This is a genomic window from Kitasatospora sp. NPDC097605 (genome assembly GCF_040302725.1).
Lineage (GTDB): Bacteria > Actinomycetota > Actinomycetes > Streptomycetales > Streptomycetaceae > Kitasatospora.
In genome coordinates, this window is record NZ_JBEOSF010000011.1 from 168780 (window position 1) to 215631 (window position 46852).

A 46852-nucleotide genomic window follows, 5' to 3' on the forward strand; every position below is an offset into this window, starting at 1 on the left:
AAGGACGAGGCCCCGGCGGTGAGGGTCACGGTCTCCTTCCCCGCGTTGATCAGGTCGGGGTGCTCCTCGCCCGCCGCCGGGTACGGGCCGACACCCAGGACGCCGTTCTCGGAGTGCAGCACCACGTGCACGCCGTGCGGGAGGTGATCGGGGATCAGCGTGGGCAGGCCGATACCGAGGTTCACGTACTGGCCGTCCCGCAGTTCGCGCGCCGCCCGGGCGGCGAGCGCGTTCCGGGCGTCCAGGGCGGTCGGGGCGGTGGGCGCGGCATCTGCGCTTCGGCCCGCGCGGACGGTGCGGCGCTCGATCCGCCGGTCCTGCGGGTCGGCGGCGACCACCCGGTCGACGTACACCCCCGGCAGGTGGACGGCGTCCGGGTCCAGCTCGCCGGGTTCGACGATCCGGTCCGCCTCGACCACGGTGATCCGCCCGGCCGTCGCGCAGAGCGGGTTGAAGTTCCGGGCGGCGGCGTGGAACACACAGTTGCCGTGCCGGTCCGCGACCTCGGCGCGGACCAGGGCGAAGTCCGCCGTGATGGCCTCCTCCAACAGGTAGCGGCGGCCGCCGAACTCCCGGACGGCCTTCGGCGGCGAGGCCACCGCGACCGATCCGTCCGCCGCGTACCGCCACGGCAGCCCGCCCTCCTCGACCTGGGTGCCGACCCCGGCGGGGGTGAAGAACGCGGGGATCCCCGCACCGCCGGCCCGCAGCCGCTCGGCGAGTGTGCCCTGCGGTATCAGCTCGACCTCCAGTTCGCCGGAGAGGTACTGCCGTGCGAACTCCTTGTTCTCCCCGACGTAGGAGGAGGTCATCCGGGCGATCCGCCCGGCCCGCAGCAGCAGCCCCAGCCCCCAGTCGTCCACCCCGCAGTTGTTCGACACCACCCGCAGCCCGGTGGTGTCGGTGGCCGTGAGTGCCCCGATGAGCGTGCTGGGGATGCCGCAGAGGCCGAAGCCGCCGACGGCGAGCACCGCGCCGTCGGGGATGTCGCCGATGGCGTCGGCGGCGGAGTCCAGGACCTTGTCCAAGGTGTCACCTCGTGAGGGGGAGTGGGAGCGGGCGGTGGTCCGCCGCACCAACCGTCCGTCGGCCGGCCCCGCGCGGCCATGGCGGCCGCCGCCACGCCCCGTCGGGGACTCATGGCACGCGACCACACCGGGGCGCCGCCGGGCCGTCGTCCGGCGGGCGGTATGGAGCCGACCACCACAGCGACGTGGGCTGATGCGTCGGCCGGGCACATGTCGCCGCCCGCACACCCCACCTACGGTTCCGGCAACCACCCCCACAGCACCCTCAGGAGCCGGTCATCATGCGCAGCTCGACAGCCCCCACCAGGACCCGCTCCGGCGCCCGCCCCGTCCGCGGGCTCACCGCCGTCGCGGCCTGCGTCCTCCTCGCGGCCGGCTGCGCCAAGGCCGGCACCGCGGGCACCGCCGCGGCGGACGGCGCCGGCGCGAAGAGCCCGGTCAAGGTCGGCCTGGTGTACTCCAGGACCGGCCCGCTCGCCGCGTACGGCAAGCAGTACCTGGAGGGTTTCAAGGCGGGGCTGAACTACGCGACCAAGGGCACCGGCGCGGTCGACGGGCACCGGATCGAGTTCGAGGAGCAGGACGACGCGGGGGACCCGGCCAAGGCGGTGTCGGCCGCCAAGGACCTCATCGGCAAGGGCCACAAGATCCTGGCCGGCTCCACCGCCTCCGGCGTCGCCCTGCAGGTCGGCCCGATCGCCGCCCAGAACAAGGTGCTCTTCATCAGCGGCCCGGCCGCCGCCGACAAGGTCACCGGACTCAACAAGTACACCTTCCGTTCCGGCCGCCAGTCCTACCAGGACATCCGGACGGCGGCCTCCTTCATCGGCGACGCCAAGGGCAAGAGGGTCGCCGTGCTCGCGCAGGACAACGCCTTCGGGCAGGCCAACGTGGCCGCCGTCAAGGGCGTGCTGGGCGCCCAGGGCGCCACGGTCGACGCGGTGCTCGCCCCGCCGAGCGCGACCGACCTGACCCCGTTCGCCACCCAGGCCAAGAGCGCCAAGCCCGACCTGCTGTTCGTGGCCTGGGCCGGCGACACCGCGGCGGCCCTCTGGACGGCGCTCAACCAGCAGGACGTCTTCGCCGACACCAAGGTCGTCACCGGACTGGACCTCGCCGCCTCCTACCCGCTGTTCGGCCCGGCCGGGGAGAAGATCTCCTTTCTGAACCACTACTTCGGCGGGGCCGCCGGCACCCCGGTGGAGAAGGCCATGGACGAGGCCGTGACCGCCGCCGGCGGCAAGTCCGACATCTTCACCCCGGACGGCTTCACCGCCGCCCAGATGATCGTGCACGCTGTCGAGGCCAACCACGGCTCGGCCGACGACACCGCCGCCCTGGTGAAGGCCCTCGAAGGCTGGAGCTTCGACGGGGTCAAGGGCCGGACCACGGTGCGCGCCGAGGACCACGCCCTCCTCCAGCCGATGTTCCAGGTCCGGCTCAGCGGCACCGGCGCGGCCGCCGAGCCTTCGGTCGAGAAGACGCTGACCGCCGACGAGGCGGCGCCCCCGGTCACCCCGATGGCGGGCTGATCACCGTGCCCCGACCCTCCTCCGCTCCTCCCGTCTCCGCCCGGGCCCCTCACGACGGTTCTCCCGCCACCAGGACCGCCCCGGTGCTGCGGGCGACCGGCCTGGGCTGGTCCGTCCGCGGTGTGCCGATCGTCGAGGACGTCTCCTTCGCCGTCCCGGAAGGCGAGTTCATCGCCTTCATCGGCCCCAACGGCGCGGGCAAGACCTCCCTGTTCAACCTGATCTCCGGCCTCTACCCGGCGAGCCACGGCCGCCTCGAACTCGACGGCACCGACATCACCGCCGAGCCCGTCCACGCCCGCGCGCGCCGTGGCCTCGGCCGGACCTTCCAGACCTCCTCCCTGTGGCCCGGGATGTCGGTGGCGGACCACGTCCGCCTCGCCGCGCAGGCCGCCGCCGGACCCCGCGCCTCGTACCGGCTCTGGCGCCGGGCCGGCCGCTACCCGGAGCAGGTGGCCGAGACCCTGGAGCGCACCGAACTCTCCCACCGCGCCGACACCCTGGCGAGCGCGCTCTCCCACGGCGAGAAGCGCAAACTCGAACTCGCCGTCCTGCTGGTCTCCGATCCGAGGCTGATCCTGCTCGACGAGCCGATGGCCGGGGTCAGCGCGGAGGAGGTGCCGGCCCTCACCGCCCTGATCCGCTCCGTCCACCGGGATCTCGGCCGCACCGTGCTGATGGTGGAGCACCACATGGACGTCCTGCTGGGCCTCGCCGACCGGCTTGCCGTGATGCACCACGGCACCCTGCTCGCCCTGGACACGCCGGACGCCGTGATGGCCGACGCCACCGTGCAACAGGCCTACCTGGGGGAGGCGTTGTGACCGAGCACGACTTCGCTGCCTCCGACCGTTCCCTCCTCTCCGTTCGCGATCTCCGGGTGGTCATCGACGGGCTGCACATCCTGCACGGCGTCGACTTCGATGTCGCGCCGACCGGCGTGACGGCCCTGCTGGGCCGCAACGGCGCCGGCAAGACCACCACGGTCAAAGCCGTGATGGGCCTGGCGCCGCGAACCGGAAGCATCCGGTTCGCCGGCGCCGAACTCTCCTCCCTTCCCACGCATCTGGTGGTCCGCCAGGGCATCGGCTACGCCCCGGAGGACCGCGGGATCTTCGCCGGCCTGACGGTCGCCGAGAACCTCCGGCTCGCCGAGCGGGCCGGGGGCGCCGAACCCGACTACCGGCTGGTCCACGAGCTGTTCCCCGAACTCCAGCGACGAGCCGGCCAGTTGGCCGGAACGCTCTCCGGCGGGCAGCAGCAGATGGTGGCCATCGGCCGGACCCTGCTCAACCGGAACCGGCTGATCATCGCCGACGAGCCCACCAAGGGCCTGGCGCCGAAGATCGTCGCCGAGGTGGCCGAGGTGCTGGCCCGCGCGGCGCAGGCCGTACCGGTCCTGCTCGTCGAGCAGAACCTCGCCCTGGTCCGGCGGCTGGCCGGGACCTGCGCCGTCCTGGCCGACGGTCGCACCGCCCACCGGGGCGACACCGCCGAGCTGTTGGCCGACGAGGACGCCGCCCGCCGGCTGCTCGGCGTCGGCGGCCGCCGTCCCGGTCGCGCTTCCGCCCCCGCTCCTACGGAGGTGAACCCCTGATGGACACCGTCGTCCTCCTCTCCTGTACCGGGTTGGGCCTGGGAGCGCTGTACTTCCTGGTCGCCTCCGGTCTCTCGCTGATCTTCGGTCTGATGGACGTACTCAACTTCGCGCACGGCGCCCTGCTCTCGATCGGCGCCTATGCCACCTGGTGGGCAGGTGCCGAGGCCGGTCTCTCCTTCTGGCTCGCGGTGCCCTTCGGCACACTGGTCGGAACGGCCGCCGCCGTCCTGCTGGAACTCACCCTGATCCGGCCGCTCTACAGCCGTCCGCGCGACCAGATCCTCGCCACCGTCGGCGTCGGGCTGGCCGTGCCCGCCCTGTTGATGGGCATCTGGGGCGCCGACGCCCGCCCCTTCCCGCAGCCGGCGCTGCTCTCCGGCACCTGGCACGTGCTCGGTGCGACCGTCCCGGTGAACCGCTTCGTGCTCGTGGCCGCGGCCGTGCTGCTCCTGCTCGCTCTGAAGGTGTTCCTCGCCCGGACCCGCTACGGGCTGATCGTCCGGGCCGGTGTCGAGGACCGGGCCATGGTCACTGCGCTCGGCATCGACGTGCGTAAGGCGTTCACACTCGTCTTCGCCATCGGGGGCGCCGCCGCCTCGCTCGGCGGCGCCCTCGGCGGCCTCTACTTCGGTTCGGTCAATCCCGGTCAGGGCACCGGTCTGCTCGTCTTCGCCTTCGTCGTCGTCGTGATGGGCGGCATGGGCTCCGTCACCGGAGCCGCCGTCGCCTCGGTGTGCGTGGGCCTGGTGCAGCAGTTCGCCAACTACTACACCGCCGCCGGCCTCGGCGACCTCTCGGTCGTCGTCCTGCTGGCCGTCCTGCTCCTGGTACGGCCCCGCGGACTCACCGGGAGGCTCGCGTGAGCGCCGACACCCCCGCCACGAGCACCGGTGGCACCGCCGCCGACCGCACCGCCGTGACCGTACGGCCCGGCACTGACATCGACGCCACCGAAAGCCGCCCAGGACGTCCCGAACGGACTGGAATCGCTCGAACGGGTGAATCAATCACAAATCGCTCGACAATCCTGCGGCGAGGGCTACGATCGTGGCCGATCGCTCTGCTGATCCTGCTCCTTGTCGCCCCATACAGTGCGCTTCCCGTTCCGGGACTGCTCGACGGACCGCTCGGCAGCCCCGGAAGTCTCCAACTCATTGCCCTGTGCCTGCTCTACGGGGCCCTCGCCTCCGGGTACGACCTCCTGCTCGGCCGTACCGGACTGCTCTCCTTCGGCCACGCGCTGTACTTCGCGACCGGCCTCTACACCACCGACCTCGCCATGCTGGAGCTCCGGCTGCCGTTCGCGGCGGCGGCCGCCTTCGGCGTCGCCTGCACCGTCGCGCTGGCCCTGCTGCTCGGCTCGGTCAGCCTCCGCGTCACCGGCATCGGCTTCTCCATGGTCACCCTGGCCTTCGCGCAGGCCGGTTCGATCCTCGTCCAGCGCAACCCCGGCGGGCTGACCGGCGGCGAGGAGGGCCGGTCGGCACCGGCCGACCGACTGCCCGCCGCCCTCCTGGGCATCGAGAACACCGCCAACCTGTATTGGATCGCCCTCGCCTACCTGGTCCTGACCCTCGCCGTCGTCCACTGGGCCGTCAGCTCCCCGGCCGGCCGGGTCTGGGAGGGCATCCGGGAGAACGAACGCCGGGTCGAGGTGCTCGGACTCCGCCCCTACGGCTACAAGTTGGTCGCCTTCGTGCTCGCCGGCGGCCTCGCGGGGGCGGGCGGGGTGGTGTACCTGCTGCTCACCGGTGGCGCCACCCCGCAGGCCGCCACCTCGGACGCGACCCTCTCGCTGCTGGTGATGGTCGTGCTCGGCGGATCCGGCATGCGCTGGGGTCCGCTGCTCGGCGGGGTCATCTACACCTGGGCCGGCCACCGGCTCGGCGACCTCGCCAACTCCGCCACCATCGCCGAGCTGCCGGCGATCCTGCGGGTCCCGCTCTCCCAGCCGCTCTTCCTGCTGGGCGGCCTCTTCGTCGCCGTTGTCTATGTGCTGCCGGGCGGCCTGGCCAGGCTGCCCGCCCGGATCCGCGCCGCCCGCTCCACCCGCTCGGCCCGGGTCGCAGTACCGCCCAGTGTCCGTCCTACCGGAGGTAGTCCCGCGTGAGCCAGTTCGAGAGCCCGTCGATACCCCGGGCGTCCGACCGATCCGCCGAGCCCGCTCCGCCCGAGCGGTCCGGGGCCCCCGGCGGGCCGGTGGCCCCGGAGCAGCTGAGTGTCCCGGTCCCCGGCGGGGAGCTGTCCGTGCTCCGGTGGCCGGCCACCGTGCCCGGCGCCCCGACCGTCGTGGCGGTGCACGGCATCACCGCCAACGGCCTCGCCTGGTTCGAGGTCGCCCGCCGGCTCGCCGGGCGGGCCACCCTGCTCGCGCCGGACCTGCGCGGGCGCGGGGGCAGCCGCGCCCTCGGGGAGCCGTACGGACTCGCCCGCCACGCCGACGACGTCGCGGCCCTGATCGCCGGGCTCGGCCTGGGGCCGACCGTCGTGGTCGGCCACTCCATGGGCGCGTGGGTGACGGCCCTGACCGCCGTCCGCCACCCGGAGCTGGTCAGCCGGGTGGTGCTGGTCGACGGCGCGGTCAGCTTCCCGCTGCCCGAGGGCGTGAGCGAGGAGGACGCCCTGGCCGCCGTGCTCGGGCCGGCGCTGGCCCGGCTGTCGATGGCCTTCCCCGACCGGCAGGCGTACCGCGAGTTCTGGCAGCGGCACCCGGCCTTCGCCGCCGACTGGTCCGAGGAGATCGACGCCTACACCCAGCGCGACCTCGTCGGCGACGAACCCGAGCTGCGCTCCTCCTGCGTGCTGGCGGCGGTCGAGACGGACGGGGCTCAGGTCCTGCTGGACCAGGAGGCGGCCGCCGCCGTGCACCGGCTGCCCTGCCCGGGCGAACTGCTCTGGGCGGAGCGCGGCCTGTTCGACGAGCCGCAGGGCCTCTACGACGAGAAGCGGCTCGCCGTCGTAGGGCTGGACCGCGCCCACCCGGTCCCGGTGTCCCGGGTACCGGACACCAACCACTACTCGATCCTCTGGGGCCCTGCCGGGGCCGAGGCGGTGGTCCGGGCAGTGCTCGGCACGGCCTCCGCCGGGCCCGCCGCCGAGTAGCCGTCGCGACGGGTCAGCCGGCCGCGCCCAGGAAGGTCTCCCAGCCCCCGGCCGGCGCCTGTCCGACGTTGAGCGTGCGCAGCTTGCGCAGGGTGGACTGGTCCTGCACCTCCAGCCACTCGACGAGCTGCTTGAAGGAGACCAGCCGGACGTCGGGCTTGCCCGCGATGGTCTTGAGCGTCTCCTCGACGGCGTCCATGTAGATGCCGCCGTTCCACTGCTCGAAGTGGTTGCCGATGAAGAACGGCGCGCGGTTGCCGTTGTAGGCGCGGTCGAACCCGGCCAGGTAGGCGTCCCGGGCCTGGGTGCGCCAGTCCTCGTACTTGGCCGGGTCCCCCTTGGTGCTGCCGGAGGACTGGTTGGCCAGGATGTTGTAGTCCATGGAGAGCACCTGGAAGGTGTGCCCCGGGAAGGGGATGCTCTGCAGCTGGAGGTCCCAGATCTTGCCGTCCTGCACCTTCTGGGGCCAGATCTGCTGGCCGCCCGAGGAGCTGGCGTCGTACTTCCACCCCAGGTTGGCGATGGTCGGCAGCAGGGTCTTCTGCCCCTCCAGACAGGGGGTGCGGCCGCCGATCAGTTCCTTCTTGTAGTCGAAGGGGAGCGGGTCGACGTCGGTGAAGCCGGTGTTGGTCCTCCACTGGGTCACGAAGCCGACGGCCTGGTCTATCTCGCTCTGCCAGTCCTCGGGGGTCCACTTGTTGACGCCGTTGCCGTCCGAGCGGGTCGAGCAGAAGTGGCCGTTGAAGTGGGTGCCTATCTCATGGCCGGCCAGCCAGGCCTGGCTGATGAGCTTGATGGTGTTCTTCACCGCGCCGTCCGACAGGTAGGGGATGTCGGAGGCACCGACCGCGTGCTTCGGCGGGTGGTACAGGTCGGCCTTGCCCTTGGGCAGGGTGTAGATGCCCGAGAGGAAGAAGGTCATCGAGGCCTTGTGCTCCTCGGCGAGCTTGAGGAACCGGGGGAACTGGTTGTCCTCGGTGGCACCGGCGCCGTCCCAGGAGAAGACCACGAACTGCGGCGGGCGCTCGCCCGGCTTGAGCTTCTCCGGCTTGGGCTGGTTCGGCTGCGGGCCGGTGTCGGAGGTCGAGCCGTCCCCGATCGGGGTGCCCTTGGCCGGGGTCCCGGTGGGGGTTCCGGTCGTGGTCGGCCCGGTGCTGCCGGTGCCGGTCGTGGGGACCGGGGCGGAGCCCGAGGCCGATCCGGTGGGGTCGGCCGATCCCGAGCCGCCCCCGGAACAGGCCGCCACCGCTCCGAGAGCCGCAGTCGCTGCGGTGGCTGTGAGCACGGTCCTGCGCGAGATGCTGGCCATCGTCTCCCCTGGGTGTCCGGACCGGGTGATGGCCGCGACCGAGGCCGCGCCGGTCATATCGGACAATTGATTGATTATCCGTCGTTAGCATGTCATGCGAACGCAGGGGTCACCAAAGGCCCGAGGTCCGCCGGCACTGAACACGCGGGGAACGGCTGTGCGGGATGCGAAGAAATGTCTTCTGTTGCCGTTCTGTGACGCTTCGCCCGTTTCGCGGAAGGGGCGCTTCCAGGGCGCCACCGTCGCGGCGTCAGCCGAGGGAGAGCCGGCGGTTGCGGCGTACGACCCGCGCGATGGCGGTGCTCACCAGAGTGGCGGCAGCACAGGAGACCGCGAGGCTCAGCCAGGCGGTGTCGAACCAGTGGCTGTTGAGCCAGCCCAGGGTCACGATGTAGGCCGCCCAGATCAACGCGGCCAGCGCCGACCACCGCAGGAAGCGGTGGGGATGGCCGGGGGAGTGGCCGATGGCCAGGTCGAGGATGGTCCGCCCGGCCGGCACGAAGCGGGCGATCACCACCATGGCCGCCGCCGCCCGGGTGGTGCGCCCGTCCAGCGCCTGCTGGACCCGGGTCACGCTGGCCGCCAGCTTCGGACGGTGCTCCAGTCGGCGGCTGACCATCGGCGCACCGCGGCGTGCCAGCCGCAGCAGCAGGAGATCACCGAGGAAGGAGGCCGTGGCCACCCCGAGCCCGAGCAGCACGGGGGCGCCGTCTATCTGCGCCGTCTTGAGCACCGCGAGGATGACGAGGGTCCCGCTGGGGAGAAAGGGGAGGAAGGCGTCGCCGAGGACGGCGCAGAGCGCGAGGGCGCAGATCCACGAGGATCCGACCAGCGCTGCGATATCCATGTCCCTACTCCCTCCAAGCTGCCCGGGGGAGCAGTGGTTGCAAGGGACAACGCTAGCGCCTCGACTTTTCATGCCATGAAGCACCCCGGTCTGTGGTCGGGGTCACGGATGCCGGGCCTCCGGCCGGTCCGTCTTCCCGGTCGCGGTGGGCATCCCGGGGCGGCAATGGCACGAGCCCCCGGGGCGGGGTGCCGCTCCGGGGGCTCGCGGGGATCGGTCGGCGCTGGTCCAGCCCGACGACCTTGCTGGTGAGTACGGATCCGGTTGGGTGATCCGCCTGAGCCCTAGCCTGCCGGAAGCCGACCGCCGATCGCGAGCCCTCGGGCTGGCGACTTCCCGCGCTGGCGTGAAGTCGCCACGGGTGTTCGTCCGCTGGCTCTGAGTCAGCCCCGGCCGGGCCGAGGGCGGGGAACAAGGGGGCCCGGGATCGGGGTTGACCACTGTCGGCACCGGCGGCACCGACCGCCACCGGTGGGCAGCGCCGGTGGACCGCACCGGCGGACGGTACCGACCAGGGCCAGGAGGACGGACGGCATGACGACCGAGGACAGGCAGGGAAGCCAGCGGGAGGACGGGGCCGGGCCGCGCGCCGCGGACGCGATCCGGGGCACCGCCCGGGGAACGGCGCCCGCGCCGCTGTCGATCCTCGACCTGGCCACCGTCGGGGTCGGCTACACGCCCGCCCAGGCGCTCGCCGCGACCACCACCCTCGCCCGCAGCGCCGAACGGTGGGGCTACCACCGCTTCTGGGTCGCCGAGCACCACGGCATGCCCGGCGTCGCCAGCTCCACGCCCGCCGTCCTGCTGGCCCACCTCGGGGCCCACACCACCACCCTGCGCCTCGGCTCCGGCGGCGTGATGCTGCCCAACCACGCCCCGCTGGCGATCGCCGAGCAGTTCGGGCTGCTGGAATCGCTCCACCCCGGCCGGATCGACCTCGGCCTCGGCCGGGCCCCCGGCACCGACCAGGCCACCGCCCGGGCGCTGCGCCGGGGCCTCGGCGAGGGCGCCGACGACTTCCCCCGCCAGCTCGCCGAGCTGACCCATTTCCTCGACGGCAGCTTCCCCGCCGGACACCCGTACGAGCGGCTCACCGCCGTCCCCCGGGGAGAGGGACGGCCGCCGGTCTGGCTGCTCGGCTCCTCCGGATTCAGCGCCCAGCTGGCCGGCCGGCTCGGCCTGCCGTTCGCCTTCGCGCACCACTTCAGCAGCGCGAACACCCTGCCGGCGCTCGACCTCTACCGCTCGGAGTTCCGCCCCTCCGCCGTTCTCGACGAGCCGTACGCGCTGATCGGGGTGAGCGCGGTCGCGGCCGACGACGAGGCGTCCGCCCGCCGCCTGGCCCGCTCCGCGGCGCTCGGCATGCTGCGGCTGCGCCGGGGCAACCCGGGGCCGATCCCCACCCCCGAGGAGGCCGAGTCCCACCCGTACAGCCCGGCGGAGGCGGACTTCATCGACGACTGGCTGGGCAATGTCGTCCTGGGCGCGCCGGGCGAGGTGGCCGAGGGGCTGGAGGCGCTCCGCAAGCGGACCGGGGTGGACGAGCTGATGGTGACCTCGCACATCCACGGCCATGAGGCGCGGCTGCGCTCCTACGGTCTGATCGCCGAGGCGTACGGTCTGACCGGCGACCGGACCGCGACCACCTGAGCGACCGGGGCCGCGACCGGGTCCGCGACCGCAGCCGGGGCAGTGCCGGGCCGGGAACAGGGCCGGGGCCGACCGGGCTAGCGCCGATCCGGGGCGCCCCGGTCCTCCCGGCCGTCGCGGAGTATCGCCGCGACCAGCTCGGCCTCGCCGGGGCGGGCGAAGTACCAGCCCTGGGCGGTGTCGCAGCCGGTGAGCCGCAGCCGTTCGGCCTGGGCGGCGCTCTCGATGCCCTCGGCGGTCACGGTCAGACCGAGGGTGTGGGCCAGTTGCACCATCGCGCCCACGATCTGCTCGTCGGCGTCGCTCCGCCGCGAGCGGAGCTCGGGGAGCTCGGGCCGGCCGCCGGTCGGAGCCGGGTCGCGGAACCCCTCGATGAAGGTGCCGTCCAGCTTCAGCACGTGCACCGGGAGCCGGGAGAGGTAGGCCAGGTTCGAGTAGCCCGTACCGAAGTCGTCGATCGCGATGCGCACGCCCATGTCGGCGAGCGCCTGGAGCGCCTGGAGCGGGCGCCCGCCGGGGCCGAGCAGCGCGCTCTCGGTGATCTCCAGCTGCAGCAGCCGCGCCGGCAGGCCGGTGCGCTCGAGGGCCTGGGCGACGTCGGCGACCACATCGGAGTCCCAGATCTGGCGGGCGGCCAGGTTGACGCTCACGAAGGTCTCGGTGTCGGGGAACTCGGTGAGCCAGCGCCGGGCCTGGCGGCAGGACTCCTCCAGTACCCACTTGCCGAGCGGCACGATCGCCCCGGACTCCTCGGCGAGCGGGATGAAGCGGTCCGGCGAGAGCGTCCCGTAGCGCGGGTGGCGCCACCGGACCAGGGCCTCGGCGCCGTGCACCGCGCCGTCGGCCAGGCCGACCAGCGGCTGGTACTCGATGGTGAACTCGCCGCGTTCCAGCGCCGGGCGCAGCGCGGTGGCGAGCAGCTGGCGGGTCAGCTGGTGGGCGCCCCGGTCGGGGTCGTAGAGGGTCCAACGGGCCCGGCCGTCGGCCTTGGACCAGTAGAGGGTGGCGTCGGCGTCCTTCACCAGGTCGGTGGGGGTGGTCTCGTGCACGGAGCGTTCGACCACGCCGACGCTGGCGGTGACCACCAGCCGGTGGCCGGCCACGTCGAAGGGGCGTTCCAGGGCGTCGAGGATCCGGGCGGCCAGGTCGGTGAGCTGGCCGCTGTCCCGGCTGTCGGTCACCAGGACGGCGAACTCGTCGCCGCCCATCCGCGCGACCAGCTGGGTGCCGTGCGCGGAGAAACCGCGCCGCAGGCGGGTCGCGACGGCGATCAGCAGCTGGTCGCCGATGTGGTGGCCGAGGGCCTCGTTGATCGCGGCGAACCCGTCGAGGTCCAGGTAGCAGACGCCGACCCGGGGCCCGGCCGCACCGGCGGCGCCTGCCACGCCGGTCCCGCCGGCCCTGACCCCGACGGCGACCCCGGCGCCCTCCGGGTCGCTGCCCGTGGCGCGCCCGCCGGTCACCCCGGCCGCACCGGGCCCCCCGGTCACCCCGGCCGCGCCGGTCGAGCGGTCGGGGGTGAGGCAGGCGGCGTCGAGGCGTTCGAAGAAGTACGTCCGGTTGGGCAGCCGGGTGAGCGGGTCGTGCAGGGCCTGGTACTCCAGGCGGTCGCCGAGCCGGCGCTGCTCGGTGATGTCCTCGACCAGGGCGAGGGTGTACAGCGGGTTGCCCTCGGCGTCCCGGATCAGCGAGACGGTCAGCTTGCTCCAGACCGTCCGCCCCGTGCGGTGCTTGAGCTGCTTCTCGACCCGGATCCGGTCGTGCTCGCCGTGGACGAGCGCGTGGAACAGCCGACGCGGCATGCCCTCGGGGTCGGCGATCTCGTGGATGTGGGTCCGCACCAGCTCGTCGACGGTGCGGCCGGTCAGCGCGGCGAAGGCGGGGTTGACCTCGATGATCCGGTCCTCGGGATCGATCAGGGCCATGCCGATGCCCGCGTCGCAGAAGGCGGCCCGCAGCCGGGACTCGCTGGCCCGCAGGGCGGCCAGCTGCCGGTCGTGGCCCTCGGCCACCGGCCGGCCGTTCGCGCCGCCGCCGTCCGTCCCGCCGTGGGCGCCGTCGGTGAGCGGTGCCGAGCAGGCGGGGCATCGGTGGGCGCCGTCGTCGAGCGGGGCCTCCTGGGGCTCGGCCAGGGCGGCGCGGGCCGAGCCGCCGGCCGCGCCGTTGGGCGCGCCGTTGGCCGGGGCGGGGTGGAGGGCGGGCGGCGGGAGGCGGCGTGGCCGCGGTTCCTCGTGCCGCACGCCTGGGTGGTGTGCGTCGGCCCCCTCGTTCTGGCCCGGCACGGCATGCTCCCGTCCGCTGCTGACGCTTGACGCTGGTCCGGCCGGTCACCCGACTTCGGCGGCCGGCTCCGCGCTCTGCCGCACTCACGGAGGACGGACTCCGGTGCGGGACGCTCGGGACGGAGCGGCCGGGTGGGAACCCGCCTGAGGAACCGTGAGGAACAGGGCGCTGCGGCCGATCATAGGACGCGATGGCAACGCGCGGTGACCGCCGCCAGGGTGATTCGTCTGGTTTGGGGTTAAGTGTGGTGATACATGCGGACGCCCCCGGTGCACATCACATGATGTGCACCGGGGGCGTGTGCTCCAAGAGTGCGCCCTTGGGCTCCGGTTCGGAGCCGGACGCGCGCCCGGCCGGGCCCTGAGAGGGATGCCCGGGGGAGGTCAGCCGGCCAGGCTGGCCGAGAGGGTGATGGTGGTGCCGGTCAGGGCCTGGCTCACCGGGCAGTTGGCCTTGGCGTCCTCGGCGGCCTTCACGAAGCCGGCCTCGTCCAGCCCGGGAACCTCGCCGACGACCGTCAGGTGGATGCCGGTGATGCCGGTGCCGGGCTGGAAGGTGACATCGGCCTTGGTGTCGAGCTTGGTGGGCGGGGTGCCCGCGCCGGTCAGGCCGTGCGAGAGGGCCATCGAGAAGCAGGCGGAGTGCGCGGCCGCGATGAGCTCCTCCGGGCTGGTCTTGCCGTTCGGTGCCTCGGCGCGGGCCGGCCAGGAGACCGGGTACTCGCCGATGCCGGACGACGCGAACGTCACCAGGCCCTTGCCGTCGACCAGATTGCCTTCCCACGCGGTGTGGGCGGTGCGGGTGGTTGCCACGATCGGTACCTCCGTTACTGAGGAACTGCTGATTCGTCACGTCCGGTCATGCCGCGGCCCAGCCTACGGGCAGGTCGGGGGCGGGCCACAAGTACCGCACCGGCCCGCCGCGTCCGGAAATCCCCCGGGCGTCCCGCTGGTCCGGGCCGTCCGTGGACGGACCCCGGCTGCTCGGGTGCCGTCCGGCGGTCGCTCCGTGTGCCGTCCGGATCGTGGACGGTTGGGCCGAATGGTGCGGGCCCGTGCCGGGCGCCCTGTTAGATTGGCCCGGGCCCGGGCCCGGCCGCCGCACGGTCGGGCGCACCACCGAGAGAGCCGCGGAGCCGCCCCGATGACGGACCACCCCACGACCCCCGACGCCGGACTGCCCGAGGGGGTCGACGATGCCGTGCGGGCCGAGCTGACCAGCCTGCGCGAGAGCATCGACAACATCGACGCCGCGGTGGTCCACATGCTGGCCGAGCGCTTCAAGGCGACCCAGCGGGTCGGCCGGCTCAAGGCCGAGCACAAGCTCCCGCCGGCCGATCCGGCCCGCGAGCGCACCCAGATCAAGCGGCTGCGCGAACTGGCCGCCGGTGCGCACCTGGACCCGGTGTTCGCGGAGAAGTTCCTCAACTTCATCATCGCCGAGGTCATCCGCCACCACGAGGCCATCGCGAGCGATGCCGTGACCAGCGGGAACGCCTCCGCCTGACGGGGATCCCGGCCCGGTCGGGAGCGGGTGGCCCGGCGGTGCCCCGGCCGGTGGGATGTCTGGCGCGGGTAAACGTCCGATTTCGCCTGGATCCCCGGTTGGCGTAGCGTGCAGGTTCCCCCGCAGCCGGAGAGTGGAGCAGCGACGATGGCGGTGAACCTGCCCGATACGCACGGTGGCGACACCGGGGCCGGGCCCGCCGCCCCGGTCGGGGGCCGGGCCGAGGCCCGGCGGGCGCGCCGCGCCGCCGAGGGGCGCCGGAGCAGGTCGCCGAAGGCCGGCCGGCCCGGCCGTCGGCCGCGGCCGTGGTGGATCGAGATCCCGGCGATGGCGGCGGTCGGCCTGGTGGTCGCGCTGCTGATCAAGACCTGCCTGTTCCAGGTGTTCACCATCCCCTCGGGTTCGATGGAGAACACCCTGCGGGTCGGCGACCGGGTCGGCGTGAACAAGCTCGCCCCGCTGACCGGCTGGGAGCCCGAGCCGGGCCAGCCGGTGGTCTTCAAGGACCCGGGGGACTGGCTGCCGCCGCAGCCGACCGGCGGGAACCCGGTCACCAACGCGCTGGGCTCGGTGCTCTCCTTCGTCGGCCTGGTGCCGCCGAAGGACGACAACTACCTGGTCAAGCGGGTCATCGCGACGGGCGGGCAGACCGTGCAGTGCGCGGGCACCACGCTGACCGTCGACGGCGCCAAGGTCGACGAGCCGTATCTGCACCCCGGGGACGACTCCTGCGCCGGGCTGGACTTCGGTCCGGTGACGGTGCCGCAGGGCTACGTCTGGGTCGAGGGCGACCACCGCAGCGACTCCGCGGACTCGCGCTACCACCAGCGCGGCCCCGGTGGCGGGGCCGTGCCGGTGGACAACGTGGTCGGCCCGGTGTCGGCCGTGGTGTGGCCGCTCGGCCACCTCGACTGGTTCGGCTGGGTCGGCCGCTGACCCCGGCCCGGGCGGTCGTACACCGGCCCGGGCACTGGTCAGGGCAGAGGTCGGGGCAGAGGTCAGGGCACTGGTCAGGGCAGAGGTCGTAGCGAAGAGATCAGGGCATCGGTGCAGGCACCGGCCCGGGCTGCGGTCCTAGCGCCGGCCCCGCTCCCGCTCCCGCTCCCGGTGGGACTCGGCCTCGGCGGCCCGGGCGAGCCGCTCGCCGAGCGCCGTCGCGCCGGCCGGTATCGCACCCGCCGGTACCTCGTCGCCCACCGCCCCCGCAGCCGCCGCGTCCTCCGCCGCCGGCGGCGCGGACTCCGTCCGCCCCGGTCCGGCCGGCTCGGCGGGCTTGCTCGCCTGGGCGGCGAACGCCCCGGCCAGCACCAGCAGGCCGCCGGCCATCTGCGGCAGGCCGAGGTGCTCGCCGAGCAGGACCCAGGCCAGCACGGTGGCGATGACGGCCTCCAGATTGGCCACCACCCCGGCGATCGGCGGTGAGAGGTGCTGGACGGCGACGACGCCGGTCAGATAGGCGAGCACGGTCGCGATCAGGACCATCCAGACGGCCGGGAGCAGCGCGGGCAGGGTGTGCCCGTTCATCACCACGTCCCCGCCGAGCTTGCCCCAGTCCGCCTCCCAGGGACGGGTGAAGGCGGTGAGCAGGACCGAGCCGATCAGCAGGCCGTACGCGCTGACGGCGATCGGGTCGACCGGGCGCTCGCCCCGGCTGCCGGCGTCGGCGAGCACGAAGTAGCCGACCTGGCAGCAGGCCGCGCCCAGGGCGAACAGGACGCCGAGCGCGTCGAAGCTCAGGCCGTTCCAGATCTCGACCACGCAGGCGAGTCCGGCGACCGCGACGCCGGCGCCGATCGCCGCGCCCCGGCTGATCGGCCGGCGCTGGACGAACCGCACATAGCCGATGAGCAGCGGCGGGCCGAGGTACTCGATCAGCAGGGCGATGCCGACCGGGATCCGGGAGATGGCCGCGAAGTAGCAGGCCTGGACGCCGGCCACGGCGAGCAGGCCGAAGCCGATCAGCAGGCCGGGCCGCCGCCGGATGGCGTCGCGGTGGCGGTAGGCCAGCGGCAGCAGGACGACGGCGGCGCCGGTGACCCGGAGCCAGACCACATGGAGGGGGGAGAGTCCGGCCTCGATCAGTGGCTTGGCCGCGGTGCCGGAGCCGCCGAAGGCGAACGCGGAGACGAGGGCGAGGGTGAGCCCGAGGGTACGGCCGGTGGAGCGGCTGAGCAGGGGGTTTGAGCTGTGCACCGACGAATTGTGCCAGTTGTCCCCCCATCCTGTAAGGGGTCATTCCATCATTCGGTCCTGCACGGCACGCCGGGCGAGCGCCCGCCGCGCCGCCACCCGCCCCCCGGCCGCCCGCTACCCGCCGGTGCCGGCCCCGGTCCCGGACGCGGAGCCCGTCCCGGCACCCGCGTCCGTCCCGCCGCCGCCGGATCCCGACCCCGAGCCGGATCCCGAGCCGGATCCCGACCCCGAACCCGAACCGGACCCCGAGCCGCCGGTGCCCCCGGTCGGCTGGGGCGGCGTGGTCGGCCCGGTGGTCGGCGCCGGAGGCTTGGTCGGCTTGGTGCTCGGCTGCGGCGCCGGAGGCTGGGTCGGCGCGGTGCCCGAGCCGCCGGACCCGGAGCCGTCCGACCCCGAGCCGCCGGAGCCGGAACCACCCGAACCGGAGCCCCCGGAGCCCCCGGAGCCCGAACCGCCGGTGCCGCCCGAGGGCTGCGGAGCGGTGCTCGGGCCGGTCGACGGCGCGGTGGACGGGGCCGAGCCCGTGTCACCGGAGGAGCCGGAACCGCCCTGGCCGCTCTGGGACGATCCGCCGGACGACGTCGCCGACCCGCCCGAGCCGTTCGACGGCGTGCTCGAAGGAGCGGAGGAGGCGCCGGAGCCCGAGGAGCCCGAGCCGCCGCGCGTGGAGTAGTCCGCCCCCGAGGGAGCGGGGAAGTCGCTGACCGGCTGCCCCTTCAGGGCGGCCTTCATGTAGCTGGTCCAGATCTGCGCGGGGTACTGGCCGCCCGCCGCGCCGTCGATCCCGCCGGTGCCGCTCAGGCTGACCTGCGCGCCGGTGCCCGGGTCCTGCCCGAACAGCGCGACCGAGGTGACCAGCTCCGGGGTGTACCCGATGAACCAGACCGACTTCTGGTCGTCCGTCGTACCGGTCTTGCCCGCCGCCGGCCGGCCCAGCGCCTTCGCGCGCCAGCCGGTGCCGCCCTGGTCGCTCACCACGCCCTGGAGCATCGACGTGACCTCGCGCGCGGTCTGCTCGCTGATCGCCTGGGTGCTCTTGTGCGCGGGCAGCTCGACCGGCTCGCCCTCGTGGTCCACCGCCTGCACCAGCCACGGGGTGATCTGCTTGCCGCCGTTGTCCAGCGTGGCGTACACGCCCGCCAGGTCGAGCACGCTCGGGGTGGCGGTACCCAGCGGGATCGACGGCACGGCCTCCAGCCCGGGGGTGTTGCTGGGCAGGCCGAGGGCGATCGCGGTGTCCCGCACCTTGCCCAGTCCGGTGTCCTGGGCGAGCTGGGCGAAGGCCGAGTTCACCGACCAGTCGGTGGCCTGCTGCAGGGTGACCTGGCCGTAGCTCTTGTCGCCCTCGTTCGGCGGCGCGTACGGGGTGCCCTTCCCGCCGCGGACCTTGCGGCCGCTGGTGCCGTCGTAGACGGTGCGCGGGGTGATGGTCTGCCCGGACTGGGTCTTGGCGTCGTTCTCCAGCGCCGCGGCCAGCGCGATCGCCTTGAACGTCGAGCCCGCCTGGTAGTCCCGCCGGGTCGCGTTGTCGACGTAGTGCTTGGTGTAGTCGACGCCGCCGTACAGGGCGACCACCGCACCGGTCTTCGGGTCCACGGAGGCGGCGCCGGGCTGGGCGGCGGCGTCCTTCTTCCGCTTCTCCGGGTTGAGGGTGTCGTGCAGCTGGGCCTGCACGGCGCTCTCCAGGGCCTGCTGGCGGTTCGGGTCGATGGTCAGCTTGACCGTGTAGCCGCCCTTGGCCAGCTCCGACTCGCTGATGATCTGGTTGGTGGTGAGGTACTCGGTCGCCGCGTTGACCAGGTAGCCGGCCTGGCCGGACAGCCCGAGCTGCGCCTGCGGGTCCTTGACCTCGGGGAACGTGGTGGCGGCCCGCTCCTCGGCGGAGAGCCAGCCCTCCTTCACCATGCCGTCGAGCACGTAGTTCCAGCGGTTGACGGCGTTCTGCTTGCCGGCCGGGGTGGCGGTGGCCACGTCGTAGGCGCTCGGGGCGTTCAGCAGCGCGGCCAGGTAGGCGCCCTGGGCGGCGTCGAGCCCTGAGGCGTCGACGCCGAAGTACTGCTGCGCGGCGGCCTGGATGCCGTACGCGCCGCGCCCGTAGTAGGAGGTGTTGAGGTAGCTGGAGAGGATCTCGTCCTTGCTCTCGGTGGCGTCCACCTTGATCGCTATGAAGAGTTCCTTCACCTTGCGGGTGATCGACTGCTTCTGGCTCAGGTACGTGTTCTTCACGTACTGCTGGGTGATCGTGGAGCCGCCCTGGGTGCCCTCGCCCTTGGCGGTGTTGAGGGCGGCGCGGACCAGGCCGGGTACGTTGACGGCGCCCTCGTGGTAGAAGTTGCGGTCCTCGGCGGCCAGCGTGGCGTGCTGCGCGGCGGGGGAGACCTTGTCCAGCGCGACGTTCTGCCGGTTGGTCTGGCCGGTCCGGGCGATCACCGAGCCGTCCTGGTAGAGCCAGTTGTTGCTCTGCGCGGTCGCGGCGGCGTGCGCGTCCGGCACCTTCACCAGGGCGATGCCGAGGGCGAAGAGGCCGACGCCGAGCAGCAGCGCGGTCGCGAAGCCGATCAGGGTCATCCGCCAGGTGGGGATGAGTCTGCGCCAGCCGGTGCGCCGGGATCTGCGGGGTCGACGGGCCTTGGGTTTCCGGGTGCGCTGCGCGCCGCTCAGGGCGAAACGGGACAAAGCGGCGGCCTCCTGCGGGCGGGCGGCTGCGCGGAACGGGCGGGTCGTGGGGGACCGTGCCGGCTCGCGCAGACGGGATCGTCGGCGGTTGGGGACCTTTGCCCCTTTTCCGGTTTACAGCCCAGAACGCGCCGAAGGTACCGGTTGGCTCCACTGCGACGGGAAGCGAGACCGACATCACACACAAATCGGACGTCAATGGGCAGCGAAAAGCCGGAGAGCCCCTCGTGTGGACGAGAGGCTCCCCGGTGTCGGTGCGCCGCCAGGGACTCGAACCCCGGACCCGCTGATTAAGAGTCAGCTGCTCTAACCAACTGAGCTAGCGGCGCCTGCTGACGAAGAGAACAATACACGCTTCCGCGGAGTGCCTCGAACCGCCTGCGCGGCCACCTGGTCCGGGCTGTCCGTTTCCTCCTGGTGGGGGTGGGGTTCATCGCTGGTTAGGGTGGAACCGTGACCGGAGCGGTCTTCCTGCGGATCGATGGCATACCCCTGCACGTGCGCGCCGAGGGGCGGGGCCCGGTGTGCCTGCTCACCGGGGGACTCGGCAGCAGCTGGTTCGACTGGGACCTCGTCGTCCCCTTCCTCACCCCGTTCCGCACCGTGGTCCGCTTCGACCGGCCCGGCTACGGCCTGAGCGCGCCCGAGCCGGCCGGCCGGCCGCTGCCGACCGCCGCCGGTGAGGCGCACCGGATCCGGGCCGTCCTGGACGCGCTCGCCCTGCCCGGGCCGTGCACGGTGGCCGGGCACTCGCTCGCCGCGTTCCACGCCGAGGCCTTCGCCCGGCTGTACCCGGCGCGGACGGCCGGGCTGGTCCTGCTGGACGGCAGCGTCGAACCCGATCCGCACCCGCGCCCGGCCCCCGGTCTGCGCGATCTCGCGGCGCGCGCCGCCGCCGGGGCGGCCACCGCCGCCGCCGTGCCCTACCTGCTCGGGCCCGCCGCGCGCCGGCTGGCCGCCCGGGCCACCACGGTGCGGCGCGAGGACCTCGCCCCCGCGCCGCTGGTCCGGCGCTGCTACCGCACCGGGCGCTCCCTGCGGGCGCTGCTCCGGGAGAACACCCGCTACCTGGACATGGCCGCCGAGCTCGCCGGGCTGCGCCGCACCGCCCCGCTGCCGGCGGACCTGCCGGTCACCGTGCTCGCCGCCGACGACGGCCTGCGCGACCGGCGGACCGAGGAGTGGCTGGCCGCCCAGCGGGACCTGGCCGCGCTGCTCGGCGCCGAGTACCGCAGCACCGCCCCGGCCGGGCACCTGATGATGTTCGACCGTCCGGACGCGGTGGCCTCGGCGGTCCTGGACACGGCTCGCTGAGCGGGCAGGCCCGTTCCGGAGGCCGGCCTGCCCCGGAAGCGCCCGGGCGCATCCGGAAACGCCGGAAGGCCCCTCGTTCTCACGAGGGGCCTTCCGGCTTGTCTGTGCGCCGCCAGGGACTCGAACCCCGGACCCGCTGATTAAGAGTCAGCTGCTCTAACCAACTGAGCTAGCGGCGCCTGCTGACCTGGAAGACATTACACGGAGTCGGGCCGATCCGCCGAATCGCCACCATCCGGTGACCCGGAGTGACGGGCGGGTGGGCCTCAGCGGCTGGTCGGCAGCCGGTTCAGGAAGACCTGGAACGCGTCGGGCTCGACGGCGTTCACCCCGTCGAAGGGGTAGTTCATCTCCTTGATCACGATCAGCACCACGCAGATCATCCCGGTCATGGTCAGCACCATCGCCAGGTGCAGCCGGATGCTGGAGATGCCGAAGACGAAGGCGAAGCCGACGGTCAGCACCGCGCCGGCGATCAGCGGCACCCAGAGCAGCGGCGGCACCGCGTCCTGGACCTGGGTGAGCCGGCCGCGGCGTTCGCTGGCCAGGCCCTCGACGTGCTGGAGGGCGTTCTGGAAGTGCGCCTGCTGGCGGGCGTCGACGGGCTGCAGCGCGTTGGTGGTGTCGCGGATCCGGTACACCAGCTCGGTGGTGCGCGGGTCGGTGCGGTGGCGGGCCATCAGCGGCCACTCGTCGTCGATGACGGTGTGCGCGTACCGGAGGGTGAGATTGGTCAGCTCGATGCCCGCGGGACTGTCGAACTGGCGGGAGGTCCAGTAGAGGCCGGCCAGCTGGTCGGCCTCCCGGAAGGTGGTGGCCCGGGCGTCGTCGGCGGCCTCCCAGACCACGATCACCACGAAGGCGAGCAGGACGGCGTAGAGCACGCCGACCATGGCGAAGATCGCCGCCGTCACCTCGTTGTGCTGCTCCCGGGCCTCGGCGGACACGAAGCGGGGCAGCAGCAGGAGCACCACGGCGGCGATGGCCAGCGAGCCGACCATGATCGTCAGGTTGGACCAGGTCATAGCAGCAGTTGTCGCACGGCGGCCTGGGGCCCGCCAGGTGGGGTGTCCGCTGTTCGGGCGCACGGCGGGCACTGGCGAGCAGCGCGGTGATCACGAGGCCGGTGGTGCGGACACGGGAAGACCGGCGTCGCCGCCCCCGCTGTCCTGCCACCCGCCTTGACCTTCCGCGATGCCCGCAGGCCGCCCGTGCCGGGGCCCGTTCCCGGACCCCGCTCGCTTCGAACCGGGGACGAATCTAGCGGGGTGGCCGGGCCGTCACGCCGTACGGCGCGGGCGCGCCCGGAAACCCGCCGCGCTGTCACCCGGTTCGCGCACCGTGGCGTCAACTCTCGCTGACGCCACGGAATATCGGATATACCAGGGCAATCGACGCGCCCGGCGGGCCCGCTTCGGTGCGTGCGCGCCGTCCGGCGCGCTGCCAGGATGCGGCGGGTACCGCCCACCCCGCTCCCGCCCGTCCGGAGACCCGTCCATGAGCAGCGACTCCACCGCAGCCCGCCCGCACCCCGTCGATCGGCGCGCGGTGCGCCGGATGGTCCCGCGCAGCCGGGACGAGCCGCACCGGGTCGCCACCCCGCTGGAGCTCTTCTTCGACCTCTGCTTCGTGGTCGCCGTCGGCCAGGCCGGCCGGGAGCTCGCCCACGACCTCGCCGGCGGTCACTGGGGTGACGGCCTGACCGGCTACCTCCTCGCCTTCTTCGCCATCTGGTGGGCGTGGATGAACTTCACCTGGTTCGCCTCCGCCTACGACTGCGACGACGTCCCGTACCGGGTCACCACCCTGGTCCAGATCGCCGGTGTGCTGGTCCTCGCGGCCGGCGTGCCACGGCTCTTCGCCGAGCAGGACATCGTGCTGGCGGTGCTCGGCTATGTGGTGATGCGGCTGGCCATGGTCACCCAGTGGCTGCGCGCGGCGGCCGCCGAGGAGGGGCTCGCCCGCACGGTGGCGCTGCGCTACGCCGGCGGGATCGCGCTCTGCCAGGTCGGCTGGGGCGTGGTGCTGCTGTTGCCGCACGACGTCCGCTCGATGGTGATCCCGGTCGGGATCCTGGCCGAGCTGGCCGTGCCGGCGATCGCCGAGCTGCGGCTGCGGACACCCTGGCACCCGCACCACATCGCCGAGCGGTACGGCCTGTTCACGCTGATCGTGCTCGGCGAGACGGTGGCGGCGGCGACCGTCGCGGTGCAGTCCGCGGTGGACGAGCACGAGGGGCCGGCCCGGCTGCTGCCGGTCGCGGCCGGCGGTCTGCTGATCTGCTTCTCGGCCTGGTGGATCTACTTCGCCCGGCCGGTCCACGAGCACCTGCGGTCCAGCCGCCAGGCCTTCCTCTGGGGGTACGGCCACTACCTGGTGTTCGGCTCGGCGGCGGCGATCGGTTCCGGTCTCGAGGTGGCGGTCGAATCGGCCGTGCACAAGGCGCACGTCTCCGAGACGGCCGCCACCGCGACGGTGACCGTGCCGACCGCGCTCTACCTGTTCACCGTCTGGGCGCTGCACGCCCGGCACGCCAAGACCGGCGCGGCTCAGCTGGCGCTGCTGCCGGTGGCCTCGGTGGCGGTGCTCGCCTGTACGGCGGCCGGCGGCTCCGGGGTCCTCGCGGCGGGTCTGGTGACGGCGGCCACGGTGACGGTCGGGGTCGCGCTGCACGCCAGGGAGCGCTGAACGAGGACCGGCGCGCGGCGCTGTGCCGAGCCCTCCCGCGGCTGCCCGTCGCGGGGGTGCCCCTCGGCCCGGCCGCCGGTCCCGTCCGGCGGGCCCGTTCCGTCCGGCGGGCCCGCCCCGTTCAGCACCAGGGGGCCGTTCGCGCGGAGCGGGTCCAGCGGCGGCGGCCCCAGCAGGGCGCGCAGCACCTCGTCGTGCCCGGCGAGCCAGGCCCGGTAGACCGGGCTGGCCTGGGCGAGGTCCAGATAGGCCGCCCGCAGCTCCTCGTACAGCGCCTCGCGGGCCGGCGGGCCGAGCGCGCGCGGCCGCCAGACCAGCAGCAGCCGCACGGCCAGCGGGTCGCCGTGCAGCCGGCGCACGACCGTGCCGGGACCGGGCAGGGAGGTCGGCTGGCAGGGGCGGACGGCCTCCCCGGAGGCGACCAGTTCGGCGGCGGTGGCGTTGTCCCGCACCTGCACCACCCGGGGGTTGAGTCCGGCGGCGCGGAAGACCCTGCGCATCGCGGCGTACTCGTGGTCGGCGGTCGGGTCGACCATCCAGGTGTCCTCGGCGAGCTCGGCCAGCCGGACCACCGGCCGGGCGGCCGCCGGATGGCCGGCCGCGAGCGCGACGAACTGCGGCTCGCGGGCGAGCAGCACCCGGTGCTCGGCGTCCGGGGGCAGCCGCAGCGGGAAGCCCTCGCTCTCGTGCACGAAGGCGACGTCCAACTGGTCGGCGGCGATCATCCGGAGCAGGGCGTTGGCCGAGATGTCGATCTGGATCGCGGTGTCGGTCTCCGGCAGCCGCTCGTGCAGCCGGCGCAGCCAGGCGGCCACCGCCCGGCTTCCGACGCTGCCGATCCGCAGCCGCCGGGTGCGCTCGCCACCGGCCGCCTCCCGGGCCTCCTGGCGGGCGGCGGCCACCAGCGCCGCCATCTCGGCGATCACCGGCCTGGCCCGGGACAGCACGGAGTGGCCCAGCGCGGTGGGCCGGCTGCCGGTCTGCTCCCGGGTGAACAGCGTGCCGCCGACGGCCCGTTCGATGCGGTGCAGCTGGGTGGTGAGCGACGGCTGGGTCATGCCGAGCTGCAGCGCTGCCTTGCGGAGGCTTCCGGTGTCGGCGATCGCGCACAGCACCCGCAGGTGTCTCACGTCGAGCTCCACATCGGGGAGCGTAACGGTCGAAACGGGATGACGCCAGGGACATGACAGGCTGTCGGCCCGGCCGGGGGTCCCGGGAGGCCGGACCGCCCCGACGGGACCGCCCGACGGGACCGCCGGGCGGTGCGGTGATTGGCCCGGGCTATCGCCGGTTGACATCATCCGCCGGGCCGCCGGCCTGGCCGAAGCTCTGGGGGCAACAAGCATTCATCCGATGCCCGCGGCCCGGCCCCCACCGTCCGCGGCGCACTCGCGAATCGGAGCCCCCACATGAACCGTGTCCCGCGCACGCTCTCCGTGGCGCTCGGACTGGCCCTGGCCGCGGGAACGGCGGCCCTGCCGGCCGCCGCCACCGCCGCCCCGGTGACCGCGCCCGCCGCCGGCGCCGCCCGGCACTACACCCCGGGCACCGCCGCGAAGGGCGCCGGCAAGGCCGACGACCGCGCGTTCTTCGAGGCCGTGATGAAGTCCGCGCGGGCCAAGCAGGCCGCCACCCCGTACCTGCTGGCCGTCACCGTGACCTACGACGCGAGCAACGCGCCGTCCTTCGCCTCGGAGATAGCCCGGAGCGCGCAGATCTGGAACGGCTCGGTGGGCAACGTCCGGCTCCAGGAGGGCTCCGACGCCGACTTCGCCTACTACGAGGGCGACGACCCGGCCAACGGCTCCTACGCCAGCACCGACGGCCACGGCAGCGGCTACATCTTCCTCGACTACACCCAGAACCAGGAGTACTCCTCGGTGCGGGTGACCGCCCACGAGACCGGCCACGTGCTGGGCCTGCCCGACCACTACTCGGGCCCGTGCAGCGAGCTGATGTCCGGCGGCGGCCCCGGCCCGTCGTGCACCAACCCGTACCCGAACGCCACCGAGCGCAACCGCGTCAACTCCCTGTGGCGGTACGGCCTGGCCGGCTGATCCGGCCCCCCTGACGGCCCGCCTTCCGGCGGCCCCGGCGCGCGCCCGCCGGACGACCCCCCTCCGGCCGGCCGGGCGCGCCCACCCGCACCACCGCACCACCTCCACCCCGCACCACCGCGGTGCTCCGTACCGCCGTACCGCCGTACCCCCACCCCTCGACCCGTGAACGGGAGCCCCCACATGAACCGTGTGTCGCGCACGTTCTCCGCCGCCCTCGGCCTCGCGCTCGCCGCCGGCCTGGCCGCCCTGCCGACCAGCGCCGCCGCCGCGCCGTCCCAGGGCTACACGGCCTCCGGCACCGCCTACGCCGGCTCGGCCGCCGAGGACGCCGACAACCAGGCGTTCTTCGACGCCGTGATGAAGTCCGCGCGGGCCAAGCAGGCCGCCAACCCGTACCTGCTGGCCGTCACCGTGACCTACGACGCCAGCAGCGCGCCCACGTTCCGCAACCAGATCGCCCAGAGCGCGCAGATCTGGAACAGCTCGGTCACCAACGTGCAGCTGCGGTCCGGCACGGCCGCCGACTTCCGCTACTACGAGGGCAACGACTCGCGCGGCTCCTACGCCAGCACCGACGGCCACGGCCGCGGCTACATCTTCCTGGACTACGCGCAGAACCGGCAGTACAACTCGGTGCGGGTGACCGCCCACGAGACCGGCCACGTGCTGGGCCTGCCTGACCACTACTCGGGCCCGTGCAGCGAGCTGATGTCCGGCGGCGGCCCCGGCACCTCCTGCACCAACCCGTACCCGAACACCACCGAGCGCTCCCGGGTGAACTCCCTCTGGCGGTAACCCCCAGGGCCTCGCCCGCGCACCGCAGTGACGGCCCGGTCGCCGCAACCCCGGCGACCGGGCCGCCCCGCGTGCGTTCCCGCCCCCGTGGCGTACCCGAGCAGGGCCGGCGGTGCGCGCCCCACCGTGTCACCGCCGCGCCCGCTCGCGCCGGGTTGTCGGTGCCCCGTGCGAGCATGCGGACCAGGACCAGGACCAGTCCGCCGCCGACCGCGAGGTGCCCCGCCATGCCCCAGCACGCCCCCGACCGCCTCGAAGACCTGCCCTACGCCGACCACCTGACCCCGCACACCGGGCCGCTGCGCAGCGACGGACGCTACGACACCGTCCACTTCGACGGCGGCGAGTACGCCGACCAGTCGGCGGGCGGCGCGACCTTCCTGGAGTGCGCCCTCACCGGGGTCGCGCTGAGCGGCGTCAAGCTCCGCCAGGCCCGGTTCAACGAGGTCTGGGTGCAGGCAGGCCGCTGGGTGGCCTGCGACCTCGCCGACAGCGAGTGGCAGGACAGCGCCGTCACCGGCGGCGTGCTGGCCGGCATCGCCGCCCACGGCTCGGCGCTGCGCCGGGTGGTGTTCCGCGGCTGCAAGCTGGAGGCGGTCAACCTGCGCGCCGCCGTGCTGCGTGACGTCGTGTTCGAGGACTGCCTGCTGCGCGACGTGGACTTCGGCGACGCCAAGCTCACCGATGTCACCTTTCCCGGCTCCACCCTGGAGGAGGTCCGGCTGCGCGGTGCCACCCTGAGCAAGGTGGACCTGCGCGGCGCCGTCGCCATCGGCCTGCCCGACGGCCACCAGGGCCTGCGCGGCGCCCTCATCGGCTCCACCCAACTCCTCGAACTGGCCCCCCAGTTCGCCCAGGCTCTGGGGATCACGGTGAAGGACTGAGGCCGGCCCACGCCTCACCGCGGCAGAAGGGTGACCGGGTGAATGAGGAGGTTCGGAGGTGCCGGCCCGGTCGTCCGTTCAACCGCAGGTCGTTCGGTGGCGGAGGGGGGAACAGTCCGCCAACCCTGCCGCCCGCCCCTGGTGGGGTGGCGCGGGGTGGGTGGAGGATGCTGCGCGGTCGAGTGGGCCCCGACTTGTGTGCACAACCTCCAGTGAAGGGACGGGCTGGGCTGATGGCCGAGCTGAGTCGTAGGAAGTTCGTGACCCTGTCCGGTGCCGCCGCCGCGGGTCTCGCCGTGGCCGGTGCCGGAACCACCGGTGCCGGGGCGGCCCCCGCCGCCGACGCACCGGCGGACACGCCGGGCGCGGCCCCGGCCGCCGCGCCGTCGGCGGCGCTGTCGCGGACCGGCACCCTCGCCGACGCGCGGCACATCGTGATCCTCATGCAGGAGAACCGCAGCTTCGACCACTACTTCGGCATGCTGCGCGGCGTGCGCGGCTTCGCCGACCGCTCCGCCGTCCAGATCGCCGGCGGCTACTCCGTCTTCAACCAGCCCAACGGCCTGCTGGCCCGCCAGTACCCGTGGCAGTTCAGCCTCACCAAGCCGGCCGGCGGCGCCGACCCGGAGCGTCTGGCGCAGTGCAACGGCGACCTCAGCCACGGCTGGGGCGACCAGCACCGGGCCTGGAACGGCGGCAAGCTGGACTCCTGGGCGGCGGCCAAGGGCAACGTCCGCACCCTGGGCTTCCTCACCCGCCAGGACATCCCGTTCCACTACGCGCTGGCCGAGAACTGGACCATCGCCGACGCCTACTTCTGCTCGGTGCTGAGCGCCACCGGCCCCAACCGCACCTACCACTGGTCCGGCCAGATCGACCCGTCCGGCGCCGCGGGCGGCCCGGCCTACGACGGCGGCGACGAGAAGGGCCTGCGCTGGCAGACCTACGCCGAGGCGCTGGAGAACGCCGGCGTCAGCTGGAAGGTCTACCAGAACGCCGCCGACAACTACGGCGACAACGCCCTGGCCTACTTCACCCAGTTCGCCAACGCGCCCGCCGGCAGCCCGCTCGCCGTCAAGGGCATGGGCTCCGTCCCCAGGGCCACCGGGAAGACCCCGGCGGACATCGTCGCCGCGATCAAGGCCGACGTCCTGGCCGGCACCCTTCCGCAGGTCTCCTGGATCGTCCCCAACCAGGAGGTCTCCGAGCACCCGTACGCCACCCCGGCCGACGGCGCGCACTTCGTCCACAACGTGATCGACGCGCTCAACGCCGACCCGGACGTCTTCGACTCCACCGTCCTGTTCCTCAACTACGACGAGAACGACGGCTTCTTCGACCACGTCCCGCCGCCCGCCGCCCCGGCCGGCACCCCGGGCGAGTTCTACAACGGCACCAACATCGGCCTCGGCTTCCGCGTCCCGCTGATCGCGGTCTCCCCGTGGACCCGCGGCGGCTGGGTCTCCTCCGAGGTCTTCGACCACACCTCGGTGCTGCGCTTCCTGGAACAGTGGACCGCGGCCGTCGGCAAGCCCGCCGCCTGCGTCAACATCAGCGACTGGCGCCGGCGGGTCTGCGGCGACCTCACCGGCCTGTTCGACTTCGCCAACCCGGTGTACGGCCTGCCCGCGCTGCCGGACACGGCCGGCGCGGTGGTCGGCATGTCCAGCTGCGGCCCGCTGCCCAACCCGGCGCCGGTCGACAACAAGCTGCCCGCCCAGGAGGTCGGCACCCGCCCGGCCCGCGCCCTGCCCTACCAGCCGAACGCCAACCTGGACCACCTGGAGTTCGGCTCCGGCGGCGTGATCAAGGTCTGGCTGGCGATGGCCAACACGGGCGCCCCGGCGACCAGGTCCGCCCACTTCGCGGCGTACGCCAACGCCTACCGCAGCGGCGGCCCCTGGCAGTACACCGTCGACCCGGGCGGCAGCCAGAGCGACTTCTTCAACTGCGGCACCGGCTACGGCGGCGGCCAGTACGACCTGAGCGTGGTCGGCCCCAACCGCTTCCTGCGCCGCTTCAAGGGCGACGCCACCAAGGCCGGCAGGAACGCGGCCGTCACCTGCTCGTACGCCGTCGAGCCGGGCACCGGCAAGCCGGCGGTGTACTTCAAGCTCGCCAACACCGGCGGCACCGCGCTGACCTTCACCATCACGTCCACCAACTACCGCGCCGACGGCCCCTGGACGTACCAGGTGCCGGCCGGCGGCAGCGTGAGCGACTTCTTCAACGCGGTCGCCCTCACCAACGGCTGGTACGACTTCACCGTCACGGTGAACGCGGACAGCACCTGGTCGCAGCGGTTCACCGGCCACCTGGAGAGCGGCGCCGCCAGCATCAGCGGCTGACCCGGCGGCCGCGGCCCGGGCCGCCTCCCCGGCGACCGCGGCGCGGGCTCACCGGCCCCGGGGGAACCACGGATCGTGGACCTCCCGGGGCCCGTACGGCGTGAGCAGGGTCAGCGACAGCGGCGACGCCGCGTACTCGGCCAGCAGCACCGCGCCGTGCCGGGTCTCCAGCTCGGCCTGCACCGGCACCCGCAGCCGGCTCAGTGCCCGCCGCAGGTGCAGCGCGTCGCGCCGGCTGACCGGCTGCGGCGCGCGCAGCACCAGCCGCAGCGGGCTGAGCGGCCCGGCCACCGGTTCGCCGGTGGCCAGCTCGTAGCCGATCGCGCCGATCGGCCCCCAGGCCAGCCGGTGGTCGGCGATCAGCTGCCCGGCGAGCGGCAGCACCGTCAGCGCGGGGATCGCCGCCACCCGCTCGGGCGACAGCAGGGCGAGCCGCCCCGGCAGCTGTTCGGGGCGCAGCGTGCGGGCCACCGCCGCCCGGGGCGCCAGCGCGTCCAGCCGCTGCCCGCGCTGCGGGCCGCGCACCGTCACCGGCAGCCAGGTCTCCGGCGCGGCCGACACGTCCCGGGTGCAGCGCACGGGGTGCGGGGTGTCCACCGGCGCGCCCGTCACGGCCGGCGCCCGCCCGACGGTCACCCAGGGGTGCGCCCGCAGCACCTGCCGCGCCCAGTCCGGCAGCGGGCCGCCGTCGAGCGGGCGCAGCGAGCTGGGGCACTGCATCAGCAGCAGGTCGTGGACGCCGGGCAGCCGGCCGTCGAGCGCGGCCAGTGATCCGACCAGCCGGCGCGGTCCGCCGTGCGGCTCCTCACTCGGACGGGGGACGCGGGGGCGGGCGGCGACGGTCACGGCGGGCTCCAGGGGTGGGATCGGGACCGGCTGACGGCTTCCACCCTCCCCCGGCCCCGCCGGCAGGGCTACGGCCTTTCGGCGCCCCTGACCAGGGACCAACGGCTCAACCGATCAGCCGTCGGCGCCCGGTCCGGGCAGCGGGTGCGGGCCGGGCGCGGCGGTGTGAGAGTGGGGGCAGTCCGGAATTCGCCCGGAGGAGGAGTCATGGGCATCTTCGACAGGTTCCGCCACAGGACCCAGCACACCGCCGAGGAGACCAGGTCCACGCTCGGCGGGGGAGCCGAGCAGGACACCACCGCGATGACCGACGCCGCCCAGCGCGCCGCCCTGGCCCACGACGAGGCCGTCGACGCCTTCAGCGCCGAGACCGAGAAGGCCCGTGAGGCGCAGGAGGCCACCGCGACGAACGAGCGGGAGGCCGAGGAACGCGCCCGCCAGGACATGACCTCCGAGGGCGACCCCTGGGGCTGACCGTCCGGCGCGTCCTCACCGCTCCCGCGGCGGCACTCACCGCTCCCGCGGCGGCAGCGGCGGGCGCCGCAGGTCCGGCCGCGGTGTGTCCGCCGGCGGCGGGACGGCGGCCGGCACGTCGTCCAGCAGCTCCAGCGCCAGCCGCACCGCCGTGACCAGCTCCGGATAGCGCCCCGCGGCCCAGTCCCGGGGCGCGCGGACGACGTGCACGTCCGGCTCGACGCCCCGGTTCTCCACCGACCAGCCGAGCCCGCCGGTGAACCAGGAGGCGTTCTTCGGCACCGAGATCTGCGTCCCGTCGCCGAGCAGGTGCCGCCCCGTCATGCCGACCACCCCGCCCCAGGTCCGGGTGCCGACCACCGGGCCGAGCCCGAGCAGCCGGATGGCGGCGATGATGACGTCGCCGTCCGAGCTGGTGGCCTCGTCGGCGAGCGCCACCATCGGCCCGCGCGGCGCGTCGCGCGGCCACCGCACGGGTTCCCGGCCGCGGCTGAAGTCCCAGGCCAGGACACGGCGGGTGAGCTTCTCCAGGACCAGTTCGGAGACGTTGCCGCCGGCGTTGCCGCGCACGTCCAGGACCAGCGCGGGCTTGTCCAGCTCCCGTCGCACGTCCCGGTTGAACTGCGCCCAGCCGGAGCCGCCGAGGTCCGGGATGTGCAGGTAGCCGCACCGGCTGTCGCTGAACTCCCGCACCAGGGCGCGCCGTTTGGCCACCCAGTCCTGGTAGCGGACGGGCCGCTCGTCGGTGAGCGGGGTGACGGTGATCCTTCGCGTCGGACCGTCCGGGCCGCCCCGGCGCAGGGTGAGTTCCAGGCTCGTCCCGCCAGTGCCGGCGAGCAGCGGCAGCGGTCCGCGCACCGGGTCGACGGGCCGCCCGGCGACCGCGAGCAGCTCGTCGCCGGCCCGTACGCCGTGGGTGGCGAGCGGGGCGCGGGCGCGCGGGTCGGAGGACTCGCCGGGCAGGATCCGGTCGACCAGCCAGCGACCGTCGGGGGAGCGGTGGGCGTTGGCGCCGAGCAGGCCGAGCGGCTGCTGGGCGAGCGCGGGCCCCTCGCCGCGCCGGGACGGGGTGACGTAGGCGTGCGAGGTGCCGAGTTCGCCGAGCAGTTCGCGCAGCAGGTCGGCGAAGTCGTCGGGGCCGGCGATGCGCTCCAGCAGCGGCTCGTACTGGGCGGCCAGGGCGGGCCAGTCCAGTCCGCACATGCCCGCGTCCCAGAACTGGTCGCGCACGATCCGGACGGCCTCGGCGTAGGCCTGGCGCCACTCGGCGGCCGGGTGCACGGTGTGGGTGATCCGCCGCAGGTCGACGGTGGTGCCGGCGGACGGGGCGGTGACCGGGACGATCCGCAGGGTGCCGGCCGAGTAGACGGCCACCGAGCCGCCGTCGCCGGAGACCGCGTAGCCGTCGAGCCGGTCGGCGAGCGTGGAGCGCGAGCCGCGGGCCAGGTCGAAGTACTCCAGGGAGGGGCGGCCGGAGGTGTCGTCGGGGTTGGTGAAGGTCTGCCCGAGCACGCCGGAGATCGGCCAGCGCAGCCAGACCAGCCCGCCGCGCACGGAATCGGTGGCCGAGTACTTGCCGGCGAGCACCGGGAACGGGATCAGCCGCTCGCCGATGCCCTCGGCGTCGACCTCGACGGTGCCGTCCCCGCCGCCGTCGCCGTGCGGGGCGCCGTCCTCGGCGGGGGCGGCGAACGGGGACGGCGTGTCGGTGGTGAGCGGGACGAGGTAGGGGCGGCAGCCGAGCGGGAAGGAGAGGTCGCCGGTGTGCACGTCGTGCACCGGGTCGAAGCCGCGCCAGGAGAGGAAGGCGAGGTAGCGCCCGTCCCGGGTGAAGACGGGCTGCTCGTCCTCGAACCGGCCGTCGGTGACGTCGGTGACCGGCGCGGGGGCGTCGGCGCGGGTGAGCCGGATGCGGCGCAGCGAGCGGCCGGCGGCCGGCTGGGACCAGGCGACCCAGTGCGAGTCGGGGGAGAAGCGGGCGCTGGTGACCGGCCCGTGGCCGGAGGCGGCGACCTCGCGCACGGTGCCGTCGGCGGCGGTGACCAACAGCAGCCGGCCGTCGGAGGTGGTGGCGGCGAGGCGGGCGCCGTCGGGGGCGGCGGTGAGTTCCAGGACCCGGCCGATCCGCCCGGCGGCGAGCACCCGGCGGCCGTGCTGCGAGGGCGCGTGCTCGTGGCCGGGCAGCGGCACGATCTCGACCGCGTCCTCGCCCCGGGCGTCGGTGATCCAGGCGGCTTCGCCGGTGCGGCCGAGCACGACGGGCAGCCGGGTGCGCACGCCGGGGGTGTCGGCGAGCGCCCGGGCCGGGCCGTCGCGGTGGGTGAGCCAGTACTGGCTGCCGCGCACGGTGACCACCCCGGCCCGGCCGGTGGCGTCGCAGGCGAGGTCCTTGACGTGCGAGGCGGCGCTCACCTGGTACGGGCGCCGGCCGGCCCGGGCGCCGCCGAGCGGGACGCGCAGCCGGCGCGGGGCGGGCGCGTCCAGGCCGTCGAGCAGCCAGAGGTCGCCGGCGTGCTGGTAGACGATCCGGACGCCGTCGGTGGCGGCCTCGCGGGCGTAGTAGGAGGCGTGGTCGGTGTGCCGGCGCAGGCCGGTGCCGTCGGGTCGGCAGGAGTAGAGGTTGCCGACCCCCTCGTGGTCGGAGAGGAAGGCGATCCGCTCGCCGTCGGGGGCGGTGACCGGCATGGGTGAGGCGAGGTGTCCGGGCAGGTCGGCGAGGATCTGCTCGCCGTCCACCCAGAGCCGGCCGGTGGCGCCGCCGCGGTAGCGCTTCCAGGCGGCGGGCTCGTGCGGGGCGGCGCCGGTGAGCAGCACGGTGTGGGCCGGGCCGACCTGGGCGTCGCCGACCGGTCCCCAGGGCATCCGGCGGGAGGGGCTGCCGTCGGGGGGCAGGGCGTGCGCCCAGGTGTAGTGGCCGAAGGGCTCGTGGTAGGAGGTGACGGCGAGCAGTTCGCCGTCCGGGAGCCAGCCGCGCAGCCGGGTGTCCTGGCTGCCCCAGTGGCTGAGCCGGACGGCCTCGCCGCCCTCGACGGGCGCGGTCCAGATCTCGGGGGCGAGGCTCTGCCAGGCGGTCCAGGCGAGGGTGCGGCCGTCGGGGGAGAACCGGGGGTGGCTGACCCGGGTGCGGTCGCAGCTGACCCGCCAGGCCCGGCCGGTGGCCGCCCCGGTGTCGGTGCCGGCATCCAGCGCGGCGATCCAGATGTCGTCCTCGGCGGTGAACGCCAGCAGGCCCCCGCGCAGGTGCGGGTAGCGGAGGTAGCCGGGCGACGTCACCCCTCCATGCTTCGACGGGGTGTCACGCGCGGCAACCGGAAGGGCCCCGCAGCCGCCCGTACCGGGGCCGGAACCGGTCTGGACCATTGACACCGTACGGCCGGATCCACTTCAGTGGTCTAGTCCAACTCGTAGGCCCGGCCGCGCCGTTCCCCCACCACCGGTGCGCGTCCAGGCATGCCCGGACACCCCCACGACCGCGCCCTCCGCAAGGAGTCCCCCACATGCGCAGAACCCCCATCGCCCCGACCCCTCCGGCCCCCCGCCGCCGCTCGCGCACCGCGCTGGCCGCCGGCACCGCCTCGGCCGTCGCCGCCGCCACCATGGCCGCCCTGACCCTGGGCCTGGCGCCCAGCGCCTCGGCCGGCGAGTTCCTGGTCAACGGCGGCTTCGAGAGCGGCTCCCTCGGCCCGTGGAGCTGCTCCGCGGGCACCGGCAGCGTCGTCACCGGCCAGGCCCACGGCGGCAGCTACGCGCTGGCCGCGGCCGCCTCGGCGGGCGACACGGCCCGGTGCGCGCAGACCGTCACGGTCGCGCCCAACACCACCTACACGCTCAGCGCCCACCTCAAGGGCTCGTACGTCTACCTCGGCGTGGACGGCGGCACCGCCACCTGGACGCCCGGCACCGGCGGCGCCTACCAGAAGCTGAGCGTCAGCTTCACCACCGGCGCCACCCAGACCAGCGCCACCGTCTACACCCACGGCTGGTACGGCCAGGGCACCTACTACGCGGACGACGTCTCGCTGGACGGCCCCGGCGCACCCAGCCCGACCATCACGCCGACCCCCACGGTCACCCCCACCGTGACGCCGACGGTCACCCCGACCGTGACGCCCACCGTGACCCCGACCGAGACGCCCACCGGCACGCCCACCACGCCGCCGCCCGGCTCCAAGTCCCTGGTCGGCTACCTGCACGCCAGCTTCGCCAACGGCGCCGGCTACACGAAGATGGCGGACGTCCCCGACTCCTGGGACTTCATCAACCTCTCCTTCGGCGAGCCGACCTCGGTCACCTCCGGCGACATCCGGTTCAACCGCTGCCCGGTCACCGAGTGCCCGGGCGTCGAGTCCGACGCCGACTTCAAGGCCGCCATCGCCGCCAAGCGCGCCAAGGGCAAGAAGGTGCTGATCTCGATCGGCGGCCAGAACGGCCAGGTCCAGCTCACCACCACCGCCGCCCGGGACGCCTTCGTCAGCTCCGTCTCGGCGATCATCGACAAGTGGGGCCTGGACGGCCTGGACATCGACTTCGAGGGCCACTCGCTGTCGCTCCAGACCGGTGACACCGACTTCAAGAACCCGACCAGCCCGGTCATCGTCAACCTGATCTCCGCGATCAAGACGCTCAAGGCCAAGTACGGTCCGAACTTCGTGCTGACCATGGCGCCGGAGACCTTCTTCGTCCAGCTCGGCTACCAGTACTACGGCTCCGGCCCCTGGGGCGGCCAGGACCCGCGGGCCGGCGCCTACCTGCCGGTCATCCACGCCCTGCGCGACGACCTGACCCTGCTGCACGTCCAGGACTACAACTCCGGCTCCATCATGGGCCTGGACAACCAGTACCACTCGATGGGCGGCGCCGACTTCCACGTCGCGATGACCGACATGCTGCTCAAGGGCTTCCCGGTGGCGGGCAACACCAACAACGTCTTCCCGGCGCTGCCCGCGTCCAAGGTCGCCATCGGCATGCCGGCCACCACCAACGCGGGCAACGGCTACGTCGCCCCGGCCGAGGTCAACAAGGCCCTGGACTGCCTCACCAAGCTGGCCAACTGCGGCAGCTACGTCCCGAAGGCGGGCGCCCAGCCCGGCCTGCGCGGCCTGATGACCTGGTCGATCAACTGGGACCAGTTCGGCGGCCGGGAGTTCTCGAAGAACTTCGACTCCTACTTCCGCCGCTGACGGACCGGCCGCTGAGCGGCGGCGGGCCGACCCCCGCCGCTCAGCGGTCCACCCGCACCGCGGTCAGGTACTCCGCGATCGCGTCCCGGTTGCGGGTCAGACAGGCGATCCGCGCGCTGATCCCCGTCAACTCCCGCTCCAGGGTGGCGATCATCTCCGGGGTGGCGTCCTCGAAGTGGATCGCCCGGGGCTTGCTGAGGCAGGGCAGCACCTGTTTGATGATCCGGGTCGGCAGCCCCGCGTCGAGCAGCCCCCGGATCTGCATCACCCGGTCCACCGTCGCGTCGTCGTACGCCCGGTAGCCGTTCGCACAGCGCTCGGGCGCGATCAGCCCCTGCTCCTCGTAGTAGCGCAGCAGCCGCCGGGACGCCCCGGTCCGCTCGGACAGCTCCCCGATCCGCATGTGGCCCACCTCACAGCCGGTCGCGTTGACCCTCACATCAATGTGAGCGTTCGAGCATAACGGCCATGCCGACCTCCACACGGACCCCGGTCCCCACTCCCCCCGGGTCGCGGGCCACGCTGCCGCTGCCCGCCCTCCTCGCCCTCGCCACCGCCGTCTTCGTCACCGCCCTCACCGAGACCCTGCCCGCCGGCGTCCTGCCCGCGATGAGCGCCGACCTCGGCGTCGGCGAGTCGGCCATGGGCCAGGCCGTCACCGTCTACGCCCTCGGCACCGCCGTCACCGCCGTCCCGCTCACCGCCGCCACCGCCGGCTGGGGCCGGCGGCGCCTGCTGCTCACCGCGATGCTCGGCTTCGCCGCCGCCAACACCGTCACCGCGCTCTCCACCGACTACCCGCTCACCATGGCCGCCCGGTTCGTCGCCGGGGTCGCCGCCGGCCTCGCCTGGGCCCTGCTCGCCGGGTACGCCCGCCGGCTCGCGCCGCCCGAGCTCCAGGGCCGGGCCATCGCCGTCGCGATGACCGGCGCCCCGCTCGCCCTGTCGCTGGGCGTTCCCGCCGGGACCTTCCTCGGCGAGGTGCTCGGCTGGTGGGTGGCCTTCCTGCTGATGACCGCGGTCGCCCTCGGCGTGACCGGCTGGATCGCCGCGGCCGTCCCCGAGGTGCCCGGCCAGGCCCGCGGCGAACGCACCCCGGTGCTGCGCGCCCTCGCCGTCCCCGGCGTCACCCCGGTGCTCGCCGTCACCTTCGTCTTCGTCCTCGCCCACACCGTCCTCTACACCTACATCGCGCCCTTCCTCGACCGGCGCGGCATGGGCGGCGCCACCGACGCCGTGCTGCTCGCCTTCGGGGTGGCCTCGCTGGCGGGCATCTGGTTCACCGGCGCCCACATCCACCGCCGGCTGCGCGCGCTCACCCTCGCCTCGACCCTGCTGGTCGCCGCCGCGGCCGCCGTGCTCGGTCTGGCGGCCGGCAGCGCCGCCGCCGTGTACGCCGCCGCCGTGCTCTGGGGGCTCGGCTGGGGCGGCGTCCCGACCCTGCTGCAGACCGCCGCCGGTGACGCGGGCGGCGAGCAGGCGGACGCGGCGCAGGCGATGCTGGTCACCCTGTGGAACGCGGCGATGGCCGGCGGGGGAGTGGCGGGCGGCCTGCTGCTCGACCGGCTCGGCACCGGCTCCTTCCCGTGGGCCGTGCTGCTCCTGCTGCTGCCCGTGCTCGCCCTGGTGCTCGCCGCCCGCGCCCACGGCTTCCCGGTCCGCCGCCCCGACCGGTAGCCCGTGGGCTCAGTACCCGCCGAGCGGGCCCCGGGGCGGCATTAGCCCGCCGCGGTAGGAGATGGCCACCGCCTGGGCCCGGTCGCGGGCGTCGATCTTCGCCAGGATCCGCTTCATATGGGTCTTCACCGTCGATTCGGCGAGCACCAGCAGCGCGGCGATCTCCCGGTTCGACCGCCCCTCGGCCGCCAGCCGCAGCACCTCCCGCTCGCGCGCCGTCAGCTGGGCGAGCCGGGCGTCCTCCGGCTCCGCCGGGGGCCGCCCGCCGTCCCGGCCGACCACCTGGGCGACCAGGTCACGGGTGACCGCCGGGTCCAGCACCGACTCGCCCGCGGCCAGCGTGTGCACCGCGTCGATCAGCCGTTCGGCCGAGGCCCGCTTCAGCAGGAAGCCGGCCGCCCCGGCCCGCAGCGCGCCCCACACGTAGTCGTCGTGGTGGAAGGTGGTCAGCACCAGCACCCGGGTGGGCAGCCCGGCGGCGGTGATCCGCCGGGTCGCCTCCACCCCGTCGACCCCGGGCATCCGGACGTCCATCAGCACCACGTCCGGCAGCAGCTCCCGGCAGCGGGCCACCGCCGCCAGCCCGTCCGCCGCCTGGCCGACCACCTCGATCCGCTCGTCGGTCTCCAGCACCAGGGAGACCCCGGCGCGCAGCAGCGCGTCGTCGTCGGCCACCACCACGCGCACCCGCCCGGCCCCCACGGCGTTCACGGGACGGGCAGCTCGGCGCGCAGCCGGAACCCGCCCGGCTCGCCCGGCCCGTGCTCCACCCGGCCGCCGAGCACCGAGACCCGCTCGGCCACCCCCAGCAACCCGCGGCCGGGCGCGTACCCGGCGGGCACGCCCCGCCCGTCGTCGTTCACCTCGACGGCGAGCCGGCCGCCCGCGCACCGGACGGTGACCCCGACGCTGCGGGCGCCCGCGTGCTTGACCGTGTTGGTGAGTGCCTCCTGGACGATCCGGTACGCCGACACGTCCAGGCTGCGCGGCACCCGGCGGGCGGCCGGGTCGATCCGCAGCCGCACCTCCAGCCCGGCCCCGCCGAGCCGCGCGGCCAGCCGCTCCAGATCGGCGATCCCGGGCTGCGGCGCCGCGCCCTCCGGGTCCCCGTCGCCCGCGCCGCGCCGCAGCAGGCCGAGCACCCGGTCGAGGTCGTCGAGCGCCTCCCGCCCGGTGTGCTCCATGCCGGACAGCAGCTCCCGGGTGCGCTCCGGCTCCCGGTCCAGCAGCCGGCGGGCGGCCCCGGCCTGGACCAGCACCACGTTCAGGGTGTGGCCGACCGAGTCGTGCAGCTCCCGGGCCAGCCGGGCCCGCTCCTCGGCGACCACCTCCCGGCGCAGCAGCAGCCGGGCGCTCTCGCGCTGCTCGGCCCGCCGGGCCGACCCGTAGCCGACCGCCCAGCCGAGCAGCCAGAGGAACAGCACCCCGGCCGGGATGACCGGGTAGGAGCGGCCGAGGTCGGCGAAGTACGCGGCCATCCCGAGCAGGGCGGCGAACGGCCCGGTCCAGGCGCGCCGGCGGGGCGCGTACAGGCCGAGCGAGTACAGGCCGACCAGGTCGGCGTACGGCGAGACGGGGCTCGGCAGCACGAACAGCGCCTCCGCCGAGAGCGCGGCCGCCCCGACCAGGTACCCGGCCACCGGCCTGGTCCGGCGCACCGCCAGCGGGGCGGCCACCGTCGTGCTCAGCGCGAGGGCGAGCGGCAGGTCGCCGTGCAGCCGGCCGGCCGCGCCGATCCGTTCGACGGTCATCATGAGCAGGAACACCCCGGCCAGGGCGACGTCCCAGCGGTCGGCCGGCACCGCCCGGAGCGCGGGGAGCAGCCGCCCGGGTTGCGGGACCGCCCGGGCGCGCGGCGGAGAACTCAACGGCGGAGAACTCATGGCGGCTCCGGTGTCGGGGCGGTGGCCGCCGCGCGGTGGTGCGGGCGCCCGGGCCGTACGGTAGCGGCGGCCGCCCGGCCGGCGCATCGCCCCGGTGGGGTATTGCGGACCCGGTCGGGCGGGGGTCCGGGCCGTCCGGGCACCCCCGCGGTGGCAGGCCGCGGGACCCCGCCGGGCGGACGCGGCCGGGCCCCCGCGGTCCGTAGCGTCCGGGCCATGAACGCTCCCGACCCGGCACCCCAGGCCCCTCCGTCCGCCCCCGCCCCGTCCGCCCCCGCCCCGTCCGCGCCCCGCCCCGGCCGGGCCCGCCGGGCGGGCTGGTGGACGGTCACCGTGCTCGCCTTCGCCACCGCCCTGCTCACCGCCCGCTACCTGACCCTCGACCCGGAGGTCTTCCTCGACCAGCAGCGGGCCGTCTACCTCGCCCACCGCGTCCCGCTCGCCCTGCACGTCGGCGGCGGGGTGCTGGCGATCCTGCTCGGCCCCTGGCAGTTCCTGCCCCGGCTGCGCGCCCGCCGTCCGGGCCTGCACCGGCTGACCGGCCGGCTCTACCTGCTCGCCGTCCTGGCCACCGGCACCGGCGGCCTGCTGCTGGCGCCGTCCGGGCTGGTCGGCCCGATCGCGCCGATCGGCTTCACCGCGCTCGCCGTGCTGCTGCTGCTCTCCTCGGCCCTGGCCTGGCGGGCCGCCCGGCGCCGCGACCCCGTCCGCCACCGGGCCTGGGCCACCCGCTCGTTCGCGCTGATCCTGGCCGCCGCCACGCTGCGGATCTGGCTCCCGGTGATGGACCTCGCGGGGGTCCCGTTCGAGCAGGCCTACGCGGCCGTGGGCTGGACCTGCTGGCTGATCAACCTGGTGGTGGCCGAGCACCTGATCGGCCGCTTCCCCCGCCCCGCCGCCGCGCCGCCGGCCGGGTGACCCGACCCCGCCCGCGGTGTCATGACGGCCTATCATCCAGCAATGACCACCGCAGAGTTGATCCGCATCGTCTCCCGCTCCTCGCCGATGGCGCTCGCCCAGGTCGAGCGGGTCAGGGCCGAGCTGGCCGCCCTGCATCCGGGGGTGCGCACCGAGGTGGTGCCGGTGACCACCTCCGGCGACCGCTGGATGGGCGACCTCGCGCGGCTGGGCGGCAAGGGCGCGTTCACCAAGGAGGTGGACGCCGCGCTGCTCGCCGGCGAGGCGGACCTCGCCGTGCACTGCCTCAAGGACGTTCCGGCCGACCGCCCGCTGCCGGCCGGTACCGTCTTCGCCGCCTACCTGCGCCGCGACGACATCCGCGACGCGCTCGTCCACCCCGGCGGCCGGACCCTGGACGAGCTGCCGCCCGGCACCCGGATCGGCACCTCCTCGGTCCGCCGCCGGGCCCAGCTCGCCGCCTCCCACCCGCACCTGGAATGCGTCCCGATGCGCGGCAACGCCAACAGCCGGCTGGCCAAGCTCGCGGCGGGGGAGGCGGACGCGCTGCTGCTCGCGCTCTCCGGGCTGGAGCGGATCGGCGAGACGGCGCGGATCAGCGAGGTGCTGTCGCCCGACGCGATGTGCCCGCCGATCGGCGCCGGGATCCTCGCCCTGCAGTGCCGCGCCGAGGACACCGCCACCATCGACGCGGTCGCCGGCCTCGGCGACCACCCGACCTGGCGCGAGGCGAGCGCCGAGCGGATGTTCCTGCACGTGCTCCAGGGGCACTGCAACTCGCCGATCGCCGGCTACGCCCGGGCCGAGGCCGACGGCCGGCTCTCGCTGCGCGGCCGGGTCTTCACCCCCGACGGCAAGCAGGTCCTGGACGCCCACGAGTGGGCCGGCGCGCTGAGCCCGGAGGACCTCGGCACCGCGGCCGCCCTCGCTCTCAAGCGGCAGGGCGCCTCCGAGCTGATCGCCGCCATCCCGCACTGAGGCGGCAGGGGGCCGGGGGAGGGGCCGGCCGGAAACGCCGGAAGGCCCCTCGCTCTCACGAGGGGCCTTCCGGCTTGTCTGTGCGCCGCCAGGGACTCGAACCCCGGACCCGCTGATTAAGAGTCAGCTGCTCTAACCAACTGAGCTAGCGGCGCCTGCTGACGAGGAAGACATTACCTGGTCAGCGGCCGAAACACACAATCGGCCCGGAGCCCCGCCCGCGGGGCCGCTCAGGGGGTGAGGACGACCTTCCCCCGCACGTGCCCGGCACCGACCAGCCGGTGGGCGTCGGCCGCCCGCCCCAGCGGGAAGGTGTCGGCGATCTCCAGCCGCAGCGTGCCCGCCTCCCAGAGGCCGACCAGCTCGGCCAGCCGGGTCGCCGTGCGCGGCCCCCGGATCCCCAGCACGCCGAGCCGCCGGGCCACCGGGTAGTCGACCACCGTGCCGATCCGGGCCCGGTCGGCGACCAGCTCGACGGAGGCCTCCAGCGCCCCGCGCCCGGCCGCGTCGAAGGCCGCGTCCACACCCTGCGGCGCCGCCGCCCGGACCCGCTCGACCAGCCCCTCGCCGTAGGTGACCGGGATCGCGCCCAGCTCCCGCAGGTAGTCGTGGTTGCGCTCGCTCGCGGTGCCGACCACCGTGGCGCCCCAGGCCCGCGCCAGCTGGACGGCGACCGTGCCGACCCCGCCGGCGGCGCCGTGCACCAGCACCGTGTCGCCCTCGCCGACCTTCAGCTCGCCGAGCGCCAGGTGCGCGGTCTGCCCGGAGGCGGACAGCGCGCCCGCGTGCTCCCAGGGCATCCCGGCCGGCTTGCGCACCAGCTGGGCGGCGTCGGCCGCGACCAGCTCGGCGGCCGAGCCGAGCAGCCGGAAGCCCAGCACCTCGTCCCCGACGGCCCAGCCGTCGATGTCCGGCCCGAGCCGGTCGACCACCCCGGCGAACTCGTTGCCGGGGATCAGCCCGGGGGTGAGCTCGACGCCGGGCGGGGCCCAGCCCTCCCGGATCGCGAGGTCCACCGGCTGCACCCCGGCGGCGTAGACCCGCACCCGTACCTGGCCGGGGCCGGGGACGGGGTCGGGCACCGCGGTCACCCGCAGCACCTCGGGGCCGCCGAACCGGGGGACGGTCACTGCCTTCATCACGGGCGCTCCTGTCGGATCCGGCCGAGTCCTGCGGAGGCGGTCTCGGGTCCCCCCGATCCTGCGGGGTGAAGCCCACTTGAGGTCAACCCCTCACCGGCGTGTCGTGCCAGTTGAGATCATTGTCGGATTTATCCTCGACGGCGGCCCGGGCCATGTCCGGACCCGCACACCAGTGCGCCACCGCCCGCCGCCGAGAGGACGTCCCCGTGGGCCAGCTGCCCCTGCTCTTCCTGGTGCTGCTCGCCTCCGTGGTGACCATGCCGCTGGCCCGCCGGACCGGCGTGCCCCAACCCGTGCTGATGACCCTGCTGGGTATCGCCATGGCGCTGATCCCCCAGATCCCGGACATCGCCATCGAACCCGAGCTGATCCTGCCGCTGGTCCTGCCACCGCTGATCTTCGCCGTCGCCCGGCGCTCCTCGGTCCGCTACTTCAAGGCGAACATCCGCTCCATCCTGCTGCTCGCCGTCGCCCTGGTGGTGGTCACCACCGCCGCCGTGGCCGGCACCGTGCACTGGCTGCTGCCCGGACTGCCGATCGCCGCCGCCATCGCGCTCGGCGCCCTGGTCTCCCCGCCCGACCCGGTCGCCGCCGTCGCGGTGGCCGGCAGCGTCGGCCTGCCCCGCCGCCTGGTCTCCATCCTGGAGAGCGAGGGCCTGTTCAACGACGTCACCGCGATCGTCGTCTACTCGCTGGCCATCGAGGCGGTGGTCGGCGGCGACTTCTCCGGCGGCGGGGCGGTGCTGCGCTTCGTCCTCTCGGCGGTCGTCGCGGTGGTCGTCGGCGTCGCCCTCGGCTGGGCCAACACCAAGCTCGCCGCCCTCCTGGAGGACCCCACCCAGCAGGTCGCGCTCAACCTGCTGGTGCCCTTCGCCGCCTACAGCCTGGCCGAGGAGGTGCACGGCTCCGGCGTGCTCGCCGTCGTGGTCTGCGGCCTCTACCTCGCCGAGCGGGCCACCGACGCGGACGCCGTCTCCTACCGGCTGGTCGGCAACGCCTTCTGGGAGATCGTCGAGATCCTCATCACCGGTGTCGCCTTCGGCCTGATCGGCCTGGAGCTGGCCACCGTCCTCAAGGAGGCCGGCTCCGGCTGGACCGGCATGCTCGGCGACGCCGCGGTGGTGATCGCCGTGGTCGTGGTGGTCCGGCTGCTCTGGCTGCTCCCGGCCGGCTGGCTCTCCCAGAAGCTGCGCGCCGGCTCCGAGGAGGACACCCCGATCAGCTGGCAGGAGAGCGTGCTGCTCTGGTGGTCCGGGATGCGCGGGGTCGCCACCGTCGCGCTGGCGCTCGCCATCCCGCTCACCCTGGACTCCGGCGAGGCCTTCCCGGAGCGCGGCCGGCTGGTCTTCATCGCGTTCAGCGTGGTGCTCTTCACCCTGCTGGTCCAGGGCCTCACGCTGCCCTGGCTGGCCAAGCGCTTCGAGCTCGACCTCGGCCACGACCGGCACGAGCAGCAGGTCCGCCAGCTCTGGTGGCGGGCCGCCAAGGCCGGCCTGCGGCGGCTCGGCGAACTCGAGGAGAGCGACCGGCTGCCCGCCGAGGTCGCCGACCGCCTGCGGGACCGTCAGCACGACCGGCTGGCCCGGCTCTGCCCCGAGAACTACGCCGAGGAGGAGGCCGCCGAGGCGAAGCAGCGGCTCGCCCAGTGGCGCGCGGCGCACAGCGTCGAGCAGGAGATGATCGCCGCCTCCCGGCGCGAGATGGTGGTCGCCCGCGCCGAGCCCGGCGCCGACCCCGAGCTGGTCGACCAGGTGCTGCGCGGCCTCGACCTGCGCTCCGAACGGCGCTGACCCCCGGCCGGAGCTGACCGGGCGTCCGTCCGGGCGACCGCCCGGCGGGTCGGGCGGACGCCCCGTGACGGCCGGGCGGACACCCCGCGACGCGCGTCCGAACGGCGGGAACGCCGACGGATCGTCGGCGAACGGAATGTCCGCCCGCGGTCCCGGCGTTGCATAGGCTGGCCCCGGGCAAGGCCGTCAACGGAGTCGGCGCACCCCCAGTACCCGCACGACCTCGCGAAACCCTCCCGCCTGGCCCTGCCGGTATCTGCACCCAGATGAAACGAGGAGCCACCGATGTCGGAGACCCGCGCCGACGCCCGTACCCCGCTGGACCGCACCCCGCAGTGGGCCGCCCTCGCCAAGCACCGGGAGGAGTTCGGCGACACGCACCTGCGCGAGCTGTTCGCCGCCGACCCGGAGCGCGGCCGCCGCTACACCCTCCAGGTCGGCGACCTGCACGTCGACTACGCCAAGCAGCTCGTCACCGACGAGACCCTGGCGCTGCTGCGCGAGCTGGCCGGGGCCACCGGCGTCGCCGGGCTGCGGGACGCCATGTTCCGCGGCGAGAAGATCAACACCACCGAGCGCCGGGCCGTCCTGCACACCGCGCTGCGCGCTCCGCGCGACGCGGTCGTCGAGGTCGACGGCGAGAACGTCGTCCCCGCCGTGCACGCCGTGCTCGACAAGATGGCCGCCTTCGCCGAGCAGGTCCGCGGCGGCGAGTGGCGCGGCCACACCGGCAAGCGGATCCGCACCGTCGTCAACATCGGCATCGGCGGCTCCGACCTCGGCCCCGCGATGGCCTACGAGGTGCTGCGCTCCTTCACCCGGCGCGACCTCGAGGTCCGCTTCGTCTCCAACGTGGACGGTGCCGACCTGCACGAGGCGGTCCGCGACCTGGACGCCGCCGAGACGCTCTTCATCGTCGCCTCCAAGACCTTCACCACCATCGAGACCATCACCAACGCGGTCTCGGCGCGGAACTGGCTGCTCACCGAGCTGCGCGCGGACACCGACGCGGTGGCCAAGCACTTCGTCGCGCTCTCCACCAACGCCGAGGGCGTCGCCGACTTCGGCATCGACACCGCCAACATGTTCGAGTTCTGGGACTGGGTCGGCGGCCGCTACTCCTACGACTCGGCGATCGGCCTCTCGCTGATGATCGCCATCGGCCCGGACGCCTTCCGCGAGATGCTGGACGGCTTCCACCTGGTCGACGAGCACTTCCGCACCGCCCCGCCGGAGGAGAACGTCCCGCTGCTGCTCGGCCTGCTCGGGGTCTGGTACGGCGCGTTCTTCGACGCCCAGGCGCACGCCGTGCTGCCGTACTCGCACTACCTGTCGAAGTTCACCGCCTACCTCCAGCAGCTGGACATGGAGTCCAACGGCAAGTCGGTGGACCGCGAGGGCCGCCCGGTGACCTGGCAGACCGGCCCGGTGGTGTGGGGCACCCCCGGCACCAACGGCCAGCACGCCTACTACCAGCTGCTGCACCAGGGCACCAAGGTGATCCCGGCGGACTTCATCGGCTTCGCGAAGCCGGTCGCCGACCTGCTGCCCGGCCTGGTCGCCCAGCACGACCTGCTGCTGGCCAACTTCTTCGCCCAGACCCAGGCGCTGGCCTTCGGCAAGACGCCGGAGGAGGTCGCCGCCGAGGGCGTGCCGGCCGAGCTGGTCCCGCACAAGACCTTCCGGGGCAACCACCCGACCACCACCGTGCTGGCCGGCGAGCTGACCCCCTCGGTGCTCGGCCAGCTGGTGGCCCTCTACGAGCACAAGGTGTTCGTCCAGGGCGCGATCTGGAACATCGACTCCTTCGACCAGTGGGGCGTCGAGCTGGGCAAGGTGCTTGCCAAGCGGATCGAGCCGGTGCTGCTGACCGGCGAGGGCGTGGAGGCGCTGGACAGCTCCACCGCGGCGCTGGTCGCCCGCTACCGCGAGCTGCGCGGGCGCTGAGCCCCGGGCCGCTGCCGGTACCGGTGAACGGGCCGTCCGCCCCGGCGGGCGGCCCGTCCCGTGGTGGGGCCCGTCCCGTCGCGGGGCCTGTTCCGGAGCCGCCCGGACGCATCCGGAAACGCCGGAAGGCCCCTCGTTCTCACGAGGGGCCTTCCGGCTTGTCTGTGCGCCGCCAGGGACTCGAACCCCGGACCCGCTGATT

General features: G+C 74.3%; 36 protein-coding genes, 3 tRNA genes and 1 pseudogene (1 of these 40 running past the window's edge). 22 read left to right on the plus strand and 18 right to left on the minus strand.

Annotation, left to right across the window (positions count from 1 at the left end; genetic code table 11):
* Positions 1-1028, minus strand: partial view of a 3-oxoacid CoA-transferase gene (locus ABTX81_RS39650; protein WP_502892780.1) — the 5' portion only. Its footprint begins 400 nt before the window's first position; 1028 of the gene's 1428 nt are visible here — the first part of the coding sequence; it begins with the start codon at positions 1026-1028; its stop codon lies off the left edge, out of view.
* A gap of 281 nt (positions 1029-1309) precedes the next feature.
* Here ABTX81_RS39650 and ABTX81_RS15480 point away from each other — a divergent pair, with 281 nt between their 5' ends.
* From ABTX81_RS15480 to ABTX81_RS15505, 6 genes are all read left to right on the plus strand, one after another.
* On the plus strand, positions 1310-2560 hold the full coding sequence (locus ABTX81_RS15480; protein ID WP_350544947.1) for a substrate-binding domain-containing protein: 1251 nt from the start codon (positions 1310-1312) through the stop codon (positions 2558-2560).
* 83 nt (positions 2561-2643) lie between these two features.
* A complete protein-coding gene (locus tag ABTX81_RS15485; RefSeq protein ID WP_350544950.1) occupies positions 2644-3384 on the plus strand; it encodes an ABC transporter ATP-binding protein in 741 nt (246 codons plus the stop codon).
* Positions 3381-4157 (plus strand): ABC transporter ATP-binding protein, encoded by a 777-nt coding sequence (locus ABTX81_RS15490; RefSeq protein WP_350544953.1) that lies wholly within the window; start codon positions 3381-3383, stop codon positions 4155-4157. Before ABTX81_RS15485 ends, ABTX81_RS15490 begins: the two co-directional genes overlap by 4 nt.
* Positions 4157-5023 carry a branched-chain amino acid ABC transporter permease gene (locus tag ABTX81_RS15495; RefSeq protein ID WP_350544956.1) on the plus strand — a complete coding sequence of 289 codons (867 nt, stop codon included), beginning with the start codon at positions 4157-4159 and terminating at the stop codon, positions 5021-5023. The genes ABTX81_RS15490 and ABTX81_RS15495 overlap by 1 nt, the downstream gene beginning before the upstream one ends.
* Before the next feature lie 161 nt (positions 5024-5184).
* A complete protein-coding gene (locus ABTX81_RS15500; RefSeq protein WP_502892783.1) occupies positions 5185-6270 on the plus strand; it encodes a branched-chain amino acid ABC transporter permease in 1086 nt (361 codons plus the stop codon).
* An 89-nt stretch (positions 6271-6359) separates the two neighbouring features.
* Positions 6360-7262, plus strand: a complete 903-nt coding sequence (locus ABTX81_RS15505; RefSeq protein WP_350545062.1) for an alpha/beta fold hydrolase — start codon at positions 6360-6362, stop codon at positions 7260-7262.
* Positions 7263-7275: 13 nt separating this feature from the next.
* Here ABTX81_RS15505 and ABTX81_RS15510 read toward each other — a convergent pair whose 3' ends face one another.
* Both ABTX81_RS15510 and ABTX81_RS15515 read right to left on the minus strand, forming a co-directional pair.
* Positions 7276-8571, minus strand: a complete 1296-nt coding sequence (locus ABTX81_RS15510; RefSeq protein ID WP_350544960.1) for a polysaccharide deacetylase family protein — start codon at positions 8569-8571, stop codon at positions 7276-7278.
* Positions 8572-8821: 250 nt separating this feature from the next.
* Positions 8822-9418, minus strand: a complete 597-nt coding sequence (locus tag ABTX81_RS15515; protein WP_350544963.1) for a DedA family protein — start codon at positions 9416-9418, stop codon at positions 8822-8824.
* 534 nt (positions 9419-9952) lie between these two features.
* On the opposite strand from ABTX81_RS15515, the gene ABTX81_RS15520 reads away from it, so the two are divergent.
* Positions 9953-11068 (plus strand): LLM class flavin-dependent oxidoreductase, encoded by a 1116-nt coding sequence (locus tag ABTX81_RS15520; protein WP_350544966.1) that lies wholly within the window; start codon positions 9953-9955, stop codon positions 11066-11068.
* Positions 11069-11145: 77 nt separating this feature from the next.
* Here the strand turns inward: ABTX81_RS15520 and ABTX81_RS15525 are convergent, their stop codons facing one another.
* On the minus strand, positions 11146-13308 hold the full coding sequence (locus tag ABTX81_RS15525; protein WP_350544969.1) for a putative bifunctional diguanylate cyclase/phosphodiesterase: 2163 nt from the start codon (positions 13306-13308) through the stop codon (positions 11146-11148).
* A 426-nt stretch (positions 13309-13734) separates the two neighbouring features.
* Positions 13735-14163 (minus strand): OsmC family protein, encoded by a 429-nt coding sequence (locus tag ABTX81_RS15530; protein ID WP_350544972.1) that lies wholly within the window; start codon positions 14161-14163, stop codon positions 13735-13737.
* Between the two features lie 331 nt (positions 14164-14494).
* On the opposite strand from ABTX81_RS15530, the gene ABTX81_RS15535 reads away from it, so the two are divergent.
* Positions 14495-14857 (plus strand): chorismate mutase, encoded by a 363-nt coding sequence (locus ABTX81_RS15535; protein WP_350544976.1) that lies wholly within the window; start codon positions 14495-14497, stop codon positions 14855-14857.
* Positions 14858-15004: 147 nt separating this feature from the next.
* Positions 15005-15793 (plus strand): signal peptidase I, encoded by a 789-nt coding sequence (gene lepB / locus ABTX81_RS15540; protein WP_350544979.1) that lies wholly within the window; start codon positions 15005-15007, stop codon positions 15791-15793.
* A gap of 138 nt (positions 15794-15931) precedes the next feature.
* Here lepB and ABTX81_RS15545 read toward each other — a convergent pair whose 3' ends face one another.
* The 3 genes from ABTX81_RS15545 to ABTX81_RS15555 all read right to left on the minus strand — a co-directional run bounded on the left by ABTX81_RS15545 (position 15932) and on the right by ABTX81_RS15555 (position 20055).
* Positions 15932-17050 (minus strand): EamA family transporter, encoded by a 1119-nt coding sequence (locus tag ABTX81_RS15545; protein ID WP_350544982.1) that lies wholly within the window; start codon positions 17048-17050, stop codon positions 15932-15934.
* A 114-nt stretch (positions 17051-17164) separates the two neighbouring features.
* Entirely contained in the window at positions 17165-19726 is a 2562-nt protein-coding gene (locus tag ABTX81_RS15550) for a transglycosylase domain-containing protein (RefSeq protein ID WP_350544984.1), read from the minus strand.
* 255 nt (positions 19727-19981) lie between these two features.
* Positions 19982-20055, minus strand: a tRNA-Lys gene (locus tag ABTX81_RS15555).
* Positions 20056-20179: 124 nt separating this feature from the next.
* On the opposite strand from ABTX81_RS15555, the gene ABTX81_RS15560 reads away from it, so the two are divergent.
* Positions 20180-21040, plus strand: a complete 861-nt coding sequence (locus tag ABTX81_RS15560) for an alpha/beta fold hydrolase (RefSeq protein WP_350544985.1) — start codon at positions 20180-20182, stop codon at positions 21038-21040.
* A 105-nt stretch (positions 21041-21145) separates the two neighbouring features.
* Here the strand turns inward: ABTX81_RS15560 and ABTX81_RS15565 are convergent.
* Positions 21146-21219: transfer RNA gene (locus ABTX81_RS15565), tRNA-Lys, on the minus strand.
* Positions 21220-21306: 87 nt separating this feature from the next.
* Positions 21307-22065 (minus strand): bestrophin-like domain, encoded by a 759-nt coding sequence (locus ABTX81_RS15570; RefSeq protein WP_350544987.1) that lies wholly within the window; start codon positions 22063-22065, stop codon positions 21307-21309.
* A gap of 472 nt (positions 22066-22537) precedes the next feature.
* Between ABTX81_RS15570 and ABTX81_RS15575 the strand changes: the two genes are divergently transcribed.
* A complete protein-coding gene (locus tag ABTX81_RS15575; protein ID WP_350544991.1) occupies positions 22538-23728 on the plus strand; it encodes a low temperature requirement protein A in 1191 nt (396 codons plus the stop codon).
* A 308-nt stretch (positions 23729-24036) separates the two neighbouring features.
* Here the strand turns inward: ABTX81_RS15575 and ABTX81_RS15580 are convergent.
* A pseudogene (locus ABTX81_RS15580) lies at positions 24037-25074 on the minus strand (LysR family transcriptional regulator); the annotation flags it as partial.
* 63 nt (positions 25075-25137) lie between these two features.
* On the opposite strand from ABTX81_RS15580, the gene snpA (ABTX81_RS15585) reads away from it, so the two are divergent.
* From snpA (ABTX81_RS15585) to ABTX81_RS15600, 4 genes are all read left to right on the plus strand, one after another.
* Entirely contained in the window at positions 25138-25785 is a 648-nt protein-coding gene (gene snpA / locus ABTX81_RS15585) for a snapalysin (protein ID WP_350544993.1), read from the plus strand.
* 183 nt (positions 25786-25968) lie between these two features.
* Positions 25969-26583, plus strand: a complete 615-nt coding sequence (gene snpA, locus ABTX81_RS15590; protein ID WP_350544995.1) for a snapalysin — start codon at positions 25969-25971, stop codon at positions 26581-26583.
* A 227-nt stretch (positions 26584-26810) separates the two neighbouring features.
* Positions 26811-27467, plus strand: coding sequence for a pentapeptide repeat-containing protein (locus tag ABTX81_RS15595; RefSeq protein ID WP_350544997.1), 657 nt, complete (start codon positions 26811-26813; stop codon positions 27465-27467).
* A 233-nt stretch (positions 27468-27700) separates the two neighbouring features.
* Positions 27701-29815 carry a phosphocholine-specific phospholipase C gene (locus tag ABTX81_RS15600; RefSeq protein WP_350544999.1) on the plus strand — a complete coding sequence of 705 codons (2115 nt, stop codon included), beginning with the start codon at positions 27701-27703 and terminating at the stop codon, positions 29813-29815.
* A 48-nt stretch (positions 29816-29863) separates the two neighbouring features.
* On the opposite strand, the gene ABTX81_RS15605 is transcribed toward ABTX81_RS15600, so the two are convergent.
* Positions 29864-30661, minus strand: a complete 798-nt coding sequence (locus tag ABTX81_RS15605) for a phosphoribosyl-dephospho-CoA transferase MdcG domain-containing protein (RefSeq protein ID WP_350545002.1) — start codon at positions 30659-30661, stop codon at positions 29864-29866.
* Positions 30662-30868: 207 nt separating this feature from the next.
* Between ABTX81_RS15605 and ABTX81_RS15610 the strand changes: the two genes are divergently transcribed.
* Positions 30869-31135 (plus strand): hypothetical protein, encoded by a 267-nt coding sequence (locus tag ABTX81_RS15610; protein ID WP_350545005.1) that lies wholly within the window; start codon positions 30869-30871, stop codon positions 31133-31135.
* Between the two features lie 36 nt (positions 31136-31171).
* On the opposite strand, the gene ABTX81_RS15615 is transcribed toward ABTX81_RS15610, so the two are convergent.
* A complete protein-coding gene (locus ABTX81_RS15615; RefSeq protein ID WP_350545007.1) occupies positions 31172-34408 on the minus strand; it encodes a S41 family peptidase in 3237 nt (1078 codons plus the stop codon).
* A 224-nt stretch (positions 34409-34632) separates the two neighbouring features.
* On the opposite strand from ABTX81_RS15615, the gene ABTX81_RS15620 reads away from it, so the two are divergent.
* Positions 34633-36315: a chitinase gene (locus ABTX81_RS15620; RefSeq protein ID WP_502892781.1), complete on the plus strand. Its 1683-nt coding sequence runs from the start codon at positions 34633-34635 to the stop codon at positions 36313-36315.
* Between the two features lie 40 nt (positions 36316-36355).
* Here the strand turns inward: ABTX81_RS15620 and ABTX81_RS15625 are convergent, their stop codons facing one another.
* Positions 36356-36718 (minus strand): MerR family transcriptional regulator, encoded by a 363-nt coding sequence (locus tag ABTX81_RS15625; protein WP_350545009.1) that lies wholly within the window; start codon positions 36716-36718, stop codon positions 36356-36358.
* A gap of 65 nt (positions 36719-36783) precedes the next feature.
* Between ABTX81_RS15625 and ABTX81_RS15630 the strand changes: the two genes are divergently transcribed.
* A complete protein-coding gene (locus tag ABTX81_RS15630) occupies positions 36784-37992 on the plus strand; it encodes an MFS transporter (RefSeq protein ID WP_350545011.1) in 1209 nt (402 codons plus the stop codon).
* Positions 37993-38001: 9 nt separating this feature from the next.
* Here ABTX81_RS15630 and ABTX81_RS15635 read toward each other — a convergent pair whose 3' ends face one another.
* On the minus strand, positions 38002-38694 hold the full coding sequence (locus ABTX81_RS15635; RefSeq protein ID WP_350545067.1) for a response regulator: 693 nt from the start codon (positions 38692-38694) through the stop codon (positions 38002-38004).
* Between the two features lie 5 nt (positions 38695-38699).
* Positions 38700-39875: a sensor histidine kinase gene (locus tag ABTX81_RS15640; protein ID WP_350545013.1), complete on the minus strand. Its 1176-nt coding sequence runs from the start codon at positions 39873-39875 to the stop codon at positions 38700-38702.
* Positions 39876-40091: 216 nt separating this feature from the next.
* On the opposite strand from ABTX81_RS15640, the gene ABTX81_RS15645 reads away from it, so the two are divergent.
* Together ABTX81_RS15645 and hemC are read left to right on the plus strand one after the other, a co-directional pair.
* A complete protein-coding gene (locus tag ABTX81_RS15645; RefSeq protein WP_350545015.1) occupies positions 40092-40793 on the plus strand; it encodes a DUF2306 domain-containing protein in 702 nt (233 codons plus the stop codon).
* A 42-nt stretch (positions 40794-40835) separates the two neighbouring features.
* Positions 40836-41771, plus strand: coding sequence for a hydroxymethylbilane synthase (hemC, locus tag ABTX81_RS15650; RefSeq protein ID WP_350545018.1), 936 nt, complete (start codon positions 40836-40838; stop codon positions 41769-41771).
* Positions 41772-41852: 81 nt separating this feature from the next.
* On the opposite strand, the gene ABTX81_RS15655 is transcribed toward hemC, so the two are convergent.
* Both ABTX81_RS15655 and ABTX81_RS15660 read right to left on the minus strand, forming a co-directional pair.
* Positions 41853-41926: transfer RNA gene (locus tag ABTX81_RS15655), tRNA-Lys, on the minus strand.
* A gap of 75 nt (positions 41927-42001) precedes the next feature.
* Entirely contained in the window at positions 42002-42910 is a 909-nt protein-coding gene (locus ABTX81_RS15660) for an NADP-dependent oxidoreductase (RefSeq protein WP_350545020.1), read from the minus strand.
* 209 nt (positions 42911-43119) lie between these two features.
* Here ABTX81_RS15660 and ABTX81_RS15665 point away from each other — a divergent pair, with 209 nt between their 5' ends.
* Complete coding sequence (locus tag ABTX81_RS15665; protein WP_350545022.1) at positions 43120-44703, plus strand: Na+/H+ antiporter; 1584 nt, start codon at positions 43120-43122, stop codon at positions 44701-44703.
* Positions 44704-44988: 285 nt separating this feature from the next.
* The gene (gene pgi, locus ABTX81_RS15670; protein WP_350545025.1) at positions 44989-46650 is read left to right on the plus strand and encodes a glucose-6-phosphate isomerase; all 1662 of its coding nucleotides are present in this window, start codon (positions 44989-44991) and stop codon (positions 46648-46650) included.
* Positions 46651-46852: the final 202 nt, after the last annotated feature.

What these genes read in the sequence shown, in the direction of transcription:
- ABTX81_RS15630 (WP_350545011.1), top strand. Translation starts at nt 36,784, where the DNA reads ATGCCGACCTCCACACGGACCCCGGTCCCCACTCCCCCCGGGTCGCGG.
- ABTX81_RS15495 (WP_350544956.1), top strand. Translation starts at nt 4,157, where the DNA reads ATGGACACCGTCGTCCTCCTCTCCTGTACCGGGTTGGGCCTGGGAGCG.
- ABTX81_RS15570 (WP_350544987.1), bottom strand. Translation starts at nt 22,065, where the DNA reads ATGACCTGGTCCAACCTGACGATCATGGTCGGCTCGCTGGCCATCGCC.
- lepB (WP_350544979.1), top strand. Translation starts at nt 15,005, where the DNA reads ATGGCGGTGAACCTGCCCGATACGCACGGTGGCGACACCGGGGCCGGG.
- pgi (WP_350545025.1), top strand. Translation starts at nt 44,989, where the DNA reads ATGTCGGAGACCCGCGCCGACGCCCGTACCCCGCTGGACCGCACCCCG.
- ABTX81_RS15640 (WP_350545013.1), bottom strand. Translation starts at nt 39,875, where the DNA reads ATGAGTTCTCCGCCGTTGAGTTCTCCGCCGCGCGCCCGGGCGGTCCCG.
- ABTX81_RS15645 (WP_350545015.1), top strand. Translation starts at nt 40,092, where the DNA reads ATGAACGCTCCCGACCCGGCACCCCAGGCCCCTCCGTCCGCCCCCGCC.
- ABTX81_RS15575 (WP_350544991.1), top strand. Translation starts at nt 22,538, where the DNA reads ATGAGCAGCGACTCCACCGCAGCCCGCCCGCACCCCGTCGATCGGCGC.
- ABTX81_RS15600 (WP_350544999.1), top strand. Translation starts at nt 27,701, where the DNA reads ATGGCCGAGCTGAGTCGTAGGAAGTTCGTGACCCTGTCCGGTGCCGCC.
- ABTX81_RS15660 (WP_350545020.1), bottom strand. Translation starts at nt 42,910, where the DNA reads ATGAAGGCAGTGACCGTCCCCCGGTTCGGCGGCCCCGAGGTGCTGCGG.
- snpA (WP_350544995.1), top strand. Translation starts at nt 25,969, where the DNA reads ATGAACCGTGTGTCGCGCACGTTCTCCGCCGCCCTCGGCCTCGCGCTC.
- ABTX81_RS15515 (WP_350544963.1), bottom strand. Translation starts at nt 9,418, where the DNA reads ATGGATATCGCAGCGCTGGTCGGATCCTCGTGGATCTGCGCCCTCGCG.
- ABTX81_RS15535 (WP_350544976.1), top strand. Translation starts at nt 14,495, where the DNA reads ATGACGGACCACCCCACGACCCCCGACGCCGGACTGCCCGAGGGGGTC.
- hemC (WP_350545018.1), top strand. Translation starts at nt 40,836, where the DNA reads ATGACCACCGCAGAGTTGATCCGCATCGTCTCCCGCTCCTCGCCGATG.
- ABTX81_RS15610 (WP_350545005.1), top strand. Translation starts at nt 30,869, where the DNA reads ATGGGCATCTTCGACAGGTTCCGCCACAGGACCCAGCACACCGCCGAG.
- ABTX81_RS15520 (WP_350544966.1), top strand. Translation starts at nt 9,953, where the DNA reads ATGACGACCGAGGACAGGCAGGGAAGCCAGCGGGAGGACGGGGCCGGG.
- ABTX81_RS15595 (WP_350544997.1), top strand. Translation starts at nt 26,811, where the DNA reads ATGCCCCAGCACGCCCCCGACCGCCTCGAAGACCTGCCCTACGCCGAC.
- ABTX81_RS15480 (WP_350544947.1), top strand. Translation starts at nt 1,310, where the DNA reads ATGCGCAGCTCGACAGCCCCCACCAGGACCCGCTCCGGCGCCCGCCCC.
- snpA (WP_350544993.1), top strand. Translation starts at nt 25,138, where the DNA reads ATGAACCGTGTCCCGCGCACGCTCTCCGTGGCGCTCGGACTGGCCCTG.
- ABTX81_RS15510 (WP_350544960.1), bottom strand. Translation starts at nt 8,571, where the DNA reads ATGGCCAGCATCTCGCGCAGGACCGTGCTCACAGCCACCGCAGCGACT.
- ABTX81_RS15625 (WP_350545009.1), bottom strand. Translation starts at nt 36,718, where the DNA reads ATGCGGATCGGGGAGCTGTCCGAGCGGACCGGGGCGTCCCGGCGGCTG.
- ABTX81_RS15620 (WP_502892781.1), top strand. Translation starts at nt 34,633, where the DNA reads ATGCGCAGAACCCCCATCGCCCCGACCCCTCCGGCCCCCCGCCGCCGC.